This is a genomic window from Rickettsiales bacterium, from assembly GCA_029252805.1.
Classification (GTDB): Bacteria; Pseudomonadota; Alphaproteobacteria; order Rickettsiales; family JALZUV01; genus JALZUV01.
Map to the genome: position 1 here is coordinate 1 of JAQXAR010000025.1, position 57,671 is coordinate 57,671.

General features: G+C 46.9%; 49 protein-coding genes (1 of these 49 running past the window's edge). 26 read left to right on the plus strand and 23 right to left on the minus strand.

Going from position 1 to position 57,671, the window contains the following annotated elements; genetic code table 11:
• Positions 1-190: 190 nt before the first annotated feature.
• Positions 191-2,173: a 3-phosphoshikimate 1-carboxyvinyltransferase gene (gene aroA / locus P8P30_04820; protein MDG1286870.1), complete on the minus strand. Its 1,983-nt coding sequence runs from the start codon at positions 2,171-2,173 to the stop codon at positions 191-193.
• A 79-nt stretch (positions 2,174-2,252) separates the two neighbouring features.
• On the opposite strand from aroA, the gene P8P30_04825 reads away from it, so the two are divergent.
• The 5 genes from P8P30_04825 to P8P30_04845 all read left to right on the plus strand — a co-directional run bounded on the left by P8P30_04825 (position 2,253) and on the right by P8P30_04845 (position 10,427).
• Positions 2,253-5,066: an AsmA family protein gene (locus P8P30_04825; protein ID MDG1286871.1), complete on the plus strand. Its 2,814-nt coding sequence runs from the start codon at positions 2,253-2,255 to the stop codon at positions 5,064-5,066.
• A 25-nt stretch (positions 5,067-5,091) separates the two neighbouring features.
• Positions 5,092-6,315 carry a hypothetical protein gene (locus P8P30_04830; GenBank protein MDG1286872.1) on the plus strand — a complete coding sequence of 408 codons (1,224 nt, stop codon included), beginning with the start codon at positions 5,092-5,094 and terminating at the stop codon, positions 6,313-6,315.
• Complete coding sequence (locus P8P30_04835) at positions 6,315-7,079, plus strand: prepilin peptidase (GenBank protein ID MDG1286873.1); 765 nt, start codon at positions 6,315-6,317, stop codon at positions 7,077-7,079. The genes P8P30_04830 and P8P30_04835 overlap by 1 nt, the downstream gene beginning before the upstream one ends.
• A gap of 259 nt (positions 7,080-7,338) precedes the next feature.
• Positions 7,339-9,042, plus strand: a complete 1,704-nt coding sequence (locus P8P30_04840; GenBank protein MDG1286874.1) for a type I secretion system permease/ATPase — start codon at positions 7,339-7,341, stop codon at positions 9,040-9,042.
• Entirely contained in the window at positions 9,039-10,427 is a 1,389-nt protein-coding gene (locus tag P8P30_04845) for an HlyD family type I secretion periplasmic adaptor subunit (protein MDG1286875.1), read from the plus strand. Before P8P30_04840 ends, P8P30_04845 begins: the two co-directional genes overlap by 4 nt.
• A 79-nt stretch (positions 10,428-10,506) precedes the next feature.
• On the opposite strand, the gene P8P30_04850 is transcribed toward P8P30_04845, so the two are convergent.
• The 3 genes from P8P30_04850 to P8P30_04860 form a co-directional block, all read right to left on the minus strand.
• Positions 10,507-10,929: a hypothetical protein gene (locus P8P30_04850; GenBank protein ID MDG1286876.1), complete on the minus strand. Its 423-nt coding sequence runs from the start codon at positions 10,927-10,929 to the stop codon at positions 10,507-10,509.
• A gap of 296 nt (positions 10,930-11,225) precedes the next feature.
• The gene (locus tag P8P30_04855) at positions 11,226-12,575 is read right to left on the minus strand and encodes a porin (protein MDG1286877.1); all 1,350 of its coding nucleotides are present in this window, start codon (positions 12,573-12,575) and stop codon (positions 11,226-11,228) included.
• Positions 12,576-12,661: 86 nt separating this feature from the next.
• A complete protein-coding gene (locus tag P8P30_04860) occupies positions 12,662-13,702 on the minus strand; it encodes a PstS family phosphate ABC transporter substrate-binding protein (protein MDG1286878.1) in 1,041 nt (346 codons plus the stop codon).
• Between the two features lie 127 nt (positions 13,703-13,829).
• Here P8P30_04860 and P8P30_04865 point away from each other — a divergent pair, with 127 nt between their 5' ends.
• A complete protein-coding gene (locus P8P30_04865) occupies positions 13,830-14,117 on the plus strand; it encodes a metalloregulator ArsR/SmtB family transcription factor (protein ID MDG1286879.1) in 288 nt (95 codons plus the stop codon).
• Positions 14,118-14,120: 3 nt separating this feature from the next.
• On the opposite strand, the gene P8P30_04870 is transcribed toward P8P30_04865, so the two are convergent.
• Both P8P30_04870 and P8P30_04875 read right to left on the minus strand, forming a co-directional pair.
• Positions 14,121-14,792: a hypothetical protein gene (locus tag P8P30_04870; GenBank protein MDG1286880.1), complete on the minus strand. Its 672-nt coding sequence runs from the start codon at positions 14,790-14,792 to the stop codon at positions 14,121-14,123.
• Between the two features lie 26 nt (positions 14,793-14,818).
• Positions 14,819-15,685 carry a LysR substrate-binding domain-containing protein gene (locus tag P8P30_04875; protein ID MDG1286881.1) on the minus strand — a complete coding sequence of 289 codons (867 nt, stop codon included), beginning with the start codon at positions 15,683-15,685 and terminating at the stop codon, positions 14,819-14,821.
• A gap of 230 nt (positions 15,686-15,915) precedes the next feature.
• On the opposite strand from P8P30_04875, the gene P8P30_04880 reads away from it, so the two are divergent.
• The 4 genes from P8P30_04880 (at position 15,916) to P8P30_04895 (ending at position 18,148) form a co-directional block, all read left to right on the plus strand.
• Positions 15,916-16,485 (plus strand): peroxiredoxin, encoded by a 570-nt coding sequence (locus tag P8P30_04880; GenBank protein MDG1286882.1) that lies wholly within the window; start codon positions 15,916-15,918, stop codon positions 16,483-16,485.
• Positions 16,486-16,550: 65 nt separating this feature from the next.
• Complete coding sequence (locus P8P30_04885; GenBank protein ID MDG1286883.1) at positions 16,551-17,078, plus strand: carboxymuconolactone decarboxylase family protein; 528 nt, start codon at positions 16,551-16,553, stop codon at positions 17,076-17,078.
• Positions 17,079-17,203: 125 nt separating this feature from the next.
• Positions 17,204-17,638 carry a DNA starvation/stationary phase protection protein gene (locus tag P8P30_04890; GenBank protein ID MDG1286884.1) on the plus strand — a complete coding sequence of 145 codons (435 nt, stop codon included), beginning with the start codon at positions 17,204-17,206 and terminating at the stop codon, positions 17,636-17,638.
• Between the two features lie 21 nt (positions 17,639-17,659).
• Positions 17,660-18,148, plus strand: coding sequence for a superoxide dismutase [Ni] (locus P8P30_04895; GenBank protein ID MDG1286885.1), 489 nt, complete (start codon positions 17,660-17,662; stop codon positions 18,146-18,148).
• 8 nt (positions 18,149-18,156) lie between these two features.
• Here P8P30_04895 and P8P30_04900 read toward each other — a convergent pair whose 3' ends face one another.
• Positions 18,157-19,203, minus strand: a complete 1,047-nt coding sequence (locus P8P30_04900) for a diguanylate cyclase (protein MDG1286886.1) — start codon at positions 19,201-19,203, stop codon at positions 18,157-18,159.
• An 80-nt stretch (positions 19,204-19,283) separates the two neighbouring features.
• Here P8P30_04900 and P8P30_04905 point away from each other — a divergent pair, with 80 nt between their 5' ends.
• Genes P8P30_04905 through P8P30_04915 form a run of 3 tightly spaced genes read left to right on the plus strand, consistent with a single transcriptional unit; the run spans position 19,284 to position 21,927 of the window.
• Entirely contained in the window at positions 19,284-20,309 is a 1,026-nt protein-coding gene (locus tag P8P30_04905; GenBank protein ID MDG1286887.1) for a quinone-dependent dihydroorotate dehydrogenase, read from the plus strand.
• A complete protein-coding gene (trpS, locus tag P8P30_04910; protein MDG1286888.1) occupies positions 20,302-21,315 on the plus strand; it encodes a tryptophan--tRNA ligase in 1,014 nt (337 codons plus the stop codon). Before P8P30_04905 ends, trpS begins: the two co-directional genes overlap by 8 nt.
• Positions 21,316-21,318: 3 nt before the next feature.
• The gene (locus P8P30_04915; protein MDG1286889.1) at positions 21,319-21,927 is read left to right on the plus strand and encodes a hypothetical protein; all 609 of its coding nucleotides are present in this window, start codon (positions 21,319-21,321) and stop codon (positions 21,925-21,927) included.
• Between the two features lie 50 nt (positions 21,928-21,977).
• Here P8P30_04915 and P8P30_04920 read toward each other — a convergent pair whose 3' ends face one another.
• On the minus strand, positions 21,978-23,402 hold the full coding sequence (locus P8P30_04920) for a deoxyribodipyrimidine photo-lyase (GenBank protein MDG1286890.1): 1,425 nt from the start codon (positions 23,400-23,402) through the stop codon (positions 21,978-21,980).
• A gap of 263 nt (positions 23,403-23,665) precedes the next feature.
• Between P8P30_04920 and P8P30_04925 the strand changes: the two genes are divergently transcribed.
• The 3 genes from P8P30_04925 (at position 23,666) to P8P30_04935 (ending at position 29,061) form a co-directional block, all read left to right on the plus strand.
• Positions 23,666-24,748 (plus strand): efflux RND transporter periplasmic adaptor subunit, encoded by a 1,083-nt coding sequence (locus tag P8P30_04925; GenBank protein MDG1286891.1) that lies wholly within the window; start codon positions 23,666-23,668, stop codon positions 24,746-24,748.
• A complete protein-coding gene (locus P8P30_04930) occupies positions 24,745-27,840 on the plus strand; it encodes an efflux RND transporter permease subunit (protein MDG1286892.1) in 3,096 nt (1,031 codons plus the stop codon). Before P8P30_04925 ends, P8P30_04930 begins: the two co-directional genes overlap by 4 nt.
• Positions 27,841-27,948: 108 nt before the next feature.
• Complete coding sequence (locus tag P8P30_04935; protein MDG1286893.1) at positions 27,949-29,061, plus strand: mechanosensitive ion channel family protein; 1,113 nt, start codon at positions 27,949-27,951, stop codon at positions 29,059-29,061.
• 8 nt (positions 29,062-29,069) lie between these two features.
• Here the strand turns inward: P8P30_04935 and P8P30_04940 are convergent, their stop codons facing one another.
• Both P8P30_04940 and P8P30_04945 read right to left on the minus strand, forming a co-directional pair.
• Positions 29,070-30,488 carry a hypothetical protein gene (locus P8P30_04940; GenBank protein ID MDG1286894.1) on the minus strand — a complete coding sequence of 473 codons (1,419 nt, stop codon included), beginning with the start codon at positions 30,486-30,488 and terminating at the stop codon, positions 29,070-29,072.
• Between the two features lie 184 nt (positions 30,489-30,672).
• Positions 30,673-30,900 carry a hypothetical protein gene (locus P8P30_04945; protein MDG1286895.1) on the minus strand — a complete coding sequence of 76 codons (228 nt, stop codon included), beginning with the start codon at positions 30,898-30,900 and terminating at the stop codon, positions 30,673-30,675.
• A 50-nt stretch (positions 30,901-30,950) separates the two neighbouring features.
• On the opposite strand from P8P30_04945, the gene P8P30_04950 reads away from it, so the two are divergent.
• Positions 30,951-32,354: a class I SAM-dependent methyltransferase gene (locus tag P8P30_04950; GenBank protein MDG1286896.1), complete on the plus strand. Its 1,404-nt coding sequence runs from the start codon at positions 30,951-30,953 to the stop codon at positions 32,352-32,354.
• Between the two features lie 43 nt (positions 32,355-32,397).
• Here P8P30_04950 and P8P30_04955 read toward each other — a convergent pair whose 3' ends face one another.
• The 10 genes from P8P30_04955 to P8P30_05000 all read right to left on the minus strand — a co-directional run bounded on the left by P8P30_04955 (position 32,398) and on the right by P8P30_05000 (position 41,344).
• Entirely contained in the window at positions 32,398-32,922 is a 525-nt protein-coding gene (locus P8P30_04955) for an AMP-binding protein (protein MDG1286897.1), read from the minus strand.
• A gap of 82 nt (positions 32,923-33,004) precedes the next feature.
• Positions 33,005-33,760: an SDR family NAD(P)-dependent oxidoreductase gene (locus P8P30_04960; protein ID MDG1286898.1), complete on the minus strand. Its 756-nt coding sequence runs from the start codon at positions 33,758-33,760 to the stop codon at positions 33,005-33,007.
• A gap of 4 nt (positions 33,761-33,764) precedes the next feature.
• Positions 33,765-34,295, minus strand: a complete 531-nt coding sequence (locus P8P30_04965; GenBank protein ID MDG1286899.1) for a DUF3833 domain-containing protein — start codon at positions 34,293-34,295, stop codon at positions 33,765-33,767.
• The gene (locus P8P30_04970) at positions 34,243-35,550 is read right to left on the minus strand and encodes an MFS transporter (GenBank protein MDG1286900.1); all 1,308 of its coding nucleotides are present in this window, start codon (positions 35,548-35,550) and stop codon (positions 34,243-34,245) included. Before P8P30_04970 ends, P8P30_04965 begins: the two co-directional genes overlap by 53 nt.
• A complete protein-coding gene (locus P8P30_04975; protein ID MDG1286901.1) occupies positions 35,550-36,065 on the minus strand; it encodes a chalcone isomerase family protein in 516 nt (171 codons plus the stop codon). Before P8P30_04975 ends, P8P30_04970 begins: the two co-directional genes overlap by 1 nt.
• On the minus strand, positions 36,058-37,245 hold the full coding sequence (locus P8P30_04980; protein MDG1286902.1) for a cyclopropane-fatty-acyl-phospholipid synthase: 1,188 nt from the start codon (positions 37,243-37,245) through the stop codon (positions 36,058-36,060). The genes P8P30_04975 and P8P30_04980 overlap by 8 nt, the downstream gene beginning before the upstream one ends.
• A gap of 37 nt (positions 37,246-37,282) precedes the next feature.
• Positions 37,283-38,050, minus strand: a complete 768-nt coding sequence (locus P8P30_04985) for a DUF1365 domain-containing protein (protein ID MDG1286903.1) — start codon at positions 38,048-38,050, stop codon at positions 37,283-37,285.
• Positions 38,041-39,297: an FAD-dependent oxidoreductase gene (locus P8P30_04990; GenBank protein MDG1286904.1), complete on the minus strand. Its 1,257-nt coding sequence runs from the start codon at positions 39,295-39,297 to the stop codon at positions 38,041-38,043. The genes P8P30_04985 and P8P30_04990 overlap by 10 nt, the downstream gene beginning before the upstream one ends.
• A gap of 51 nt (positions 39,298-39,348) precedes the next feature.
• A complete protein-coding gene (locus tag P8P30_04995; GenBank protein ID MDG1286905.1) occupies positions 39,349-40,635 on the minus strand; it encodes a HAMP domain-containing sensor histidine kinase in 1,287 nt (428 codons plus the stop codon).
• A 34-nt stretch (positions 40,636-40,669) separates the two neighbouring features.
• The gene (locus P8P30_05000; protein MDG1286906.1) at positions 40,670-41,344 is read right to left on the minus strand and encodes a response regulator transcription factor; all 675 of its coding nucleotides are present in this window, start codon (positions 41,342-41,344) and stop codon (positions 40,670-40,672) included.
• Positions 41,345-41,469: 125 nt separating this feature from the next.
• Between P8P30_05000 and P8P30_05005 the strand changes: the two genes are divergently transcribed.
• The 3 genes from P8P30_05005 to P8P30_05015 are packed head-to-tail and all read left to right on the plus strand — an operon-like array spanning position 41,470 to position 43,510.
• On the plus strand, positions 41,470-42,570 hold the full coding sequence (locus tag P8P30_05005) for a saccharopine dehydrogenase NADP-binding domain-containing protein (GenBank protein MDG1286907.1): 1,101 nt from the start codon (positions 41,470-41,472) through the stop codon (positions 42,568-42,570).
• Positions 42,554-43,081, plus strand: a complete 528-nt coding sequence (locus P8P30_05010) for a DUF4166 domain-containing protein (GenBank protein MDG1286908.1) — start codon at positions 42,554-42,556, stop codon at positions 43,079-43,081. Before P8P30_05005 ends, P8P30_05010 begins: the two co-directional genes overlap by 17 nt.
• Positions 43,082-43,084: 3 nt before the next feature.
• Positions 43,085-43,510 (plus strand): type II toxin-antitoxin system RatA family toxin, encoded by a 426-nt coding sequence (locus P8P30_05015; protein MDG1286909.1) that lies wholly within the window; start codon positions 43,085-43,087, stop codon positions 43,508-43,510.
• Here P8P30_05015 and P8P30_05020 read toward each other — a convergent pair.
• Both P8P30_05020 and P8P30_05025 read right to left on the minus strand, forming a co-directional pair.
• A complete protein-coding gene (locus tag P8P30_05020) occupies positions 43,492-44,688 on the minus strand; it encodes an NAD(P)/FAD-dependent oxidoreductase (GenBank protein ID MDG1286910.1) in 1,197 nt (398 codons plus the stop codon). The two genes, P8P30_05015 and P8P30_05020, sit on opposite strands and share 19 nt — an antisense overlap.
• A 75-nt stretch (positions 44,689-44,763) precedes the next feature.
• Positions 44,764-47,010 carry a GNVR domain-containing protein gene (locus P8P30_05025; GenBank protein MDG1286911.1) on the minus strand — a complete coding sequence of 749 codons (2,247 nt, stop codon included), beginning with the start codon at positions 47,008-47,010 and terminating at the stop codon, positions 44,764-44,766.
• A 559-nt stretch (positions 47,011-47,569) separates the two neighbouring features.
• Here P8P30_05025 and P8P30_05030 point away from each other — a divergent pair.
• The gene (locus P8P30_05030; GenBank protein ID MDG1286912.1) at positions 47,570-48,820 is read left to right on the plus strand and encodes a polysaccharide biosynthesis/export family protein; all 1,251 of its coding nucleotides are present in this window, start codon (positions 47,570-47,572) and stop codon (positions 48,818-48,820) included.
• A gap of 23 nt (positions 48,821-48,843) precedes the next feature.
• Positions 48,844-50,190 carry an O-antigen ligase family protein gene (locus P8P30_05035; GenBank protein MDG1286913.1) on the plus strand — a complete coding sequence of 449 codons (1,347 nt, stop codon included), beginning with the start codon at positions 48,844-48,846 and terminating at the stop codon, positions 50,188-50,190.
• Between the two features lie 11 nt (positions 50,191-50,201).
• On the opposite strand, the gene P8P30_05040 is transcribed toward P8P30_05035, so the two are convergent.
• Positions 50,202-51,320, minus strand: a complete 1,119-nt coding sequence (locus tag P8P30_05040) for a glycosyltransferase family 4 protein (protein ID MDG1286914.1) — start codon at positions 51,318-51,320, stop codon at positions 50,202-50,204.
• Positions 51,321-51,591: 271 nt separating this feature from the next.
• On the opposite strand from P8P30_05040, the gene asnB reads away from it, so the two are divergent.
• The 4 genes from asnB to neuC form a co-directional block, all read left to right on the plus strand.
• The gene (gene asnB / locus P8P30_05045) at positions 51,592-53,436 is read left to right on the plus strand and encodes an asparagine synthase (glutamine-hydrolyzing) (GenBank protein ID MDG1286915.1); all 1,845 of its coding nucleotides are present in this window, start codon (positions 51,592-51,594) and stop codon (positions 53,434-53,436) included.
• Positions 53,437-53,454: 18 nt separating this feature from the next.
• Positions 53,455-55,278, plus strand: a complete 1,824-nt coding sequence (locus P8P30_05050; GenBank protein MDG1286916.1) for an ABC transporter ATP-binding protein — start codon at positions 53,455-53,457, stop codon at positions 55,276-55,278.
• A gap of 233 nt (positions 55,279-55,511) precedes the next feature.
• Entirely contained in the window at positions 55,512-56,540 is a 1,029-nt protein-coding gene (locus P8P30_05055) for an N-acetylneuraminate synthase family protein (protein ID MDG1286917.1), read from the plus strand.
• Positions 56,540-57,671, plus strand: partial view of a UDP-N-acetylglucosamine 2-epimerase gene (neuC, locus tag P8P30_05060; protein ID MDG1286918.1) — the 5' portion only. It continues 35 nt past the right edge of the window; 1,132 of the gene's 1,167 nt are visible here — the first part of the coding sequence; the start codon lies at positions 56,540-56,542; its stop codon lies off the right edge, out of view. The genes P8P30_05055 and neuC overlap by 1 nt, the downstream gene beginning before the upstream one ends.

Genomic DNA, 57,671 nt, shown 5'->3' on the forward strand with positions numbered 1-57,671 from the left:
GCCGTAGAACCCGCAATGAAATATTTTATCAACTCTAACTGCTTATTTCTCGATAACTTACAATGCTTTATATACATCAATAACTCCTAACAATTTAAATGTTAGGTGTCAGCCCCTAAGTTTAAGTTAAAAAATATCCTGAATACTATAGCGCTATAGCGCGTGCGTTGTGTGACAATCGTGTGAAGATTTACGCTGCCAGCTTCTGTTCGATAATATCTAGCACTTGGGCAAATACGCCGTCAGCATCTAGCGTTGAGGTATCTAGCTGGGTCGCGTCATCTGCTGCTTTGAGTGGTGCGGCTTTGCGCTTGCTATCGCGTTCGTCGCGCTCGACTAGGTCTTCTAGTACGGATTCAAAAATGACAGTGATGCCTTGGCCAGAAAGTTCGCGGTGGCGACGTGCCGCGCGAGTTTCAACATTGGCGGTGACGAAAAATTTGAAATCTGCCTCAGGGCAAACCACGGTGCCAATATCGCGACCATCGAGTACGGCGCCACGATCATCAGCGGCGACTTTGCGTTGGAAGTCTAGCAGTGAGGCTCGTACTTCTGGCATGGCGGAGACGATGCTGGCGGCGCGGCCAACATGCTCTTGGCGTAAGCGCGGGTTGCGAAGGTCTTGCAACTCGATATTATTGGCGGCATGTAGAGCTGCGGGTGCATCTTCCGGTTTGAGGCCAGCATAAACCAGTTTCATGCCGACGGCGCGGTATAAGCTGCCTGTATCCAGATATTTCAAGCCAAGTTCGTTGGCGAGGCGGCGCGCTAAGGTGCCTTTGCCGCTGGCCGCAGGGCCATCAATGGCGATAACGAGGCGTTGGCTAGGTAGGGTGGAAACAATATCCGCAGGTTTTGGCGGTTGGGTTGCGCCGAGGCTTTCCATGAGTTCAAAGAAATTCGGGAAGCTGGTGGCGATGGTATCGATACCGCTGACTTTAATGCGGTTCTCGCTCTGTAATCCCATAATAAGGAATGACATGGCGATACGGTGGTCGTGTTGGCTATCAATCGTGGCGCCGCCTTGAACGGTACCGCCAGTGATGATGAGGTCGTCGCCCTCAATCTCGGCTTTGACGCCGCAAGCAGTCAAGCCTTGATGCATGGTGGTGAGGCGATCGGATTCCTTGACGCGCAGTTCATGTAATCCGCGAAAGCGCGAGGTGCCCTTGGCAAATGCGGCGGCGATACAAAGGATTGGATATTCGTCAATCATTGAAGGTGCGCGGTTGGCTGGTACATCGATGGCGTTTAACTGACTGCCTTTTACGGTAATATCGACGACTTGCTCGCCACCGGCATCACGCTCATTATGTATATGCAACTCTGCACCCATTTCCTGCAGGGTGGTGAAAAGACCGGTGCGAAGTGGGTTCATGCCGATATTTTTCAACGTGACTTCGGAACCTTTAGTGATGAGTGCAGCGACCATTGGGAAGGCCGCAGAGGAAGGATCGCCCGGAACGATAATCTCGCGATTTTTCTTAGTGGTTTCCTGTTGCCCCTCAAAGGTGATTTTGCGTCCGCCGTCTGGCGTTTCCTGCGTCTCGCATTTCCAGTCGAAGAAATTGAACATCTTCTCCGTATGATCGCGGCTTGGGGTGGGCTCAATAACGGTGGTCGTGCCTTTAGTGTTTAAGCCTGCGAGCAAGATTGCTGATTTTACCTGAGCTGACGCTATGGGCAATGTATATTCAATTGCATTTAATTTGCCGCCGGTAATGGCGAGCGGGAAGGTGTTGTTCTCGGAGGCGGTGAATTTTGCGCCCATCTCGGATAAGGGGGTGACGACGCGTTTCATTGGGCGTTTGCGTAAGCTCGCGTCGCCGGTGAAGAAGCTGGTGAAATCATAAGCGGCGGCTAAGCCCATCAGCAGGCGTGCGCTGGTGCCGCTATTGCCGCAATCAATCACGTCGCTACTGGCGGTGAGCCCGCCGAGCCCTTTGCCTTGTACAAGCCAATCCTCGCCTTGTTTCTCAATCTTGATACCCCATTTGCCAATCGCGGTGGCGGTGGCCATCACATCGGCGCTTGTCAGTAAGCCTTTAATGCGTGTTTCGCCTTGTCCATGGCTGGCGAGAATAAAGCTTCGGTGAGAAATGGATTTATCACCTGGAATGGTGACTTCGCCCTGTAGGGCGTGGCCGGCGAGTTTGAGGCGTGTGACTGTCATAAAAACGTTATGGTTTGTGTATAAGATAGAATCAAGCTTTGCGTGACAACATCTTACTCTTTATAAGTCATATTCATATATGAAAAAATCCGCGATTAATTTGCCAAGTAAAAAACTGCTCATTGGAGTAGGTGGAGCGCTGTTGGTGCTCTATGTGGTGTGGTATGCCGTGTTAACGATGGTCTTTTCAGCTGATGATATTCGTAAAAAGACATTGGCTGCGCTCTCGCAGCATTTGGGCGCAGAAGTAACTGCGACGGATCATCAGCAATTTTCACTGATGCCTACCCCGCGACTGACCTTAAATAATGTGCAAATCAAAAACCATGCGAAAGCCCGCCATCCAAGCATGTTAACGTCGGGAATGGTGCGCGTTATTCCGTCTTTAGGGTCTATCTTCGGTGATTTGGTGGTGAGCGTTACGTTCTTTGATCCAAAAATCGAGTTTGAAACCTTTGCCGATAAGACTCACAGTTGGGATTTACCTGAGCCGGAGCAAGAATCGAATCAGGCCATTGCGCTGTTACAGCAAATTCATTTTGTCGATAGCATACTGCACTATTCAAACTTAACCGATAAGCGCGATATTACATTTGATAAACTTTCGGCTAGTTTTGATTTTAGTTCGGCGCAAGATTATGTGGCGCAAGGTTACTTTAAACTCGCTCGCGATATGTTCAAATTTTCAGCCACGATTTCAGGTACTGAGCGAGAGATTCGGGTTAATAATTCTTCTTCAACTTACCATCTCAAAGGCACGTTAGAGGAGGGGACTGGCTTTACAGGGGAGCAGAAGTTGGAAAGCACGGATCTCGGGCATTTGCTGGAAGTCTTCCTTGTTTCAGGTAAAAAAGCACCCGAGACGATGGCCCCAGAGGATGCGTTTCCATTTAACTTCTCAAGTGCCTTAAAGCTGCGTGGTAAGCGTTTAACGCTATCAGACGTTGTGCTGGGTGGTGGCGCGATCGAAGGGACGGCGCAGGCAATCGGCCTGATGGGTGCCAATCCTGAGATGAATGCACAGATTGAACTCAAGGCATTTTCCATTGATAAATTGTTGGAACGTGGGGTGCTTGATGAGTTTATCGCGGACAGCTCTCAGGCAGAAAATATTGACGGCTACCGGATTGAGTTACCTGAAGATAAAGCCTCCTCTTTGCCTAGCGGAGTAAAAATGACCATTTCACTAAAGAGTGAACAGGCGATGTTTAAGGGCTTGGATATTTCAAACCTTCAGCTTGCAGCAAAACTTGATAATTCGGTGATTGATGTCGCGCAATTAAGCGGAAAATTGCCAGGTAATGGCCAGTTTATTTTAAAAGGTAAGGTCGAGGGAAGCTATGATGGACTTGCCTTTAAAGGGGCGGCGGATGTTGCCGGGCAGGAATTTGCAAAAACCTTCCAGCCTTTATTAAAAAATGAAACGGAAGCCGTGATTGCTTTCCCGGAAAGTTTGAAGCGTTTTCGAGGGAAGGCAAATCTGTTTGTTAACCCTGAAGTGATGCGATTATCTGAAGGGTTGATGCGTGTTGAGAAAATGCAGTGGCTAGGCACGCTCGTTCGCCAGCGCTTGAAGGCGGCTAAATCATCATTGGTAGCAACCAATAGTCAACCGGCTAGCGCGCTTGGTTATCGTTATGAGGGAGCGTTTCGTTTTACGAATGTGGATCTTGATGAGCTCCGCTCTGCTCAGGTGAGGGGTGAAGAGAATGCTGATGTAAGCGATAGTGAGCAAGTGCCAGAGGAGTTTGATCGTGATAAACTTTTCGCGTGGATGCAGGGTATGATGAAATCTGCTCAGAATTCATGGTTTAATTTGAAGCTTAATTTTGTGGATGCCTTTCTGGATGGAAAGAAGCGTGAGACGGCGAATTTACGCTTGATTTTAAATCGTCAACTTTTTGCACTTGAGGAAATAGAGATGCCTTATAATGGTAGCTTTATTAAAGGTTTAACTCACTTCACGTTCCCGAAAAAGGGTAAGCCGAAATTCTCTGCGCATTTGCAGTTAGATCGCTTTGACAGCGAAGAATTTTTTGGCGAAGCATTTGATAAAGATGCGTTGTTCTGGCGTGAAGGAAATGGCCTATGGTCGCGAAAAGAATTTAACATTCTAGGGCTTGGCGATATGGATGTGGATCTCACTTTCCGTGTTGGGGCGGTGAAGCATGCTGAATATGATTTAACGGATATGAGTGGGAAGCTACTGATTGACAATAGTGCAGTGCGACTTAATGATTTTACGGTGGGTGCTTGGGGTGGAAAACTAACCGGCCATGGTAAAATGCTGATTGCAAAATTGCCCACAATTTCAGGTAATGTCAGTTTGAATGGGTTTGATTTTGCTAAACTGCACGGGGTGACGGATCTATTCTCAAACCTATATGGTAATGCAAATTTACGTGGTCAGTTTTCGACAACAGGGGTGAACCCTCATTCTGCAATTCAGAATATGAAGGGGAGTTTGGCCTTTGCTGGTAGTGGTTTAAAAGTGATCGGTTTTAATTTGGCAAATATGGTGCGTGCGGCCAATGCAGTGCGTACGGTTAAAGATATCGAGACGCTGGTTAAGTTTGCCAATCGCGGAGGAGAGACCAAAATTAATACCGTCCAGGGAAATATGAATATTGATGGTGGTTATCTGCGTACACCGATGATGCGTATTGCTACACCGATAGGTAACGGAGGGGTTAAAGGACAGATCAATTTAATGGATTGGAAGGTTAATGTTGCCATTTCCGTGTTCTTAACGGCGCTCCAAGCGCAAAACCCGCCCGATATTCGCTTAGTATTTGTAGGCCCATTGAATGAAGTGGGACGTAGTTTAGATACGCAGTCACTAGAATCGTTCATTGCAAAGACCGCTGCGGAACGCTTATTGGTGAATCCTTAATAAATATGTTTTATAGTCATTAGATATGTTTACTGCGACCAAAGATGCCGAGATAAAACTCACCGAACTTGCTGAAAGCATTGAGCATGAGGCAACGCATTGGCGCGTTCTGCATTTCCATTTCTCACAACTTCAAGAGCATTATCGCAGTAATTATCAAATCAAGATTGCCGTCAATTTGATTATGGATCTGATGCGTGAAAATCAAGGTGGCATCTTTGTGTTGGGAGACTTTACCTTGATAGTGGCGGCTAAGGCGGTCACGAAAGTTCAGTTAGATAAAGTAATCTTCCAGCTACGGTATCTATTTGCGGATGACCCGTTGGCCTACGGTATCGAGGGTGAGGAGAATCCTGCTTTTTGCGATATCTTTGACTTAAGCAAGCAATATGCCGAGTTCGATATGATGGCGCGTGCTTGTATGAGCCGTAAAATTAGAACGCAGCAAAAAGATCGTGATGAGCGCATTACCGAAGATATGCCCGCGACTTCTGTGGAGACTGGGTTTACGCCGCATATGTTGGCAAGTATTGAACGTCAGTTAGAAAAAGCCGATTTGAGCCGTCTATTACGTCGTCAGCCGATTTGTGCCGCTGTGCCGGATATGACGGTGCGTCAGGTTTATGATGAGTTTTACATCAACATTCAGCATTTGCGCCAGATGCTGGGAACCGAAGCCAATTTCTTCGGCAATCGCGCTCTGTTTAAATATTTAACCCAGATTCTCGACTTGCGAATGTTAGACATGATTCGTCGTGGTACCGGGCGTTATTTAGAGAAGCCCATTAGCCTTAACCTGAATGTCGATACGCTACTGTCGGATACATTTGTGGAGTTTGATAAGGCGATAAAGCCTTCGACTAAAGTTTCCATTGTGATTGAAATTCAACTCGAAGATGTCTTCGGCGATATGGCTAGTTTTATGACGGCGCGTGAGATGGTTCAGAAAATGGGCTATCGCGTGTGTTTGGACGGGTTAACGCCGCTTACTTTTACCCAGGTGGATCGCTCAAAGCTTGGCTTCGATTTGATGAAGTTGCTTTGGAATGCTGATATTGAAAGTGATCTGAACTCTAAAGATAATAAAGAACTATCTGCGGCCATCAAAAAATGCGGCGCGAATCGTGTGATTCTATGTCGCTGTGATAACCGCGAGGCGGTGGATTACGGGCAGGCGTTGGGGCTCTCTTTATTCCAAGGACGTTTCCTTGATCAGTTGATTGATCCAACGGCGCAGATCGAAAACTAATGTTTGATATTCCCCTATTTTCGGCAAGCCCGTTTTGGTATGCAGGGCTCATTTGGGCCTTGGTAATGGGATGGGCGGCTTCTAGTTATGCCAGTAACTTTTCCTATCGTTTGCCGCGTCAAGAAACGCCATTTGGCCGCGAACCTTATTGTGGTGATTGCGATGTGAAGTTAACTCCGCGTGATTTATTCCCTGTTTTTTCTTGGGCGCTGACCGGAGGGAAGTGCCGTAATTGTGGCGCGCAAGTGCCGTGCAGTTACTTCCTGTTAGAGCTACTCTATATGCCTTATATTGGGCTCTGCTACATTGCTTTTGGCTTTGGTGACATGTTCTTGTTGATGGGCTTCGCGGCGATGTTACTGCAAATTTCTGCCATGATGGCGTGGGATGATGATTATGTTTCATCAAATGTCACGGTGATCTTGTTGGCGGCGGGGCTTATTTTCCAAATTCTACAAGGTAACCTGTTGGTAGATGGTTTGATGGGGATCTTTTTTGGCCTGTTTGGGGCGCTCTTATTATATGCGATGATCGAACGAAAGTCGCCGCCGAAAGATGTTTATGTATTGCCAAAATGGATATGGCTGCTCGCCGCGACAGGCGCATGGTTGAATGCGCATACGATGTTGGTTTTTATCGGTGTAGGCGCGACTTTGTTGTTAGTGAGCCGTGTGTTAGGCATTAAAAAACCGATACCAGCGATGATCGTTGTCGCACAGGCGCCGGCATTGTTGTTGGCGTTATGGTGGGGATTAGCCTCCTAACTGGTTGCCTTTACTCTGGTTATTCGCGCGTTCATCGAGGATTTTAGGGCCTCAATGCCATGCTTAAGAGCAATAATGTCTGCGCTTTCAGTCATTCTTCTACTTCTTGCCTTTTGGTTTTTCTATTCCTATCATCCGAGCAATTTTGTGTTACAGGATGATGACGCTTGAGTGACAGTCTCATGGCGGTTTCGGGGGTGAGTTGAGAATTTTTTGATTTTACCTTTCGCTTAAACATTTCAGGCTTAAACTAAAGGCTATGGCAGAAGCACAGCAGGATACAGAACTCTCCCCAGAGATAAAAGATGCGTTTGTGGCGTTGAAGAAGCCTATCTTCTCGTTATTAATATTTAGCCTTTTCAGTAACTTGCTAATTCTTATCGTGCCGCTTTATACGCTGCAGGTGCTTGATCGGGTGATTAGTAGTGGTAGCTTGGCGACGCTTTTATTTATGTCGATCATTGCGGTGGTTTGCTTGCTCACTTGGGGTGCAATTCAGAGCATGCGCAGCCTGATTGCGACGCGTACGGGGCGTTGGGTGCGTTATGAGATGGCGCCGCAAGTATTTGGCGGAACGATTGAGCATTCACGGGCGCATAGCTCGATGGAGGGCGTGCGTTTGCAGCAAACCTTGCAGCAATTAGAGCAGTTTATGGCCTTCTCGCTTAACACGATGCTGGATGCGCCTTGGGCGATGATCTTTATGGCCATTCTCTTTATGATTCACCCTTTGATCGGCAGTATTGCTTTATTTGGCGGGTTGCTTCTGTTGGCGCTGGCCATCCTCAACCATCGGATGACGCGCGACGTGTTTAAGGAAGGCCAAGGACATTTCCAAAAGAGTCAGCGTTTTATTGGCAATAGCGATCAGGCGATGGAAACTGCTTATGTGATGGGGATGCGTGAATCGCTCCTGTCGCGTTGGAGAGAGATTGCGGTCCCCTCTTACGACAAGAACTGTACGGGCAATGAGCGGAACCTCGTGCTTGGCCATGTGACGAAAACGATCCGTTATACTTTGCAGATTGGCGTGATGGGAACGGGGACGTACCTCGCGCTTGAAAATGAAATGACGATGGGGGCGATTATCGCAGGTTCTATCCTGATGGGTAAGGCCTTGCAGCCGTTTGATGCGGCGTTAAACCTCTGGAAGTCAGTATTACAGGTGAGTGAGGGCGTTAAGAGTCTCGATACGTTTATGAAGGAAGCGCCTAAAGCGAAGCAGGGACTTCCTCTGCCTAAACCTGCCAGTAACATGGAAGTGCGCGGTGTATTTTACATTCCTAAAGGGGGCAAAGATCCGATTTTGGATAATATCACCTTCAGTTTGCCAGAGGCGAGCACGCTTGCGGTTATTGGCTCTTCCGGTGCGGGTAAAACAACCTTGAGTAAAGTGCTGGTAGGTTATCTTCCGCTGACCGCAGGTTACGTGCGTTTAGGCGGCGCGGATATTCACCAGATGGATCGTAATTATGCCGGGCCTTATTTTGGTTATTTATCGCAGGATGTCGGGTTCATTCAGGGAACAGTGGCAGACAATATCGCGCGTATGACGACCGACTATGATCCCGCCAAAGTGGTGGAGGCAGCACAATTTGCAGAAGCACATGATACGATTTTACATCTGCCGATGGGCTATGATACGCCGGTGTTGGACTATCCGCTTTCGGCAGGGCAGAAACAGCGTGTCGCCTTAGCGCGTGCCTTCTATAATATGCCGTCGCTGGTGGTGATGGATGAACCAAATGCGAACCTTGATTTACATGGTGATCGTGACCTCAATAAAACGCTCGTGAAAGCACGCGAGGCTGGCATTACGACGATTATTATTTCGCATCGTAGTGGCGCGTTAAAGCATGCGAGTCATGTGCTTATTGTGAAGAGTGGTCGATTGGTTGAATTTGGTACGCGCGAAGAAATACTGCCTAAGCTTCAAGGTAAGGCAAAGGCGGCTTCATCATGAGTGAAACCCCAAATTCAAAAGATCTTTTAAGCAAGTCAGGTGACCGCCTAAAAACCTTTCTCAGCTTAAAATCTGACAATGCTGAAATGAGCCTGAATTTAGGCAAAGAGATTGCGCCATTTTATCGTGCTGGGTGGCTGATTGTTCTCGTCTTTGTGGCAGTGAGTATAACGTGGGGGTGGCTTGCTCCATTGGAGGGTGCCGCGGTGGCAAGCGGTAAAGTCATCGTCTCAGGTAACCGTAAAAAGGTGCAACATTTAGAAGGCGGTATTATCGCTGCTATTCACGTGAAAGAAGGCCAAACGGTTGCGGTGAATGAGCCCCTTGTTGATATGATGGATACGCAAGCAAAGTCTCGTCACCTAACGATTGAACATAATTTATTGGCGATGCTTGCGCAGGTAACCCGTTTGATTACGGAGCGTGATAATAAGCCGAAACTAATCTTTGATTGGCCAAAAGTGAGTAAAGAGGTCGCTAAGAAAATTCCAGAATTGCGTAAACAGCAGCTTGAAATTATCACCTATCGTCGCAATGAAGTGAATCTGCAGCGCCGTACGTTGAACCAACAGATTCAACAATTGAAAAATGATGTTTCGGGGGTGAAGAAACAAGGCGTAAATTCAAAAGAGCAGTTGAAGCTCTTACGTGATCGTTTGCAAATTGCTAGAAAATTGAAGCGCGACAAGCTTTTCTCGCAGGATCAGTATCTCACGCTGCAAATGCAGGAGACCGATCAGAAAACGCAATTAGGGCAGGCAGAAACGCAGCTCCAGAATCTCAAAGAAGAGATTAAATCCAAAGAGATCGAATATGAGAATGTGGTCAATCTCTACCAAAAAACAGTGGTGGAAGAGCTACAGCAAGCGAGCGAAGAGTTGCAAAACTTGCGCGAGCAACGCAAAGAACTGGGCGATGTTCTAGGCCGTACATTGATTCGTGCGGCGCAATCAGGCGTGATAACGGGCTTAACTGCCAGTAACATTGGTCAGGTGATCAGTCCGGGTGAAGTGCTGATGGAAATTGTGCCGCAAGATGATGCTCTCGTCGTTGAGGCGCGGGTACAGCTGCAGGATATTGATAGTGTGTTTGTCGGGCAATCAGCCAAAATCGTGCTGGTGCCATATCGTACGCGTTATTTGCCAACCATTATGGCCACGGTCGAGTCAGTATCGCCGGATGCGTTCTTGGATGAGATGACAGGTGAGAATTATTATTCAGCGCGCCTTACCATTGGCAAAGAGTATCTCGATTTGATTGAAGGGGTGTCGCTCTATCCGGGTATGCCGACGGAGGTGTTCTTGGTCACAGAGTCACGCAGCATGTTTAATTACCTGCTAGATCCGCTGCGCCAAAGCTTCAGCCACGCCTTCAGAGAAGACTAGAAAAAAGAAATCTCCATACCGGGCGTAATGCCGATATGGAGAATTTCTTTTGTTCCCTTTGGAACGAGCTACCCTATGGCTATTCGACGGCCATAGTTTTGAAACAGTTATCGGGGGCATAAGCCGATGTGTTTACGCAATGAATAGCCCCATCCAGTAATAAGAAAGGATACCCAGCTAAGGTTCCTGAATTATTTTTCGGAAAGTAGATAATCCAGACTTCGACTGTTTTCCCCTTTGCCGCTTTTTTAGCATTGGGGTGTGGTCGTGTGTAAGTGGCCAACCAATAGTTAAGGTCTGGGTAGAACTCAGCTTTGTCTTTTAGGGTTAGCAGAAAGACGTTAAAGTTGACTTGTACATCTACTAATTTGTTCATCCACTTCGGTGCGGACTGGGAAGTGGTTTTCTCGTACTGATCTGCTGGTACCGTTAGGTATTTTCCGCAGCCCGTAAGGGAGAAAACCAAGGCAAAAAGAATTAAGACATTAAAGCTTTGCTTCATGATTGAAGTTTTTAATTAAGAGTTAAATAATAAGGTTAATGTCCTTAACGCTCTCTTTCGCATACACGGTATAAAGAATTAAGTGATTTTGGTGACTAAATAAAAATTAAGGATCCGCTAAAAAGAGGGCGAAAGGACCCTTTAACTATAGCCAAATTGCTTATGAGTAGTGTGACAGTTTGATGAAGATTGAGAGTTGGCCTTGTGTCACTGAGGATTGTGAGGGGATAAAACTTAGCCCACCCATGATAAACATGAGTGGGCTAAAGAGTGTCGATAATAGTATTTATGTTCGTTTAGAAATCCCAAGCGGCGCGGGCAGAGTAGATTTGGGGAGAGTCATTACCCACGACTGCATTGGAATCCGTATCCACATCGATAAAGTTGAACATCACGCGGCTGTTATTATTTAGATACCAATTCAGGCCTACGGTCGTTGCATCTAGCTCGCCGCCGAGGATGCCGGCGCCGCTATCGTTCAAGTCTAGGTTCTCATAGCGTGCGAGGATTTCCCATGCGCCGATACCGCCTTGGCTCAAAGAGAATGGCTCATTCGGCTTAACACGTTTGAAGGTACCTGATTTGGCGCTGTAAGGGCGCGACTCACCCGTTAGCAAATAACCTGCTTGTACGGCGTAGCCATCGAAACCAGCATCGGTTGAAGCATCACGGCTTACATCTGCACGGAAGTATTCTGCTTGGGCTGAGAAGCTATTGTAAACACCCGCAAGCTCTGCACCGAGCACCACCGTGTTATCGACGCCAGTGATGGTCCCGGTGGAAACTAAACTATCGCCGATGCCTGATTCTTTGGCTTTGAAGCTTGTTGTGTCAGCACCTGCGCGGTAGCTAGCACCGATCCCCACATGGAGGGTTTTGCCTTTTTCGGCAATGGGGGCGAAGCTGCCGCGGGCATCGAAAGAGTAAGCTTCATCGTCGTTGGTAGACGTATTACCGGCATCACCCGTAAAGCCACCAAGTGCGAAAGACCAGTTATCGCCACCGCTGAGCACGGCGGCACCGATTTCTTCGTCACGTGCGAAAGCATTGCTGGCGTTTGATCGTTCCATAAATTGGATATAGTTAGAGCTGGTATTCTCTTCTAGGCCGAGGGATGGCTTGAAGTGACCGAGTTTTAGATCCGCCGTTTCAAAGCCCCCATAAGTGAGGCTAATTTCTTTAAAGTTTACGGCTTCTTTGGCGAAGTCCATTTCAAATTTATAGTTGAAATCTTTAGCAAATTTACCTTTGAAGCCTAAGCGTGCGCGGCGGAAGTTTCCGTTGCTTGGGTGGTCTTTAATATCATCATTAAAGGCAGTGTAATCCAAGTGAGCGCGGCCAAAGGGTTGGAACGAGAATTGACCGTCCGTTGATTCAATCTTCGGGCTGGGCTTGAATGAGATTTTATAGTTGCTGCCTGATTTTTCTGCTTTCGCGGCAGCCATTTTTTCGACCTTGGTGGTTTTTGTTTTTTGCGTCGCTAATTTGTCTTCTTGCGCATCCAGCTTATTTTGCATCATTTCAAGTTGCTGCTGCATTTGCTGCATTTGCGCGCGAAGGGTTTCGATTTCAGAATCACTTGCAAGCGCTGGGTGAGCCGTTGCCAGTGCGGCGATAATAGAAGTGGAGATAAGTAAATTTTTCATTTTCTACGTTCCTGCATTTATAACAATCTGGGGTTTTAAGATAAGAAGGCGGTGTAAATGATGGAATCTACACCGCCTAATTTTGTTTATTGAACCGATTTTCCGTTTGTTTGCGTTTTCGTAAGTTCGATCTCAGTGAGGGGGATTAGTCCCTTCTCAAGCAAGTAACCTTCGTCGCCAATGGCTTCGCTGCTGGTAAGTTCAGCGGTAAATTCTTTCATGCCTTTGATCACTTTCGCATGCGCTGCTTTTGCATAGACAAAGAGCGACCGAGAGACAGGGTATTTGCCGCTAGAAATATTGTCGAAGCTTGGACTGACATTATCAACTAAGCTGCCTTGAAGTGCGGAGCTATTCTCTTCAAGGAAACTGAAACCGAAAATACCAAGAGCGTCCGCATTGGCTTTGAGCTTCTGTACGATCACGTTATCATTCTCGCCGGCTTCAATATAAGCGCCATCTTCGCGTAGGAGGTGGCAGGCTTTCTTGCGGGCTTTTTTATCGGGGAACGCTGCTTTGAATTCGGGCAAATCTTTACATGCTTTTTCCATGACCAATTCAACAAAGGCGTCACGTGTGCCAGAAGTGGGAGGAGGCCCGTAGACTGAAATTTTAGTCGCCGGTAAAGTAGGATCAATATCGTTCCAGCTTGTGTAAGGGTTGTCGATGAGTTTGCCCTCCTGAGGAAGCTGTTTCGCGAGTGCTTTGAAGATCTGATTGAGCGTGAGTGAATATTGCTTCGTCTCTTTAGAGTTTGCCATCACGATGCCATCAAAGCCGATTTTTAGTTCGGCGATTTCTTTCACACCATTGGCAGCACACATCTCGACTTCTGTCTGTTTAATCATACGTGATGCGTTTGAGAAATCAGGGAACTTCTCGCCAATACCGGCACAGAAAAGCTTGAAGCCACCCCCGGTTCCTGTCGATTCTACGATAGGCGTTTTATAGTCCGTGTTATTGCCAAATTGTTCCGCTGCCACGGTTGTGAAAGGGTAAACCGTTGAAGAGCCAACGATACGGATTTGCTCACGTGCTTCGCTAGGAGTCGCAGTGAGCATGGTGGTTCCGATGATTGCAGTAGCTGTTACAGCGATAGCGCAAGTGGTCGCACAGATTTTTTTCATGAGTAGGTTCTCCGTCGTTTATGTTGTGTTGTTCTGGTTGATTTTTAGGTTTCTGACTGTTAGATTGCAAGTACATTATTAGTTTTATTATATTATTATAATTATAGAAATAAGAAGAGTTTAAAACATGAAAGTTCGCAATGCTGTTATTGCTTTTGACGCCCTGTCACATAATCTTCGGGTGAAGGTTTTCCGTAAATTACTTGCCTGCGGAAAGCAAGGTATGGGTGCGGCGGAAATTTGCGAAGCGATGGAGGTTGCGCCTGCGACTCTCTCATTTCATATGTCTAAGCTCGTGAATGGCGATCTGGTTGATATTCGTAAGAAAGGTAAATTTGTGATTTATACCGCGAATTATAACCAAGTGGAAAAGCTTACGGGATTCCTCACCGAAAAATCTTCAATGGAAGATTAACTCCTAATATTGCGAGAACTTTTCTTTGCCACGCAACACAATCTCTATATAGGCGCGTAAGCCGTGGGGTGTGGGGGTAACTTCTCTGGCATGTATCACGGCGAGTAGGCGGTCACGCAGGTCAGGGGCGAGTCCTTTCACTTTAGGATCCCAGACATTGCGGCGATCATTGCGGAAGAAAATTTCCGTCGTTAGCGGCACTAAATCCGGATGGGTAATGCGCACATTGAAGTGGGGTGCGCGATCTGCATAAGGACCAGGGAAAATTGTGTCGAACTGAAACTCGCCGAGATTATTAGTAATTGCCGTGCCGGATCCCGTAAAAGCGGCGCTCGGTGCCATAAGCTGGCCTTTGGTTGCCCATTTATACTGGCCGTTCGTATTGGCTTGCCAAAGTTCAATATGTGCGCCTTCGACTGGCATGCAGCGTTCATCTAGGACTTTACCCATAAAGAATAAGCGCTCACCCTCTGCAATGACTGCCTTACCTGCAGCATGCGAGAGCTTGTTTGATTTTTCGACCTTGCCTTTGCCGGGATAGCTCTCATCGGCTCCGGTCATGGTTGGGGTTAGCGCGCAGTTCATGGCCAATGACGGAGCCAAAATCACAGGATCCGAAGCCGCAGCCATAAGCGGCGTTAAAAGAATAAGGCAGAACAGAAGAATGCGACGCATGAGGCTGTTATAGCAGCCGTCATAGGTTACGCCACTAACAAATCTATCATTTCTTCAATCACCGTGGTGCGGGCGGTGGTTTTTCGCCAGACTAGGCCGATTTCTCGGCGTGGGGCGGGGGATTGAAAGGAGAGATAATGGATGCCGGTCTCGTCTCCTGAAATGGCAATTTCAGGCATGAGGGTAATGCCGGTGCCGGCTTTGACCATTTGGCGTAATGTCTCTAAGCCTGTCGCGCGGAAATCTTGTTCAGCGGCACCGGTCAGTTGACAGACTTCCATTGCCTGGTCGCGCAGGCAATGGCCTTCTTCTAATAATAGGAGGCGGTGGCGTGAGAGGTCAGTCATGCGTACCTGCGGTTCTTGTGCGAGTTTATGATCCAGCGGTACAGCGAGGCGGAACTTATCCTCAAAGAGCTTCTTGCTGACCAGTGAATCCTCAGTAATAGGTAGTGCGATGAGCGCGGCATCTAGTTCGCCGCGTTTGAGTCTTTTTATCAGGGCGGCGGTTTTATCTTCTACGAGGATGAGGCGGAGCTTAGGGAGTGCCTCTTTTACTAGCGGTACGAGTTGCGGGAAGATATAAGTGGAAAGCGTTGGGAAGGCGCCCAGGCGGAAGGTTCCGGAGCGAGGGTCTTGCGCCAACCTGCCTATTTCGCGGATCGTTTCGGCCTCATGCAGGAGACGGCGGGCGGCTTTGATAATTTCGGCTCCAGTTTCGGTCACCATTACTTTCTTATTGGAGCGCTCAAAGATGGGGGTTTGCAATGTCTGTTCCAGCTTCTTTATTTGCGCGCTGAGTGTTGGCTGACTCACGTTGCATTGCTCAGCAGCCCGGCTAAAGCTGCTTAAGTCAGCGACTGTGACTAAATATTCCATGTCTCGTATATTCATAAGGCTTACCTTTTGCGTCATTTCGACTAAGTGAAGCGTATGGAGAAGTCTCATGCAGAATGCGGGAATCTCTCCTCTCTCCTTGGTCGGTCGAGATGATGGTGTTTATAAGTTATAGTTTATATCTATCATAATCATCATAACAATCAATTATACGATGATAATATTTATCGATATAACTTAATGCATAGAAAATAATTATCATAATTAACACAATAGGAGGTCATATTATGACCATTTCAGTCGGAGATCAGTTCCCAGAATTTAACCTTAAAGCGGTGGACGGTAAGCCGTTTGACGACATCAATATCGACAATGTATTTATCGATGTTGATAACAGCATCCATAAAGGAAAGTGGCTGACGATCTTTTTCTATCCCAAAGATTTCACCTTTGTTTGTCCAACGGAAATTGCGGCTTTCGGTGATTTGAACGAAGAGTTTGAAGATCGTGACACGGTGCTTGTGACGGCCAGCACCGATAGTGAATTCACTCACTGGGCGTGGAGAAAACACCAAGATGAGCTGCGTGAGTTGCCTATTCTCATGCTTGCAGATGTGAAACGTGAACTAACAACCGCGCTTGGTATTTTAGATAAAAATGAAGGTGTGGCGCAGCGTGCCGTCTTCATTGTCGACCCAGAGGGCATCGTTCGCTTCTCCATGGTGACGGATTTGAATGTCGGTCGTAATCCCAAAGAGGTGCTTCGCGTGCTCGATGCATTGCAAACCGATGAGCTCTGTCCATGTAACTGGAGTAAAGGCGATGAGACGATTGATTTAGAAGAAGTAACGAAATAATTTTACCTCCTCCTGGCCATTAGAGGTGACTCTGGTGGCCAGGAGGGGAAAAAGGAATATAGATTATGTCTATCAAAGAAATCCGCTCACAATTAGGTGAGTATGCCAAAGATATCAAACTGAACCTTGGTAATGTATTAAGTGAAGAAGGGGCTGCAGGCCTTGATGCAAATCAAATCGCAGGTATCGCATTAGCCTCGGCTTGTGCGACCAAGAACGTACAGTTGATTGAGGCAGTTACGGCTGAAGCATCGGAGCGTTTATCCGCAGAAGAAGTACAGGCAGCAAAAGCAGCAGCGACCATTATGGGTATGAATAATATCTATTACCGTTTCGTGCATTTAGTGTCGGATGGCGGTTACATGAAAATGCCAGCTAACCTGCGTATGAACGTGATTGCTAACCCCGGTATTGATAAAGTAACGTTTGAGCTGGAAAGCTTGGCCGTATCCGCTATTACAGGGTGTGGTATGTGCATTGACGCACATGTTCGTGAAGTCGAAAAAGCTGGAATTAGCAAGCAGGGCGTGCAATCAACCATTCGTATTGCCGCCGTTATTAACGCTACCGCGCAAGCACTAGTCATTGGTTAAGTATAGAGTATTAGGCAAGTTTATGTTATTGAGAGATTCTCAAGGATAGGCGAGCAAGGCTCGTCCGGCGTTAGTGCCGTAAGCCTGCGTGGCGCTTGAACGAAAAACAAAAAGGAAAAAACAAAATGAATAATCCCGTTGCAGAATCACTGAAAGCCGTATTGGCCGATAGCTATACGCTTTATTTAAAAACCCAAAATTATCACTGGAATGTAACGGGGCCGCATTTTGCCTCTTTGCATGTTTTGTTTGAGCAGCATTATACCGAGTTGACGATGGCGATTGATGAGATTGCAGAATTAATTCGTGGATTAGGCGAGAAAGCACCGGGAAGTTTTGAAGCGTTCCAGGAGATCTCTACGATCGCATCAGGGGATGTGAATGCCTCGGCTGAACAGATGGTGAAAGAGTTGGCCGCAGATCAACTAGCTGTCTCTAAAACCGTTCAAGCAGCGTTAGAAGCAGCGCAAGCAGCAGAGGATGAAGTCGTCATCGGCGCATTGACCGAGCGTTTGACCGTGCATCGTAAAAATGCATGGATGCTCAAAAGCAGCCTTTAATATAACGGAGAGTCGAAGCATATGGTGGTCCACAGAAAATCTACGATAACTATTATCGGCGTTTTGGTCTGGCTGATGGGTGCAAACGCTGCGCTAGCACATTGTGAAATCCCGTGTGGAGTGTACGATGATGGCGCGCGTTTCGTGAGCATTATGGGGCATGCGAATACGATTGAAAAATCAATGAATGAGATTAATCGTTTAAGTGCGCAAGTGAAGCCTGACTTTCACATGATCTCTCGATGGACTGCCAATAAAGAGAAGCTTGCGCAAGAGGTGCAGGAGATTGCGTCCGTTTATTTTCTGACGCAGCGTGTCAAAGCACCTAAAGCTGATGCAAGTGATCAGATGAAACAGGCTTATGCAATGCATACTGGCTTGCTACACCAGATTCTCGTCGCAGCGATGAAAGCCAAGCAATCCACCGATGTGAAAGCAGTGGGAATTCTACGTGATTTAACAGAAGAATATAAAGCGCATTATTTTAAAAAACATGGCCACAACCACTGAGTGAGAATTTAAAGCGCCAGCTCTACGCGGTTGCGGCCCTTTTCTTTGGCTTGGTAAAGGGCGTTGTCAGCGCGTTTGATAAAGGCAGCAATGCTTTCGTCAGCGCTGCTAACATGGTAGCGGCTGACGCCAATCGAAAGGGTGATTTGGCCAATTTCTTCGGTTGAGTTTTTGCGTCGGATACGATTTTTTGCGATGAGCGAACGAATGCTTTCTGCGACAATTTGTGCGCCACGTGCGGGAGTCTCAGGCAATAAAATGGCAAATTCTTCGCCGCCATAGCGGCAGACGATGTCTTTTCCGCGTACGGTGCGGCGCAGTACGCCGGAAACTATTTTAAGCACTTCGTCGCCAATTTGGTGACCCCAAGTATCGTTGAAGTCCTTGAAAAAGTCGATATCCATCATCAATAAGCAAAGCTCGGTTTTGTTTTCTGTCGCTGTTTCGACTTGCTCTTGCATGAGTTCGTCAAAGGCACGGCGGTTATTGAGGCTGGTGAGGCCGTCGATACGTGCTTCCGTGGTTGCTTTTTCAAGGTTCTGGCGTAGTTCCGTAATTTCTTGCTGAGATTCTTTCATCTTCGAGCCAAAATCGGAGCCGCTTTGTTTGATCTCTTGGAGTTGTCCCACGACTTCACCCAATAGTCCTTCAAGGTTATCATCCCCTTCGATCTTTGAGGAAAGGTCATCAGTTTGTTCGCCTAATTTTTCGTTATAGGCTTTTGCTTCGGTTGAGAAGTTCCCAACCATACGCATAAATTTATTCATCGCATCGTTAATACCTTGGACGGCTTCTTCATTGTTTGATGCTTTAGAGAAGTATTTTTCATGCAAGCTGTGACTGACTTCATCGGTGAATTCTACACCTTGTTTGTTCATATCTTCCACTTCTTTGGAAAGCGCTGGCATATGATTGCCAACATGATGGTACCAAAGTTCGTAATTCTCCGGTGTCGGCAGCACATTAGCCTCAACCATTGCTCGCAATGCCGCTTGTGATTGGCTTTGTGGGTTCGGCTTCGAGCGTGCATCAAATATTTTGGGCTTTAGTGGCATATCCTTATCTTAAGCCCAAAAGTGTTGAGAATTTGTTAAAATCATTCACTTTTTTGCAAGAAAATGGCATAAGCTGCTTTATGAGTTTTTATTCCCTGATTCGCCCATTGATTTTTCAGTTGTCGCCCGAGCGTGCGCACAAGCTAGCCCTGCGTTTTGCGGGGGTGGGGGGTGCGACTTATAAGAGTGAAAAGTTAAAGCAAAAACTTTTCGGATTAGAATTCTCAAATCCAGTTGGGCTCTCTGCTGGGTTTGATAAGAATGCAGAGGCCGTTAATGGCCTTTCCAAAATGGGCTTTGGCTTTTTAGAGTTGGGTACGGTGACGCCCTTAGCGCAGCCGGGGAACCCGCAGCCACGATTATTTCGATTGATAGAAGATGAAGCGGTAATTAACCGTTTAGGATTTAATAATAGCGGTTTAGAAGTTTTTTGTCAAAATTTACAAGCTGCAAAACGTACCCTTCCGCTGGGCGCAAATATCGGTAAGAATAAAGATCAAATCGATGCAGCGGCAGATTATGTGAGAGGCTTGGAGGCGGTGAGCTCGCTGGCAGATTATGTGACGGTGAATATTTCTTCGCCGAATACGCAAGGCCTGCGTGACTTGCAGGAAAAGGATGCGCTGGGCCAGTTATTAGCGGCTTTGATGGAAAAACGTACAAAACCGATTCTGTTAAAAGTGGCGCCGGACTTAGATGAAGAACAAATTACCCGTATTGCCGAAGTGGTATTGGAACAAAAGGTCGATGGCTTGATTGTTAGCAATACGACGCTTGATCGACCGGAGAGCCTGAAGAGTATCCATCGGCCCGAAAGCGGTGGATTAAGCGGCAAACCTGTTTTTACAAAATCGAACCGTACGTTGAAATTATTTGCGCAGCAGATTAATGGGAAGATTCCGCTGGTTGGTGTGGGCGGTATTGCGAGCGGTTCCGATGCTTATGCGAAGATTCGTGCCGGAGCATCGCTCGTGCAGCTTTATACCGCCTTGGTGTATCAAGGGCCGGGTTTGGTGGCGCGGATTAACCGTGAATTGTTGCAATTGCTTGCACAAGACGGATTCAACCATATAAGTGAGGCAATTGGAGCAGATTTAAATGAGTAAAAAACGTGTATTTTCGGGCGTGCAGCCCACCGGTAATCTCCATTTAGGTAACTATCTGGGAGCGATTCGCCATTGGGTGAAAATGCAGGATGATTATGAGTGCATTTATGGCATCATGGATTTACACGCGATTACTGTTGCGCAAAATCCGAATGATTTACGCAACTCGATTCGTGAAGTGGCGGCGGCTCTGATTGCGAGTGGGATTGATCCGAATAAGAGTATTCTCTTTCCCCAATCGGCGGTTTCTGCACATGCTGAACTTGCGTGGATTCTCAACTGTCATACGCCGCTTGGCTGGCTTAACCGTATGACGCAATTTAAAGAGAAAGCCGGTAAGAAACGGGATAACGCCTCACTTGGGCTTTATGGGTATCCTGTGTTGATGGCAGCAGATATTCTGGCTTATAATGCGACGCATGTACCGGTGGGTGAAGATCAGAAACAGCATTTGGAACTGTCTCGCGATATTGCGGGTGCCTTTAACCGCGCTTACGATCAGGAATATTTCGAGTTGCCAGAGCCCCTCATTATGGGGGAAGCAACGCGTGTGATGAGCTTGCGTGACGGTACGAAGAAGATGAGTAAATCAGATGCATCAGAAATGTCGCGTATTGACCTGACGGATACACAAGATACGATTGCCAAGAAGTTCCGTAAGGCGAAGTCCGATATGGAAGAAGGCGTGACGTACGATGTAGAGAAGCGGCCTGAGGCAAGTAACTTGCTTACTATTTATGCCGCGCTTGCTGACACATCACGCACGCAAGTTGAGGCACAATTTGCTTCCAGTGCTTTCTCGGATTTCAAGAAAGAGTTAACGGATTTGGCAGTGGCAAAGCTTGCGCCACTCACCTCTAAAATGCGTGTGTTGATGGAAGATCCTGAAAGCATTGATCGCTACCTACAGAACGGTACGGAGCGGGCTCACGAAATTGCGCAGAAGCAATTGGCCGAAGTGCGCGAGATTGTTGGTTTTCCTGTATTTAAAGAGTCATCCTTTTAGCTTATGGACCGTGAAAAACTAAAATACACAATTACAGAAACCTTCCGTTTGAAGGGATGGTGGTATTTTACCTGGCGAATTTTAGCGGTGGTTGCATTGGTTTGGTTTTTCTTTCCAGAAATGGCGATAAACCCTGCTTCGAAGGAAAATGCATCTGAATCTGAGCAGGCTGAACCTTTTGTGGCGAAAGCCTGGCATCAAACAGCGGAGACCAAGCGAGACTTGCGCGCCATTTTAACGACGACCCAAAGCAGTTTCTATTGGGATAGTTTCAATTGGATGATGGAATATGGCAAGGCCAGCCAGCCGAAAGATTTTGAAAGCAAAATACTTTCCCTCCTTATGGTTATGGGCGAGACTGCGGTGAATGAAAAGCAGCAACAGTGTCGACAATTTCGTGAAAAGTTAATGGTGGTCGGCCAAGTAAACACGCGCACGGGCATTGCGTGTAAGCGTGGGGTTGCGGATTGGTGTAAGCAAGTGGCAGGTGAAAAAATGCATTGCCGCGATAAACAACCAACCGGTCTGGATGCTTTAACCGGTGATGCGCTTGGTAGTCATAACCTCGATACCAAGCTTAAGCGCGGATTGCACAGTCTTCCAAGCTTTTAGTCCTGCTCATTTGGTTGAGTCGTATATTCAAATTGATATGGGGTCAGAGATTAATTTGCGATTGGCTTAAGTGATTTGAACGCTTCCAGTGCGCGGTTGCGTGAGGTTTTTAAATCCACGATGGGGTTAGGATAGGTTTTTCCGAGTGTCACGCTTGCGCCTTGCAGCACCGTATCGGGCGCCTCCCACGGATTGAATAGATATTTATCGGGTAATTCTCTTAATTCAGGCACAAATTGTCGGGTATATTCACCTTGCGGATCAAATCTCTTACCTTGGGTTACGGGATTGAAAATACGGAAAAACGGCGCTGCATCCGCTCCACAACCAGCGATCCATTGCCAGCTAGCACTATTGCTGGCTAAGTCAGCATCGACTAAACAATCCCAGAACCAATGTTCGCCATGGTGCCAGTGCAAGAGGAGGTTTTTTACGAGAAAAGAGCCTACAATCATACGCACTCGGTTATGCATTACGCCGGTTTGCCAAAGCTCGCGCATACCGGCATCGACAATCGGAATACCAGTTTGGCCTTTTTGCCATGCGTGTAATGTTTCAGCATCCTCAATCCAGGGGAAAATGTCGAATTTGGATTGCAGGTTTTTACGTGGAAGTTCTGGATTGTAATAGAGCTGGCTGTAAGAAAATTCGCGCCACCCTAGTTCGCTACAAAAATGATCAATGTTTGTATCTTCGCCTCGTGCAATGGCTGAGTGCCAGACTTGATTAGGAGAGATCTCGCCAAAATGCAGGTGAGGCGATAAGCGAGAAACATACGGTTTGGCAGGAATATTTCGTCCCTCCTTATAGTGGTGTAATCCTTCCTCAAAAAAGGCATATACCCTGTCGACGGCTCCGGTTTCACCAATGTTCCAATGCGGCTCTAGCGGTGTATCCCAGCGAATTTTAGGGAGGAGGTCAAGCAGGTCAATCGAGCGGCTGTTTGCCGCATTCTCATATAGTTCCAGTGGCGTGGGGGTAGGCAGTGGCTGCCGAGGTGGGGTCGCATTTAAGCACCCTCTGCGGTAAAAGGGGGTGAATACTTTATAAGGCGTTCCATCCGCTTTATGAATCTCCCATGGTTCCCATAGGAGCGATCCATTATGGGTCTTCGTTTCAATACCTTGTGCTTCTAGCGTTTCTTTTATCTTTTTGTCACGCGCAATACGCCATGGCTCATAACAACGATTCCAGTGAATAGATTGCACGCAATGTTGCTGCGCTAAATCGCTCAAAATGGTTTCGGGATCACCTTTATAAACGCAAAGCTTGCCGCTTAAAGATTCATTCAGTGCCTGCAGTGAATGATGTAACCACCAGCGGCTAGCGCTGCCCATTTGATGTTGCGCCGCATTCTCATCATCCAAAATATAAACAGGTAGCACCTTTCCACACTCAGCGGCTTGGGTGAGTGCAGGGTTATCCGCAAGCCGTAAATCTTGACGGAACCAATGGATGGAAACGGGGGTACTCATAAGTTTGTGTCCTTTTTAGTTCCTTGGCGCGGATGAAAGTGCTCTCTGGCTGGTTTCCGAGTAGATTTCTGACATCAAACGCTTCCATGTTCGCATTATACCAAGTTCGAACTTTCACAACAGTTACATCTAGGTAATCTTGTTTTAGTGATTCCATTCCAAAGAGAGCGCTACATTACAAATTTTCAATATAATAGTCTTTGCAACTCGACCGTTTCACGCCTATTTTTGTTTCCTTAATGAAAGCTTATAGGGTGTTGGCAATGCGTTTAGAACGATGTTTTTATGGAATGGCTTTTGCGGCATCAATGCTGCTGGCAATGCCTGTTTTTGCACAGAAACTTTCTGCTCCAGCAGTGATTGTTTCGATTGTCAAAATCAGTCCTATCTCGGATCGGGTGGAGGCGCTTGGTACGCTGCAGGCCAATGAATCGGTTGAAATCACCGCGACGGTGACGGAGAAAATCACTGCCCTGCATTTTGACGATGGGCAGCGGGTCGAGCAAGGCGATACGCTGGTGGAGATGACCAGCAGCGAAGAGCATGCTCTATTGCGTGCAGCGCGCTCCACTTTGAACGAAGCCCGCAAGCAATTTACCCGTTATAAAGAGCTAACGGCGACCAGTGCGGCCAGCAAATCGGTGCTGGATTTACGCCGCCGTGATATGGAAACCGCCAAAGCACGCCTGAACGCGATTGAATCGCGCATGAGTGACCGGTTGCTTAAAGCGCCTTTCTCCGGAGTGGTTTCGTTACGTAATATCAGTGTGGGGGCGCTGGTGGAGCCGGGAGATATCATTACCACTCTGTATGACGATACGATGATGAAGTTGGATTTCTCCGTTCCTTCGACCTTTCTACCCGTACTCAAAACCGGATTGCCAATTATCGCCCGCGCCCGCGCCTTTGGTGATCAGCAATTTCACGGCACGGTGAGCAGCATTGATCCTGCTATCAATCCTATCACCCGTTCAGTGCAGGTGCGTGCGGTTTTGCCTAATGAGGCTAACTTATTGAATGCCGGACTTTTAATGTCGGTTGAGCTACTCAAAAACCCTCGTAAATCCATTACGGTGCCTGAGGAAGCCTTGGTGATGAAAGGTGACCAGCATTATCTTTATGTGGCGACAGAAGATTTGCTCGCGGATCAGCGCCCGGTTAAAATTGGCACGCGTTTTCATGGATCGGTAGAGATTCTAAAGGGCATTGAAGTCGGAGAAAAACTCATCACGCGTGGGATGATGAATCTACGGCCCAACCAACTCGTGACGATCCGCGGTGAAGATACGGGCGGCGATTCGTTAGATAGCATGCTAAACGGCAATGCTAAGGGCAGCACCCCATGATGATTTCTGATATCTGCGTGAAGCGTCCGGTACTGGCTTCCGTTATTTCGTTGTTGCTGATTGTTATTGGCGTGGTGGCCTTTATGGAGCTACCTTTGCGCCAATATCCTGACATTGATCCGCCGATTATTTCGGTCGACACGATCTATCCCGGTGCGGCGGCCAATGTGGTCGAAACGCGCATTACCGAACTCGTCGAGGACCGTATTGCGGGTGTCGAGGGTATCCGATCCATTTCTTCGGTGAGTGAGGATGGCCGTTCGCGCGTGACGATCGAGTTTAGCGTGAATCGCGATATTGACGCCGCCGCTAACGATATTCGTGATCGTGTTTCAACGATTCTGGACGATCTGCCCGAAGAAGCCGAACCCTCAGAGATCCAAAAAGTGGATTCCAATGATGATGTGATTATGTGGCTGAATCTGGTGTCCGATCGGATGACGGTGCCGGAGCTGACCGACTATGCAGAGCGATATTTGGTCGATCGTTTTTCGGTGCTGGACGGTGTGGCTCGGGTACGTGTGGGCGGTGGGCTGACCTATGCCATGCGGGTGTGGTTGGATCGAAACCAGCTTGCGGCACGGAACCTGACTGTTGCGGATATTGAGAATGCCTTGCGGCAGGAAAATGTCGAGTTACCGGCAGGTAGCTTGGAATCGAAGAATACGCAATTTACGCTGCGGTTGGAGCGCTCTTTCCGCTCGGCTGAAGATTTTTCCAATCTGGTGATTGCGCGTGGCGCGAATGGCTATCTAGTACGCTTGGGCGATGTCGCTAAAGTGGAAAAAGGCGTCGAGGAAAATCGTATCTTTTTCCGTGGCAATGAGGTGCCGATGGTGGGCCTGGGGGTCATCAAGCAATCGACCGCCAACACGCTGGATGTAACCCGTCTTGCCAAAGCAGAGGCGCTGCGTTTGGTGGGTAAGCTACCCGCAGGGATGGAGATCAAGCAAAGCTACGATAGTTCCGTCTTTATTGAAGGGGCGATTAACGAGGTCTATAAAACCCTCGCCATTGCCATTTTACTGGTGATCATCGTTATCTATCTATTCTTGGGAGATATCCGCTCCGTCATTATCCCGGCCGTCACGGTGCCTATCTCGCTTACGGCAACCTTTATCGTGCTTTATGCATTGGATTACTCGGTTAACCTGCTGACTTTACTCGCGCTGGTTCTGGCGATCGGACTGGTGGTGGATGATGCGATTGTGGTGCTGGAAAATATTTATCGTCGGATGCAGAAATTTGGTGAAACACCGCTGGTCGCTGCTTTTCGGGGTACGCGGGAGATTTCATTTGCGGTGATTTCGACCTCGCTGGTGTTAGTATCAGTCTTTGTGCCGCTCGCATTTTTAGAAGGCGATATCGGTCGATTATTTTCAGAGTTTGCCGTGACAATGGCGGCAGCAGTGGGATTCTCCAGTCTGGTAGCGCTCACGCTGACCCCGGTCATTGCCTCGTTTCTGCTAAAGCAGGACCCTAAGCCTTCCATTATCAGCCAGAAAATCACGGCGGGGTTTACGAGTGTGCAGAATGCTTATGGTCGACAATTAGGCTGGGTACTAAGGCATCCTCGACTCATGTTTTTCGTCCTCTTGAGTTTACTTGGGTTCGTTGGCGCAATGCTCTCGATCATCCCTAGCGAATACGCGCCAAAGGAAGATCGCGGGGCATTTTTCGTATTGGTCAATGGTCCTGAGGGCGCCTCCTACGATTATATGACCGAATATATGGATGAGATCGAAGCGCGGATGATGCCCTATGTGGAGTCGGAGGAATTTACCCGCCTTCTGGTGCGTGCGCCGCGTAGTTTCGGTAGTTACGAATCCTTTAATAGTGGTATTGTGATTGTCGTGCTCAATGATTGGAGTAAGCGCCGCGATGCTAATACTATTATGAATGAAGTACGTGGCAAACTGGCTGACCTGCCCGGAGTGCGTGCATTTCCGGTCATGCGGCAAGGCTTTGGCGGGCGTATTCAGAAGCCGGTGCAGTTTGTCATTGGCGGGGGTACGTATGAGGTGCTTGCTGGGTGGCGCGACACTCTTATCGAGCAAATCACACAGCAGAATCCCGGATTTTTGGGCATTGATTCTGACTATAAGCAAACCAAACCGCAGCTACAAATCACCATTGATTACAATCGCGCTGCTGAATTGGGCGTGACGGTCAGCGAAATTGGCCGAACGCTGGAAACTATGATGGGGTCACGCAAAGTAACCACCTATATCGAAGCGGGTGAAGAATATGATGTGATTGTGGAGGGGGAGCGCGCGTTTCAGAGTACTCCCACCAGTATCGAGAATATTTATATTCGCTCCAGTCGTGGCAATGCACTTATCCCGCTTTCTAATTTGGTCTTCATCAAAGAATTCGCCGATTCACCCACACTGAACCGCTATAATCGCGTGCGTGCGATTACGATAGAGGCGAACCTGCAAGATGGCTATACGCTGGGCGAAGCGCTGGCGCATCTGGAAGGAGTGGTCGCCGAGCACCTTCCAGAACAGGTGATTATCGATTATAAAGGTCAGTCGGAGGACTTCCAATCGTATGGCAGTTCCATTTTCTTCACCTTCCTGATGGGGCTCTTAATTGTTTATCTGGTGCTGGCCGCGCAGTTTGAAAGTTATGTGCATCCCATTACCATCATGCTGACGGTGCCCTTAGCGATTGCGGGAGCGTTGGCGGGCATGGCCTTATTGGATGTCACGATGAATATTTATACGCGGATTGGTTTGATTATGTTGGTTGGGCTAGCGGCTAAAAACGGTATTCTCATTGTAGAGTTTGCCAACCAGCTGCGTGATCAGGGAAAAACGATCCCCGAAGCACTGCGCGAGGCATCGCTGACTCGCTTGCGTCCTATTGTGATGACGGGTATCACCACTGCCGCTGGCTCTATCCCGCTTGTACTCGCTTTTGGGCCGGGCGCCGAAACTCGCGCCGCGATTGGTATCGTTATTTTGTTCGGTGCGATTGCGGCGACTTTGTTTACCCTATTTGCGGTACCCGTCGCCTATCAATTCTTGGCACGCTTTACCTCTTCGCCTGAAGCAACGGCGCGTAAGCTGGAAAAAGAGAGTGAGTAGGTCTATTTCACCTGATAGTGCCGAATAGGTGACGGCTAATCCTGTTGGAATCGGTCGGAAACTTTACTACGCTTGACAAGCCTCCGATAAACCGCCTTATTCCAGCCTATGTGGGAAAAATGGACAGTATTTTTTGAAACGAGTTTAGCTTCAACCATTGATATGGGCTGGATGACGCAGGTCTTCATCGTTGTGTTATTCACTCTCATGTTGAGCCTGATTGCGGGCTTTTTATTACGGCGCTTGGAAGGCAAACTCGAGAAAACTCAGACGCTATGGGATGATGCGTTAATCGCGTCTATTCGCAAGCCCTTACGTGCCATCATCTGGATATTGGGTATTGGTTTCGCCGCAGAGATTATTCATACTGAAACAGACACTCCTTTATTTTCATCGGTTCCAAAGCTGAGCGAGCTATTATTTATTATCGTCATCGGATGGGCATTGCTTCGCTTTACCCGAAATGCGGCGCAGGCCATCATACAACACCAAAAGCACAAGGGAAAAACGGTTGATCTCACAACCATTGATGCCATTAGCAATCTACTAAAAGCCTCCATTGTGATTACCACGGGGCTGATTATTCTTCAGACGCTGGGGTATTCGATTAATGCGGTACTGACCTTCGGAGGAATCGGGGGAATTGCTGTTGGTTTTGCAGCCAAGGATTTGCTGGCTAATTTCTTTGGCGCCATGATGATTTATCTGGATCGTCCGTTCAGCGTTGGCGACTGGGTTCGCTCGCCCGACCGCGAGATTGAGGGCACGATCGAACAAATTGGCTGGCGTATGACGACGATTCGTACGTTTGATAAGCGCCCGCTTTACGTTCCGAATGCGGTATTTACGCAAGTGGCGGTAGAGAATCCTTCGCGTATGAGTCATCGCCGGATTTATGAAACGATTGGCATACGCTATGATGATATTAGCCAGATGCATGCCATTACCGACGCTGTGCGTGAGATGTTAAAGGTGCATTCGGAGATTGATGAGTCACAAACCTTAATCGTGCATCTCAATGCCTTTAGTCCTTCGTCTTGCGATTTCTTTATCTATACTTTCACTCACACCACCAATTGGATTAAGTTCCATGAGATTAAACAGGATGTGCTGCTGAAAATTGCCGATATCATTGCGCAACATAAGGCTGAAATGGCCTTCCCAACCCAAACGCTCCATTTGCCTGAGATAGAACAGGCGCTTGCTAAGCAAGCGGGATAAGCAGCCAATCAGCGTGGAAGAGATTGCGCGTGAGGCGTTTCCCCATAGGTAGATTGCCGATTATTAGTAGGGCTTTGTAAACGATCCGTAATGTCGTGTAGCTTGTAGGGAGATTGATTATATTCGAAACTGTAACTTCGATGTTCAAGTCTAGGTAAATCGATCCCGTATATTTCTGACAGAATGAGTCTAAAATTATTTACGGGTGTTGCCTCTGTTTCAAACTGAGGATAGTGGCCGGAGGGGAAGTAAATGCTATTGAGAATTCCAAATTTTTGTTTGAGCTCGGTGTCGCTGGCTTCCCAGAAATTAAACTGATCCCAATTAAGAAGATAGTTTTGCGGATAGGGCCCTTCATCTGACTGCACAACAAATATTACAGGGTAGGGTAGCTCATTTATGAGCTGGTTATGCAACCCTAGGATAAGATTATTAGTATGTTCGATATGTTCAGTATAAGCCTGTTTTTTGTCGTCCCAAGACTTCTTCGCCCAACGAGTTTTCTCGCTACAACTTCCATCAGAATTATACAGATAAGGAGGATGAGAGGTAAATAAATGCCAATAAATAAATTGGGGGGTGGGTTCTTTAAGTCTGTCGATCACGGCTTGGCGTTGTCGTTGTATCAATTCGCATGCGTGCGGGTTATCGGTCTTGAAAAGCGGGCTGTCCTGCAAAGAAGTAAAGGGGGTGAAGCTAAGATATCCAGCAATAAATTCGGTAATGAAGCTTTTAGGCGAAACCGATAGATCAGCATGCGCGTTAACACGTGTCGCATCCCACCAGTTGCCCATATGGACGAAATAATACCCTATATCCTTTAGAATGCGCTGAACCTGATGGTCCTCTAAGACCTCGTACATGGGTGTATGATAGGGCGTATCTTCGCCGATGGTATCTATCATGCTATCGAGATACGTCATATTGAGGGTGGAGGCAATGGACTGAAAGGTTTTCGTATAGTTTGCATTTTGCGCGTCCCAGACATAAAACCCTTTATCTCTGAGAGACTGCGTGAATGTGTCATTGTGAAACCCGTAATAATCAAGCAGTGATTCATTACTCGCATACCTGTCAGGCACAATATAAACGATATGAGGTGTGGTGACCGGTTCATGGTTCTTGAGAGTTTCTTCCAGTTTATTAAATGAGAATTCCTGATGTTTGAATGAGTAGCGATCGTATAAATTAAAACTATTAAAGCAAACAATAACAAGAGAATAGACGATGAGTATTTTTCTGAGGTTAGGCGTAATCGACCATTTTTTTGTAGAATAAATAAGGCCGATCAATATTGCCGCGAAGCTACATTGACTGATGATGTTGGTAAAGGGCAGCACGGCAGGTGGCAGCAATGAGATGAATGCAGTAATGGGTTTTAAAAACGCATAAGGATAGAATAGCCAGCCAAGGACCAAGATTATCAAGATTCGTTCGGTTGATTTCCAATTGCGTGTCAGGATGTATACTATCCCTGTAACGAGTAAAAAGAGACAAGCAAGAACAACAAACATTTTTGGGAAATCAAGAAAGCTTACATAAGTTGTGTTCTGAGATGTGAAATACATCAAGTTCGTTTGGAAGATGAGAAACAGGCTTAGGAAGAATGTTTTATTCATCCAGTTTCGGGTCCGCGCTTGCTTTGCTCTCTTTCGAAGGAGGAGTATCTTTGTTTCCGAAAAGGTTCATTAACCTATACCACCATAGTTTGCCGGTAGCGATTGCAGTGACCACTGCGCCGATAATAATTTGAACCAGCAGCCCTCCTGTTGCCGGGTCAATATAGGCGTAGGCTTCAACCGGTAACAAAAGGATAAAGGGGAAGAAAAAAGCTGGCATTTCTATGTCTCACTACTAAATTCGGAAATTACCTGTACATTGAGGCATATATGATAGAGCTAAAGAAAAGCGGAAGTTCGTTCCGCGATCCCAGCGGGCAGATTTTATACGATGAAAATGCGAATGTCTATCGTGTTATTACTCGCTGTGGAGAAGCTAATTTTAAATTAGGTGAGGATTCAGGGCTCTATCAATCTCTTATTGAGAGCGGAAAATTAGTTCCTTATAAGCATGAGAAAAAAGAACGGTTTGATATACCGGTCGAATCAGCTGAGATTCTCGTTTCACATCCCAAAATTCCGTTTATATCCTACCCTTATGAATGGGGGTTTGAGCAATTGCGTCAGGCGGCATTGTTGCAACTCGATATCTATCTGGAGAGTCTGGAATATGGGATGACGCTTTCCGATGCAACAGCCTATAATATCCAGTTCATAGGTGCGCGTCCGGTCTTCATCGACCTGCTTTCATTTCAGCCCTATGATGAGGGGATGTTGTGGAAAGCCCAGCAACAATTTGTGGATCAATTTTTGAGTCCATTATTGCTTTGGGCTGGTGCTGATATTCCGTACAATGAATTATACCGGGGACATTTTAAAGGCATTCCGGCAGAAATAGTGCATGCCGCAATGCCGTGGTATAAGAAATGTTCCATCCGCTATTTAAACTATATTTATCTGCCTATGTTATTCGAACGAAAACAGCTTGGCTCAACGGATAGATCCAAAAAGACGGTGAAGGGGAAATTGCCAAAGGCCGGCTTTGAATTTATTTTAAAGCAATTGCGCAAGTGGATAGTATCGCTGCCCAATCCTGAGAAGCAAACGGTCTGGAGTCATTACGATACCATGCGTAATTACGATAATCAGGAGGTTAAAAGCAAGCACGCCTTTCTTGAAAAGATCGTCAGTGAGGTCAAACCGGAAATGTTATGGGATATTGGCTGCAATACGGGCGAGTTCAGCCTAACCGCCCTTGAATCCGGTGCTAGCTACGTTGTTGGAATGGAAATGGATCATGGCGCATTGGCTAAATCCTTTAAGCGAAGCCAAGATACAGGAAGCAACTTCTTACCTATTTATCAGAATTTACTGAACCCATCGCCTAATTTGGGATGGTGTGAGAGGGAACGTTCTGGGCTTTTGGAGCGGAGTCAGGCGGATATGGTTATATCACTGGCAGTGCTGCATCATATTGTGATTGGTGGGAATGTGCCTTTGGAAGATGCGATCACCTATTTAACGGCGATGGCGCCAAGCGGCATTATCGAATGGGTTCCTAAAAATGATGGCATGGTGCAAACGATGCTCGCCAATAGAGAGGACATTTTTAAGGATTATGATGAGGCAAGTTTCTCTAGAATTTTGCAGGAAAATGCAAAAATAGTCACAACCGAACAAATTTCTGCTTCGGGTCGCAAGCTATTCTATTATACGCAGTTGGAAGCTGCCTAATTTTCACCAACGAGTGTCTTTAGATAGGGAGTTTACCTATGCGTTAGGACAGTTCTTCGGCCAATTCTTTTATGGACACATAGTCGAGTTTCCCAGTTCCGAGTAAAGGAATTTCATCGATAATATGAATGGTTTTGGGGTTTGATAATTCGCCGATACCCTCTTGTTTGGTATAGGCGATGATAGCGGAACGTTCCGCATCGCGTTGTTCGGTGAATAAAATCAGTTGCTCGCCTTTTTTGGGATCGGGAAGTGCTACGACGGCATGTGCGGCATTAGGCCAGAGGTTGGAGAGATAGCTTTCCACTGCTGTTAGTGAAACCATTTCCCCGCCAATTTTTGCGAAGCGTTTGGCGCGGCCTTTAATGCTAATGAAGCCTTGTTCGTCAATATCGACAATGTCACCCGTGTCGTACCAGTTATCTTGTGGGGGTATGAGTTCTCCCGGGTTATTGGCCAGTAGGTACCCTTTCATTACATTGGGGCCGTGAACGAGTAGTTTTCCGCCTTCCTCTATGCCGGGTATCATCGTTGCTGCTTCGCTCATTGAACGCCACGGTGCGGTCATGAAACTAAAATGGGAGCAGTTTACCCTTACCAGAAAGGCATAAGTCGAACAGCATTGAGTCTGAAAAAGGGTGGGGTGATTCCTACCCTTTTTCACGCATTTTGCGTGTGATCCATAAGGTCAGCGAATAGGGTAAAAGCTTTAGGAACTTCGTCATCAGCGTAAAACCTTTTGGGAAATGGATTTCAAACGCGCGGGCTCTTAAGCCTTTCGCAATGGCTTTGACCGCCTGTTCTGGCTCAATCCGCATGGGCATGTGGAATTTGTTTTTATCGGTGATGCGGGTGCGGACGAAGCCTGAATTGATGAGTTTGATATCGACATACTCTTGCGCCTCAGCATGCAAGCTTTCGGCAAAATTGATAATGCCGGCCTTAGTGGCGCTATACGGTTGGCCGCCGGGTAAGCCCGTATATCCGGCCACACTACCGCAGAGCACTAACTGGCCTGCTTTCTGTTTATCGAAAATAGGGAGGGTGGCATAGGTCACGTAAATTGCACCGAGTAGATTTACCTCCACTAGTTTTTTTGCAAACTCCACATCCATCTTATCGACATCATTTGGGCGATAAAGTGCGGCCATAAAGATGACGCGATCAAGCTTTGGCGTGTGTAAAGAAACATCCTTAAACGCTTTCTGTACCGCATCACTATCCGATACATCTAGTGGCACGACACTATGGTCGCCCCCTAGTTCGCCATTAAGCGTTTCTAATTCTTCCTGCCGGCGTGCCGACAGGATCAGCGTTGCGCCTTGTGAGGCTAACTCTTTCGCTAGCGCTTCGCCGATGCCGCTACTGGCACCGATAATCCAGATATGTTCGTTTTTGAAGGTCATAATATTATTGTTTCTGCATGAAGAGCGTGAGTTCAGCCACCGTAATACCAAATTTTTTCATATAGGAACGATTTATCAGCACTCCATCATTCATTTGCCACATCCAGTCATCGAATTTTAGGCGGTAAGTGGTGTCATCGACAGGGACATCCATCGTGTAGGCCCACTGCACAGCGCTGCCGGAAACACCGCCGACGGCTTTGCCAAGGATATCGCCTGCCGTACCTTCATAGGTTCCATCATCAAGCTTTGTGATAGTCCAGGTGCGTTTTTGGGTTTTGCCATCGTAAAAGATGAAGTCTTCTTCGAGGGTGCCGATATCGCCTTCCCAGCTGCCGACCATGGTCACGTCAAAACGGTTTGTGACACGTCCACGCCAATCTTGCACGATACCCCATGCTTTTATAGGGCCGTCAAAATAGGCCTTAATATCGGCTTTAGGGGTGGTGTCTTTGTAATAGTCTAGTGAATTTCCCATACAGCTACTGAGCGTTACGCCCACTCCTATCAGTATTAAGGTTAATATCTTTTTCATTTATCTCTCCTTTATTGATGGCATGCCAAAGCATTAGTACGGCGCCTAATTTAATAATGCAGGGAATCAGCGCGTAGGTCAGGCTTAGACCAAACAGTGCTTTGTTAGAGTTGCTAGCTGCCGCGGTGAAGCCCATAGAGTCGAGTATTGGTAGGGCAATAATGCCAGCAAAGGCCAGTGCGGATTTTGCGATGAAGGTCATAATTGCGAATTGGCTTGAGGCACTATTTTGCGTTGCTTGTCCATGCATGTGACGCGCAAGAATTGCAGGAGGTAAGGCTAAGTCTCCTCCTAGCGAGAAGCCAGAGGCGATGCAAATAATTAGATAGGGAACGAGGTTGCCTTCATTCAGCAAGAAGGCGCCGATAAAGCTAATCACGGCCAGTAGCATCGCGGCCAGCCATGCGCATTCGGGGCTATAATTGTTACTGAGTGTTTTCCATAAAGGCATGGCGATAACGCCTGATAAGAAATAGGTGAGCAGGAATAATCCTGTATATTCTTCCAACCCCAAGCGGTCACGAATGAAAAATAGCACAAGTACCGCTGGCATGGCGGAGGCCAGCATGCTGACGGCATAAGTCGTATAGAAATGGCGCGTTCTAGGTGAGAGGTTTTTGATATTCTTCCAAAAAGAAACAGGTGACTGGGCGGCTTTGGGCTTTGGTGAAGCATACTGCTTATACCAGCCGGAAAATCGCCAGAATCCGAGCAGACTCAATAGAAGTAATAAGGCGCTCATCCATGAAAAGGCTTGCGAGATATCCATCCATTTTTGCAACAGAGGGGGGAGTACGACCGCGCAGGTGAGGCCAATAAGCGTTATGCCTTCGCGCGTGGTAGTGATGCGAGTTTGTTGGTGTGATTCGGAACTCCAGAGTGCGCCTAAGGCGTTTAAATTCACGGTGAGTATGCTGAAGGCGGTTGTCGCCAGCAGCATACTCACTACAAACCATCCTGCAACATGGTTGGTAAAAGGTGTAAATAAGGCGTAGAAAGCTACTGCTAAGATAACTAGCGCAATCAGCATGAAGCTAAAACGTTTCTGTGCGAATTTGTCGCTCAATATGCCAATAAGTGGATCTTGAATGGCATCAATAACACGCAACCCTAATAATAATGCCGCAAGGGTGGAAAGCGATAGCCCGTGCTGTGTCACGTAAAAATCAGGCGCGTGGATATAAAGCGGCAAACCAACAAAGGCTAAAGGCAGCGCCAGTAAGCTATAGTTCAAAATATCTTTGCGTAGCAGCACTAGCGTAACCCTAATAACTGGCGGCGAAGTTGGGGTTCCGATGTTTTGTCCGATAACCAAATGTCGAAGAACCAGTGCCCGAATTCAGGGTCTTTTATCATGCCGATTGCTTTGCCATCTTTATAGAAACGTGTCGGCGCGTTGGGAGTATAAAGACCGACCAGTTTTGTGTCTTTTTTCACATCGGGGAAAATATCACGCATTTGCGAGTACCACGCGGCCAGCTTTATTTCATTGGTGAACCCCTGTTTGCGCATTTCTGCGGCGGAGCGTTCAGCAATCGCCTCGCCGTCTAATGCGCGTAAATAATGCAGCGTCAGGGCGAAAGGTTTATCCGCACTCCATTGACCTTTCGGCGCATGTAGAGTGACATCATAGACATCCCATAGCAGATAAGTCATCCGTGCTTCACCTACTTGCTTGGCATTTGGGATATGTTTTTGCGCCATCTCGAAAGCAAGTGCCTGAGTTGCTGATAACCAAAATACGATGGCCATTAGTAGTAGTTTACGCATGCTGTAACTCCAACTGCATCACATCAGTGCGGCCTGTTTCAAAGCCTGCGATACATACCGCCAGATAAAAACGCCATAGGCGAATAAACGATTCATCAAATCCGAGTGCTCGCACTTGGGGTAATTTAAGTTCGAACGTTTCGAGCCAGTGGCGTAGCGTGCGAGCGTAATCTTTGCCGAAGGCGAAGCTATCTGTCACCTGCAGCCCTGCTTTATTCGCCTCTTGTGCGAAGCGAGTCGGTGTCGGCAGCATGCCGCCGGGGAAGATGAAGCTGCGAATCATATCGCCAGTTTTGCGATATTGGTCAAAATAAGGTTCGCCGATAGTGATGGTTTGTACGACTGCTGTGCCTTTATCTTTGAGCAGAGATTCCATCTTTTGGAAGTAAGTGGGCCAGAATTTTTCGCCCACAGCTTCGAACATTTCAATCGAGATAATGGAATCATATTTGCCTTGTTGATGGCGGTAATCTTCCAATACAATCTCGGCATTACCGCCTAATCGTTGGGTGGCATAGGTGTGCTGTTGTGCAGAGAGGGTAATGCCTTTTACCTCAAAGTCATGCTGAGTGATCGCCCGTTCGGCCAAGCCACCCCAACCGCAACCCACTTCCAGCAAACGACCTGATGAAACGTTTAAACGATCTAACATGCGGTCATATTTGTTATATTGAGCCTGCTCTAGAGACTCACCGCCCTCTTTAAATAGAGCGGCAGAGTAGCTCATGCTGGGGTCGAGCCATAGCTTGTAGAACTCATTGCCGAGATCATAATGCGCATGAATATTACGCTTGCTGCCTTTTAATGTATTGCGTGTAAATCGATACAGAAATTGAGTCATGAGGCGTGAGAGAAATCCACCATAAATATAGGGTCCAATCGCTTTTTCATTCTGCGCGCCGACCAGCAGAAGATCCGTCAAGTTTTCGGAACTCCAGCCGCCATCACGGTAGGTTTCGGCCAGTCCGATATCGCCTTTGGCAGACAGTGCTGAGATCATTCGCCAATCGTGGATATGTAAGGTGCCATGTGCGCCGGGTTGGGTGCCTTGAAAGCTGTAAAGCGTGCCATTGGGCAAAGTGCATTGGAAAGAACCATGTTCAATCTTCTCTAACGTTCTTAAAAAACGATCCGTCACGGATTTTTGCCACATGGAAATGCCTTTATTATTTCGTTTCATTATAAGGAAGGCGCCTAACGGGTTGCTTACCATCACATTACCATTTGGTAAGGTTGTCTGTACTGCTGAGTCGCTCTTTGCGTTGCGTAGGTTTGGAAATGTATTTGAGGCCTTTCGAGAGTAACTTTATTGCCTGCCAGTGAATCAAGAAGATGGTTTTGAGTGTGACCAGCGGATGCGTCCAGAAAGCTCGGCGTAGGGACTGCTTGGTAAGGGGGGTTAATGTTCCTGTCAGTGAGGTGATGAGCTGCTTTTCGCCTTGTGCATCGTAGAAATCAATCCAGATACCTAGTGTGTTTTTATTTAAGGAAAAACGGAATTGGTAACTTCCTTCACGTTTTAGGAAAGGCGAAACATGAAAGAGTTTTTGCGCCACTAGTAGGTCATCAGCGTCAATCACGCGGTGGTCGGTATGGGCGCAGAGATAATGATGCGTTTCCCCGAATGTGTTATTCACCTGTGCCAGCACTGCCCGTAATTGTTTATTTTCATCAAGGCATAACCAGAAACTAACCGGGTTAAATACATAACCCAGAATACGCGGCATACTGATGAGAGTGATATGTTCGGTAACGTCATTCAATCCGTAATCAGCCAGAATAGCTCTTATCCACGGTTCTAAATCTGCGCCCTCTTTGGCGCCATGGTCTTTTGCATGAAAGCTCATCATGGCGGGGAGTTTAATTTCGGCGATTTCCACCAAAGGAAGCGCCAGGTAATACATGCTATAGGTAAAAGCATTCACCTTGGGGAATAGCCGTTTATGCATCACCTTGGCCGTATAAATCTGTGGGGTTATTTCCACGGAATATCGACTCCGAGTTCCTTTGCGACACGCACGGCACTCCATAGTCCATCCTCATGAAAGCCGTTGCGCTGCCAAGCACCGCAATACCAGATGCGGTCTTTGCCTTGAATTTCATGCATCCGCGATTGTGCATGAATCGCGGATGCATCAAATACCGGATGTTCAAATGAGTAGCGATCCTGAATGGTTGCAGCATCCGGTGCGCGCCCGGGGTTAAGGGTAACAATCACAGGAATTTTCGTGTCTAGTGGTTGGAGGTTATTCATCCAATAACTTAAGGAAACAGCAGGGTTCTGGTCGTTACGCTGTTCGGATAGATACACCCAGCTTGACCATGCATTGCGTCGCTTCTGCATAAAGCTAGTATCTGTATGCAGTACCATCTCGTTAGGTTGGTAACGGATAGAACCCACGATATCCTGTTCCTTAGGCGTTGGGTTTTGCAACAATTGCATCGCCTGATCAGAGTGGCAGGCAAAGATGACTTGGTCGTATTTGTGAGTCTCGCCTTGCGCATCTTCAATCTCAACATAACCCTCATGACGCGTTACATGCTTGACGCCACAATTGAGTTTTATACGTTCTTTGAAAGAGGCACTAAGGCGTTTCACATATTCACGACTACCGCCCACCACCGTATGCCATTGGGGTTGGTCATTGATGCTGAGTAGGCCGTGATTATCAAAAAACTGCAGAAAGGCTTGTGCTGGAAAGGCTAACATTTTCTCCAGCGGTGTGCTCCAAATAGCCCCGCCCATCGCCAGCAAGTAATAATCGCGGAACCATGGGCCCAGTTTCATTTCATCGAGGCATTCACCTAGGGTAAGCGTGGTGTTTTGCTCTAGGTATTTGCCTGCTTGTTTATTAAAAGTGAGAATATCGCGGATCATCCTCCAATAAGCGGGGCGTAGTAAGTTACGCTTTTGTGCGAACATATCACCTAATTGCTGCGTGCCATATTCTAGCCAACCCTTATCAATGCTTACTCCGAAGGACATATCGCTTTTTGCTGTGGGAACCTTTAGATGCTCAAATAATGCCGTGAGATGCGGGTAATTGCGATGGTTAAACACGATGAAACCGGTATCCACTGGCACTTTTCCCTCCGGTACTTTTACCTCTACCGTGCGGCTATGTCCGCCGAGTACTTCGTTCTTTTCATAAACCGTAATCTCGTGGTGAGGGTGTAGAAGGTAGGCAGAGCTCAGCCCCGATATTCCTGTTCCGATAATAGCAATTTTCATGACTTCTTTATAACGCAATTGGTGCGCTGACCAACTTACAAAATGGTAAGGTTAGAAGATAATCTTTACCCATAAACCCGGGTGATTATCTCCGAGCGAAATCGTGCCTTTATGGAGCTCGAGCACCGCTTTGACTAAGCTAAGTCCCAAGCCACTACCGGCTTCATGGCGGCTCAGGTCGGAACGGTAGAAACGATCAAATACTTTTTCGCGTTCACCCTGTGCGATCCCAATGCCATGATCGGAAATGATGATTGTAATGCCATTACCCTGTTGTGTTAGTTCAAGTTGAATTTCGCTGTTTTGAGGTGAGAATTTAATCGCATTATCTAGCAAGTTTGCGAAGAATTGGAACAGCAAGTCGCGGTCTCCAGAAAAGGCTGAACTCTCTAAAATTTTGGCATTAATGGAGATTCCTTTCTCTTCTGCTAACGGTTCATATAGTTCGACGACGTCTTGTAGTAATGACCCCAAATCCAGTACTTTAAAACTCTGATGGCGTTTGCCTTTCTCTATATTGGCAATTCTGAGTAATGCATTAAAGGTGGAAAGGAGGCCATCTACCTCACTTAAAAGGACTGCTTGCTCTTTCTTGGTGGTGGATTCTTCTTGTAGTGATTCCAGTTGATTACGCAGGCGTGTTAGGGGAGTACGTAAGTCATGAGCGATATTATCAGCAACATCACGAACATCTTGCATCAACTCTTCAATGCGTGCGAGGAGGAGGTTCAAGGCTTCGCCCAGATTGCTTAAATCATCCCAGTTAGAATCAATCTGTACGCGGCGGCTTAAATCGCCTGTTTCAATGATTTGTCCGGCGATTCCACCGATTCGGTTAATGCGGCTCACCACAAAATAACTGATGAAAAAGCTGACGCAAATGACGGTGAGCATAAATAAGAACATCAATAGACTGAGCCATTTTAAACGTTGATGGCTGGCGATAATATCGTCAATATTACGGGCGACCAGCAAACGAGTGCCATCATCAAAGGTATGTATTTTAGCGGCGAGTTGACGGTTTTCACTTTGAAAGCTAATCAACCCTTCGGCGATACGGTCGACCTGTTTGGGTGTTTGGGGTAGGTTCCCGGCCAGCTTTTGTTCTTGCGTATTTTGATAGAGATAGAGCGGGTGGGCTTGTTGTGCCGATTTTTCGGCAATGAATGCGGTTTTCTCTTCTTTTGAAAGTGCTTCCATAAGCGACAAAGTGTTAGTAATTTCAGAATCAATCGCCGCTTCTGTCTCACGAATAAAATTCTGTTGGCCAAAATCATAGAGTAGCCAGCCCAGAATCAATCCACACCCGGTTAACAGCACCGTGAATAGCACCGCCATCTTGAAGCTGGAACTCTGCGTATAGCGAGTGCTTTTAATTTTCGATGATGTAGCCTGCACCGCGCACCGTCTGAATAAGTTTGCCTTCTTTATCGCCGATTTTCTTGCGTAATCGGCTGATATGCACATCGATCACATTGGTTTGCGGATCGAAGTGATAATCCCAAACCGCCTCTAATAGCATTGTGCGTGTCACAATCTGGCCTTTATGGCGTAATAAATATTCCAACAGACTAAACTCGCGGGTTTGTAAATCGATCGCTTCAGTAGCCCGTATGACTTTTCGGGATAATAAATCAACTTTCAAATCAGCGACGGATAGCGCGGTCACTTGATTTCCACCTCCCTGTGGGTTTCGCCTACCTAAGACTTCAACCCGTGCCATCAGTTCGGCAAAAGCGAAGGGTTTGACCAGATAGTCGTCGCCGCCGGCATGCAGGCCTTTGACGCGATCATCCACTTCGCCTAAAGCGCTTAGAATGATGACAGGGGTTTGGTTTTCTGATCCACGCAAGGTTTTTAAAATTGTTAAACCATCCAGTGATGGCAGCATACGGTCTAGAATGATTACATCATATTCTTCGGTTGTCGCCAGAAACAGCCCCTCTTTGCCATCACTGGATACATCCACGGTATGTCCCGCTTCCTTCAGCCCTTTTACGATATAGGCTTGCACTTGTGCATCATCTTCAATCAGTAATATTTTCATATTAAATCGCTTAAGCTTCTCAATTATTTGCCGTTACCCGTTTATAGCAGAAGTTTGGTGAGTCATTATAACGATAATCCTTTTATCATCTATACTGTAAGGCGAAATCGTTTAAAATAAACGGTATGAGAGTCTTGATTCTAGGCGGTTATGGGGTGTTTGGTAAGCGTATTGCTGAAGCGCTGGCGAGTGAAGGGAATCTGACACTCATTATTGCCGGGCGCAGTGTAGGGAAGGCGCGAAGGTTTGCTGATACGTTAGGCGTAGAGGCCGTTTATATCGATATCTATCAAAATCTAAAGGCGGCGTTGGAAGAGGTGAACCCTCACATTATCATCAATTGTTGTGGGCCATTCCAGGGGCAGGATTTTACCGTCTTTGAGCAATGCATGTCGCAGGGAATTCACTATATCGATTTAGCGGATGGCCGTGACTATGTGGCGCAGTTTGTGCAAAAAGATAAGCAAGCCAAAGACGGTAATATGATGGCTTTTACGGGTGCAAGTACGGTTCCGGCAATCTCCTCAGCGATTATCGATAGTTTGCTGGAAACGGATTTTTCCGAGATTCACGTACTGGATTATGGAGTGACGCCAGGTAATCAAACCGAACGCGGTGTCGCTACGGTGGCCGCGATCTTAAGTTATGTAGGTAAGTCTTTTTTGACTTTGGTCGAGGGAGAAAAAAACTCAATATGGGGCTGGCAGGACTTAAAGCGTGTGACCTATCCCTTTATAGGTAAACGCTGGATGGCGAATTGCGATATCCCTGATTTAGATTTTTTTCAAGCGCGGTACCCTACACTTAAAACAATCCGTTTCTTTGCCGGGTTAGAGCTGTCGATCTTACATTTAGGATTATGGTTAGTGTCGTGGCCCGTGCGCTGGCGATGGCTAAGCAGTTTAACGCCTTTTGCATCATTATGCCGTACTATTAGCCTATGGTTTTACCCATTGGGAAGTCAAAATGGCGGGATGCACCTGCATGCCAAAGGGATTGATCGGGAGAATCGAGCCAAAGCAGTTCAATGGTATCTCATTGCAAAGGAAGGGCATGGGCCGTATATCCCTGCAACGCCCGCTGTGATTATCACCAAGAAAATTGCTTCCGGGGAATTAAAAGATAGGGGGGCTTATGCTGCAGTTGGATTCATGAGTAAGGATGAATTGATGGCGCAATGGCAGGCGCTGAATATTCGCGAGGTCAAGCATGAAGCCGCTTTATAAACGAATTCTCGGCGATACCTATGCGCAACTTCCGCAAGCCGTGCAAGCGCTGCATGCCTATGAGGGGGAGGCGCTATATCGCGGGCATTGCGATGTAGAGCGTGGGAGTCATGGCCTATCAAATTTCTTCGCGAATTTGTTATCATTACCCAAAGCGGGGAAAGCGGTGGAGGTGGCAGTGAAGTTCTCTCAACAAGGCGAGAAGGAAGTTTGGCAGCGTAGTTTTGCAGGGAAACCGTTTAAGTCAGTGCAGTGGTTGCAGGGTGGGTTGCTCTATGAACGTTTGAATTTTACGACCTTGTTATTTGAGGTGGTTGCAAATTCTGAGTGCTTATCCTTGAACTTAAAGGGAGTGCGAGTTTTAGGCATACCCATGCTTGCATTTCTACGTCCCAATGTTGTGGCGCAGGAGCATGAGGTGGAGGGGAAGTTTCAATTTACTATTCATACCATTGTGCCGATTATCGGTTTGCTGGTCGCCTATAAAGGCACGTTAGAGAAGGTGGATTAGAAGATGCCCAAAGTTTCAAATAAGCGAACTGTCAATTCCCCCATTGCGGATATTTTTCATGCAGTGCTGGATGTGGAATCTTACCCAAAGGTTTTGGCGTTTGTGCGCGAGGTGAAGGTATTGGCTCGCACGGAAGGCGAGTTAACAGCGCGAGTCTTTGTCGGACTGCCAGCGCTTAACTTTTCCTATGATTGCCAGATTACTCATGCGACTCCTGAATTGATTGAGATCGTTATGATTAAGGGGCCATTTAAGCGGTTAAATGCGTCATGGAAATTTGCGTCGTTGAGTGAGAAGCAAACTGAGATTACCTATTCGCTTGATTCACAATTTAGCAACCCATTGATGGAAATGACGGCTGGCGCCATTTTCGCGAGTCAGTTGAACCAGTCGATTCGGGCGTTTGAAGATTATTTGCGTAACGTGTAATCGCTTGCCCATCTCCCTGGATTAAGGCTGGAGAATAAACCTGTTTTCGTGCCCGTTAGTACCTGTGCGGCAATGCGGCGGGTAATCGAAATTTTGCAGGTCAAATCACAAGTAAAAAACCGCAACTTGGCGAAAAATAAACTATCCGATTGGAAAAATGGCGTTAAGAAGCGACTGGCTGTTTGGTAAAAATTTATATGTTTGCGTCGGCGTTTCTCATAGAGCATGAGTGCTTGTGAAACCGACTCAGACTCGGCAATGGATTCGGAAAGCACCAGCGCATCTACCAGCGCTAAATTAGCACCTTGCCCTAATTGTGGGCTGGTGCAATGGGCCGAGTCACCGATAAAGACGATGTTATCCGTATAATATTTGCGCAAGACAACATCGCGGTAATTGGCAAACATGAGATCATCATGCGAGGTGAATTGCTCCACGACCGATTTTGTTTCTGGCCATAAGGAAATAACATAATCTTGCCACTCCCTAAAATCTTGCTCTCGCCATGCCGCATAGTCTTTTGTTTTCATGCTCCAAAAGAAAGCGGCTAATTCTTTGCCCGTTTTTGCCGATTTCCCGACCGGCAATATGCCAATCATATGGTAGGCGCGTTTATAGCGTTGTTCAAGGGTATCAAGCTGAAACACGTTTGTGTCAATTTCGACAATCGACCAAACCGCACCAAAGGGGTAAGACCTATCGCGCTTTACATCTGCATATTGGTCGCGCAGGACTGAGCCCGTTCCGCTTGCATCAATGATCATGTCAGCGACCTGAAAGTCATCAACCGTCGTGATGTTGCTGTTTGGGATAATGTTGACTCCCGTAGCGATGGCTTTTTCATAAAGCGCTGAAAATAAGTTGCCACGGTGTGTGCCAACCCCGAAAAGATGTGATGCAAAGTCACGGTAATGCACTTCTAGCGTTGAAGATCTTTTATGCGCCACTTTGCCATAGAGCCGGTCAATTCGGCTGCCAGTATTAATGATATGCTGATCTAAACCGAGTTTCGCCAATACTGCAAGCCCGGTGGGTTGAATCAATAGCCCTGCACCAATGGGTTTCGGGTGCTCAAATTTCTCATATAAGGTGACGTGATTCCCATTTTCCTGAAGGAAAGTTGCGGCAGAAAGTCCCGCTGTTCCTGCGCCGATAATCGAAATTTTCAAATTTTTCATGCAAAGTTTTCTGTAATTTCTCTGGTAAGAGCAGTAGAGGAATCACGGTAAAATTCAAGAAATGGTGAAGCTTATTTAAGCCACATCTTCTGTGTACCCATAATATCCGTAGAGCGTTACTGCCTCGGAGTCGACTTGTGTCAATAAAGATCCGACGGTTTTTTCGGCGACTTCTGGAGAGCGCAGGAGTGCTTTTCGCACCATATTTGGGTTTGTTTGTCCCCAATGCGCGAGGAAGATAAAACCATCGATAGAATGGGCTACTGCACGCGCATCTGCAATATTCATAATCGCGGGGAGATCAATTAACACCACATCAAATTTTGGTTTTAGCCGGGCAATCAATTCATCCATTTGACCTGACGCCACCAAATTCAGGTTGGTGGTCGGGGTGCTGAGCCCTTTTGCCGGGATGAAAGAGAGGTTCGCTACGTTTGTTTCGTGGCAAATAGCATCAATCTGAGCGGTGAAATCTTTTTTATCTTTCCCACCCATTGCATGCGCTAACTCATAAAATCCACTCTGAGCTTGAGGGAAGAGCAATTTTGTCAAACTCGGGCGTCGGAAATCACAGTCAATCAATGCGACTTTGGCTCCTGTTGTTGCGAGATGTTTGGCGAGAAAACAAGAGGTGGTAGACTTTCCTTCTCCCGGTTGAGCAGAGACAAAAGAAACCGCCTTGGTCTTCTCATGTGGCGCACTGAACTTAATGGCAAGCTGTATCGTTCGCATGACTTCTGAAACAATGCCGGTTTGCTGATCTAACATCTCGGTCATCGTATCAAATACGTCTGAATTGAATGAGGGATTCTTGTCTCGATGCGATGTTTTTGTGCCTAAAGGAAGTGTCTTGCTTTCGTCTTTATGCAGCTCGACCTTTGGAATCATACCAAGGCAGGTGCGCTGGGTGGCTTTCTCGAGTTCCTCGGCTTTGCGAATATATTTATCGAGCCGTTCGCGTAAGAAGATGAGACCAATCCCTGCCGTTGCACCGAGGAAAATAGATAAAATCAATACAAGCGGCGTATTAGGCCAGCTAGCATAAGCGGGAAGAGCGGCGTAGCTTATGACTCGTCCTTGAACAAAAGGAGCGGATTGGCGTTGCACTTGTTCATTAAGGTTGTTCAAAAGTTTGGTGTAAAGTTCTTGTATTGAGCTGGCGCCGCGTTGCAATTCACGCAATTCAATTTGGTCTCGCTGACCTGACAGGGAGATATCCGTGACCGCCGCTAACTCTTCCTGTAATTTCTCTTGTTTTGAGAGTGCGATATCATATTCATTTTTATGGCCCTGAACGACGCGCGTATATTCGTCGGTCATTAGATTTTTAATGTCGTTTAGTTGGCTCTCAAGGTTGGTATATGCCTGATGGTCTCTCCCTTGATCTCGTTTAATTTTTGACGCCCGTTGTGACAGGTCAATATATTGGCTGCGAAGGTTATTTAAGACCCTGTTATCTGTTAAATTTCCAATCACTTTATCGGGGCTGTCATCTTCTAAAAGAGCATTCAGACTCTCATAACGCGCCTTTGCGTGAGCTGTATCTGTACGCGCAATAATTAAATTCCTGTTTAATTCGGAAAGTTGCTGGTCCGTCAGAGAGTCAACACGCGAGGTATCGACAATACTTTTTTGCGATTTGTAATTTTCAATTTTTTGTTCTGCTAAATTTAGATTTCCGCGTAATTTTTGGACACCTTCTGATAGCCATGTATTGATGCGTTGTGAGGCTTCATATTGTGTGACAAGCTCTTCTTCTAAATAAACATCTGCGATAAGATCGGCCAGTGTCTGTGCTTTCTTTCGGTCATGCGAAGTATAGCTAATATCCAGCACGTAAGTGCGCCTGACACGCTCTACCACTAAACCATCTCGAAATTCTTGAAAGGTGGCTTTTTTCAATTTCTCTTTTTCAAGGAGTTTTTCTGCTTTTTCATTGCCAAATAATAGACCTCTGAAGGAGTGGAGTAACCCATTGCGTGATGTTTCTAAATCTTTGTAGATATTTGCACGTTCAGCGGCTTTTTCGAGCAATTTACTTGAGTGCATCACTTCTATTTGACTATCAAGAATCAAATTCTCTCGGAAATTCATCATTTGCATTAGCCGGTCTGGCATAACGGCCGCCTGACGTGGGTCAATAAGAATGGAGGTCGTCGCGGTGTAAAGAGGAGCCGTTACCGTAATGTAAAAAACGCCAAGCATAAAACAGGTGACCATACATAAAGCGACCAACTTGCGTTTTCGGTGTAAAGTGGCAAGGAATTCTTTTGCATAGAGCAGCGCATCAAATTCATATTCCGTATCCGTATTATTTTGCATATTTGGAATAGACCGTCCTAGCTCTTCTTATCTGTGTCGATATTAGACGAAATTCTTAACGATGGAAAGAGAGCAATACAATCAAAAAGAGTGAGTAGGGGGATAAGTTGTGTCTCCGCAACTTTTACATGAACCGCTTAAGGCGATTTTTATGAAAGGCAAAAAATTGTCCCCAACCTTTGACGCTGAATAGTTTGCTAAGATATTTGCGGGGATCAAACGGGCTTAAGAATAGCTATTCTGAAGCCCTACGACTTTTGGCATTTTGTTTGTGGTATTTAAAGGTTTATTTTTGATTCTCTTTCAAAGAGAATTTTTTATTACTCAGGTATTTATGAGACAGGTATTTTTTAAGAGGTGTTGTGATATCTTAATGTGTTACGCCTGTTTTCCCAAAACTGTTCTAATATTAATACAGTTTTCTATAAAACCAACGCTCAGGTACGTTTAAATTTCCTTCGTTTCGAGTATTGCTCTACTATTGGGTTCTCTATTTGATACATTTCTTGAAGTTTTGGTACGCTTCTTGAAGTGAGTTCCAAAAGGAGTACCTAATAGGATGTTGATACGTAGTATGATGGCAGGCAAATTGGTAGACACTATAACGACTTGTGGTTCTTCTGCAGGGCGATGCGGGGGTTTACTGTTGATAACTTCTTTCATGCTGAGTGGCTGCGGTGCTGTTCCAGCGGATGGACCTTCTGCAAGCTCAGTTGCGGAAGCCGCGGGCGAGCGCATTACCGGTAGTAGGGATGGTAAGTCCGATGGTAACCTTCCTTTCGTATTTATTGATGCCAATGATGAGAATGTCGATATTGTCTCGCAGGCAAATGGCGATGGCTATTTCAAAGAAGAGTTTACCGATCGCCGGGATGCTGCTGATATTCGTATTGGGTTAGGCGACACTATCCGCGTGACTATTTTTGAAGCAGGCTCCGGCGGGTTATTCGTGCCGGCAAGTGGCTCGCTAAGCTCTGGGAATTTCGTTTCCATCCCTGACCAAGAGGTGGACCGTACCGGTAGTGTTACCGTTCCTTATGCTGCTAAAGGTAAAGATGGTGGTGTTGTAAAAGTCTATGGGCGTCGTCCTATCGAAGTGCAGGCAGATATTGAAAAGCGTCTTGCGGATAGAGCCATTGAGCCACAGGTCGTTGTCACGATTGTTAGTCGAACGTCGAATCTTTATTCTGTGATCGGTGATGTGAATGGGTCTGGACGTTTCAACGTACCGCAAGGGGGCATTCGTATCTTGGATGCTATCGGTATGGCGGGTGGTCTTAGCGGTACTGATTATGAAACACTGGTTACGTTGCAGCGTGAGGGTAAGTCGGTGACGGCAAGAATCCTTTCATTGTTGAAGCGACCGCAAAATAACATCTTTGTCCGCCCGAACGATATTATTTCTCTCAAGAAAGAGGAGCTCTATTACAATGTTCTTGGAGCGGTGACGGAGAGTGGCCGTGTCGCGTTGAGTGAAGAGAAAGTTATGTTAGCAGATGCGATTGCGCGAGCTGGTGGGCTGGATATTGAACGTGCTGAAGCAAGTTCGGTGCTGATTTACAGAGAAGAGAAGAAAGAAGTTCTTCAAGGTATTGGGGCGCAAATAGAGAGCCCTCAATTAGCTCAACGCGAGACAATTCCAACGGTTTATCGTGTCAATTTACGCGATCCTAAAGGGGTCTTTATCGCGCGAAAATTACAGTTGCACCATAATGATATGATCTATGTTGATAATCATCCGATTGTAGGAACAAGCCGTATTCTGTCGATTGTACGTGACCTTCTCGTCGTCCGCGTCATTGATGGCTAAAGCGCGGAGTTTCATTTTCTAAAATGCAGGCGCTATTAAAACGTAATCGATTAGAATATTGCGCGATGTTTCTTGCTTTACTTCTATCGATTGCCTGCGCCGCACGCGGCTTAGTTTATGATGATTTGCTAATCGTTGGGTTGTGTTTTTCCGTACCGCTTATGTGGTTTAGTTTTAGCGATGATTATAAAGCACATCCGTTTTTTGCAAAGCTTGGGCTGTGGGTCGTTACTGTTTTCTTACTATGGAGCGGTTTGCAATGGGTGCTGGTTACTTCAATCGATATCTCTGCTTGGCAATCTTCGGTGAGTAGGGTGATTTTTGTGGCAACGATTGGGTTTATTGCTTTGCAGGTTGGCTCGAGCGTTTCGGCCTCACGGTTGTTTTTCCTCAGCCTATTACTCTTAAGTATTATCATGGTGTGTATTAGCTTTTTTTTGCACCGGTCGGAGGTGTCGCTGATTTCTACCTATTACGCCTATGAGTTCATTAACCCTAACAATGCCGCAAGTTACTTGGGGGTGATGCTCATTATTTGCATTTCGCAGCTGCACAGTCTTATTCGCCAGCATATGAAAGGAGCAGGGCAATCCATAGCAGAGCGAATTGAGAACATGAAGTTGAGCATTGTCATACAAATCTTGTTGGTGCTATTTGGCTGTGTGTTATTTCTAGCTGCGCTTTTTCTAACCGGTTCGCGTGGCGGAGTGATTATCTCGCTCGCGGTATGTGGCCCTCTTTTTATAGGGCTGATCCTTAAGCGACGCATGAGTCGTGGTATCAAAAAGCGTTCACTTTCGCTCTTTTTTGGGAGTGTGTTGACGGCTCTGGTGATGGGGTGGGTTTTTAACCAGCACGGCTCCGGTTTGATGCAAGATATTCTTGTCCAAGGGCTTGATGGGGATGTTCGACCTGAGCTATTTGAGGCGGTTATTCCCATGATAATGGACCAACCTATTTTAGGGCATGGGCTTGGCGGGTTTGCTTCGCACTTTCAGCCCTATCGTTCCGAAGTGATGCCAGTGGAAGGGTTATACGATAAAGCGCACAGTCATTATTTGGAGTTGGCCGCTGAGATGGGGCTCATCGTGTTCGGAGGAGTGCTTTTGGTCGCTGTTATAGTGCTTCGTCAATTTATCGTCGCTATTCGAACGCGCAAAAAACATTATGCAATACCAAGTATGGGGATCGCGGTGTTGACGTTGATGGCGCTTCATTCCACCATTGATTTCCCGTTACAGATACCGGCTATCTTAGCGTTGGTTACCTCTGTGTTGGTCATTAGTGTGGTTCAATCGGATAAGCATTATATTCTCAGTCGGTCGAATAAATCTCGTAAAAAGGCTCGCAAGCGGGTTCGTACAGTTTAAGCGAGAGTGGCTTATTGGATGAGCGATTCGATTTTATTCAAATAAGCATCCAGAACGATTTGCTGATCAAATTCTTTTTCGGCCTTTCGGCGGCTTGCTTGCCCCATTTTGGTGCGCTCCTCGGGTGAGAGTTTAATGAAGTCGATCATCTTGTTCGATAAGTCTTCTGCATCTTTTAAGTGACAGAGGAAGCCATTCACACCTTCATCAATCGTATGTTTGCAGCCCGGTACGTTCGTGGCGATTAAGGGGGTGCCCATCGCTAGGCCCTCTAGTAATACACGCGACATTCCTTCGCGGTAAGAGGGGAGAACTACCACATCATTTTCTGCGATAATATCGCGTACATCATCGCTTTCGCCAAGGTAGTTAATAACACCTTCTTCTGCCCAGCTTTGAATCTGATCGGGCGTGATGGCCGTTCGGTTTGCAATGCCATGTGGGCCTAGTAAGTGAAATATCGCATGAGGGTGGCGCTTCTTCACAATACGTGCCGCATCCACATATTCGCCGATCCCTTTATCCCATAACATACGGGCGATCAGCACAAAGCGAATCGTGTCTTCGGGCTGTTTGGGGCGGGGTTGATAATGCTTTAAATCGATGCCAGAGCCAGGAAGAAGTTCTGTTTTCGAGGCGCTAACGAGCTTTTCTCGGATGAAAAGCGCACGGTCCTCGTCATTTTGGAAAAATACGCAAGATGAAAATTTGAATGCCTGACGGTAGAGCATTTTGGCGATGAGCGTCATCCAATTGCGTTTGATGAAAACGGTCCCCAACCCAGAGACATTATTGATGATCGGTATGCCTAGTAAGCGACAAGCGAAGCTGCCATAAACATTGGGTTTGATCGTATAGCCTAACATCACTGCTGGCTTTAGTTTTTTCAGTAAGCGAACATAGCGACAAAACAGTATGAAGTCTTGTAGTGGAGAGGTGCCAGCATTGCTCATTGCGATAGGGTGGTGCTCGTCAACGAGTTTTTCTAGTCGCGCGCTATAAGCATCCTCAGGTGCGGCGGTGACGACTTCATGACCCTTCTCCTGCAGCATCTTAATTAAGGAGCTTCGGAAGTTATAAATGTTCCAAGAGGCGTTGATCGATATGAGAATGCGGGTTTTATTACTCATGAGCTGAACCTATTGAAACAGAGCGTTTGGGTAAGGAAGGTAGGCAGTTGAGTTATTGGCAAAAAGGGGTCTAGACGGAAATGCAGTACGCCTCAAGTTTAGTGGAGTGAAAAAAGGTGGAAGCAAAATAAGTGCGATATAGGCTGACATAGGGTTCCTATGTTTTTGACAGAAGGTTCCTAAATTTTATACAGTTTTTAGAATAAGTTCCAAGCGAAGAAAAATGAAAAACCAATAGTCATTCTCCCTAGATTCTGTGATAATTCGCCGCATGTGCGGCATTGCAGGAATATGGTCATCAAAAGCGGTTGATTTGGAAAAGATCGCTGGGGATATGGCTAATCGCTTAACCCATCGCGGACCCGATGATCAGGGGGTGTGGAGCGATGCACAGGCCGGAATCGCGCTGGCGCATCGTCGTTTATCAATCATCGATCTCTCATCTGCGGGGCATCAGCCTATGGTGTCAGCATCGGAACGCTATGTGCTGAGCTATAATGGTGAGATTTATAATTTTCAAATATTGCGCGAGCAACTTGATACTCCTTGGTGCGGCTCTTCCGATACAGAAGTTTTATTGGCAGCCATAGAGGCATGGGGTGTTGAGAAGGCACTGCAGACCTTTAACGGCATGTTCGCTTTTGCTTTATGGGATAGAAAAGAGCAAACCCTGACGCTCGCGCGTGACCGTATTGGTGAGAAGCCGCTCTATTATGGTAGGTGGAAAGATGAGTTGATTTTCGCCTCTGAGCTTAAAGCTTTTAAGGCATTGGATGAATTCGCTTCCGCCATCAACCGTGATGCGCTTTTGCATTATGCACGCTACAGCTATATCGCCGCACCCCAGTCCATTTATGAAGGCATAAATAAGCTTGAGGCAGGGCATTATGTCACGATTCCTCAGGGTGAGCATAATCCTAAGCCTCAAAGTTATTGGTCTTTGAGCGAGCAGATGCAGGTGGCGTCATCGAATCGCTATACGGCGCCCGAAGATGAACTGGTGGGTAGATTAGAAGAAGTGCTGGGTGGGGCGGTTAAAAAGCGTCTTATTGCCGATGTTCCATTAGGGAGTTTCCTATCCGGCGGGATTGATTCGACCGCCATCACCTTGCTGATGCAGCAGCAATCTTTGAGGCCGGTCAAGAGTTTCAGTATCGGGTTCGATGAGGTAGGGTTTGATGAAGCCCCCCACGCGAAAGCGATCGCGAATTATTTAAAAACAGAGCATACGGAGCTTTACGTCACCGCAAACCAAGCGCTGGATGTTATCCCTAAATTACCGCAGATTTTTGATGAACCGTTTGCCGATTCCTCGCAAATTCCGACTTACCTAGTTGCTGCAATGGCGAAAGAGCATGTGACGGTTGCGCTGTCTGGCGATGGCGGGGATGAACTTTTCGGTGGCTATAATCGCCATATTCATGCGCCGGGATTATGGAAAAAAATCCAGCTTATGCCATATCCACTTCGCAGCATGGCAGCGCATTTTCTGGGAACATTGCCAATTCGTTCGTCGGGACATCGTCAGAAACTAATGCAGGCTATGGATGCTCGCACGCAAATCGAATTTTACCAATCGCTTTGCTCAATTTGGCATGAACCGGAATCGCTGGTGATTGGTGCTAGCGAGCGCATTCCCGAGCAAAGCCTCGATAAGCCCTTTGCCGAGTGGATGATGCAGCAAGATACGCTGACCTATCTTGCGGGGGATATTTTAACCAAAGTCGATCGTGCGGCGATGGGGGTCAGTCTGGAAACACGTATCCCGTTCTTAGACCCAGAGGTGATGAATTTTGCGTGGCAATTGCCGGCAGAGATGAAAATTCGAGATGGGCAGGGGAAATGGATCCTACGTCAACTCCTGTATCGCCATATCCCTAAAGAACTGATAGATCGGCCAAAGGCTGGATTCGCGCTCCCGCTGGGGCAATGGTTGCGAGGGTCTTTGCGTGAATGGGCGGAGGCGTTGCTGGATGAATCACTTCTGCGCCAGCAAGGTTATTGGCGGCCTGAGCCGATTCTTTCCGCTTGGAAGGAGCTCCTCAAAGGCAATGATTTCATGGAAGCGCGTGTATGGAATGTGCTGATGTTTCAAAGCTGGCTTGAGAGCCAATAATCGCTAAGGTGCAGCAGTATGGTTGAGATGAATAGTTGGCGCAAAGCATGGGCGCTTTTGGATGAACGTGAGAAGCGACTCGCTTATATTACGTTGGTCATCATTTGCATCGGGGCGCTTTCTTCAGCCTTTATGGTTGGTTCGGTCGTGCCGTTCTTATCAGTTCTAGCGGATCCTTCGCAGATTCAAAGTCAGCCTTTGCTGGCTTGGGGCTATGAGTATTTCGGTTTCACCTCCTCTTACAATTTTTTGGCCGGTTTGGCATTTGCTAGCTTCGCGGCCATTATGCTGGCGAGCGTTATTCAGATTATCAAAACTTATGCCGTATTTCGGTTCTCGTTGATGCGTATGCACAGCATCAGTTACCGTTTGATGCGAAATTATTTAAGCCATCCGTATGAATTTTTCCTCAATCGCCATTCCGGTGAATTAGGGACGCGTATTCTGGCCGAAAGCCGCGAGGTGGTGTTGCAGTTTTTGCGCCCCGCAGCAGAGTTAGTGGCTTCCATTACGACGGTTATTGCCATTGTCGCTTTGCTTTTATGGATAGAGCCCGTGCTAGCTGCCTGTGCCTTTTTGGTATTTGGAACGCTTTACGGCATTACCTATAGCACCGTGCGGCGTTATTTACGCCGGTTAGGAAAAGAGCGTTTGGATAGTAATAGTGAGCGTTATCGCATTGCGACAGAAGCCTTTGGCGGCGTGAAGGTGATTAAGCTCTTAGGTCGAGAGATCGCTTACTTAAAGCGTTATACGAAATCATCTTACTATATGGCAAAGACGGAGGTGATCATCAACACGCTTTCATTCGTGCCACAATATGCATTGCAAGCTTTTGCTCTTGGCGGGATTTTACTGATTTGCGTGGTGATGTTAGAGCCTCCTGCTGAAGGGCAGGCAGCCTCGCTTGAGGGGGTGCTTCCATTATTAGGGGTATTGGCATTTGCAGGACAAAGGCTGATGCCGGAACTCTCAGTGATTTACCATTCGCTCGCTAAAATTCAGGCTGGCCGTGCGGCGGTCGATGCGGTTTACGAGGATCTACTCGCCTTGAAAGGTGTAGCCTCCATCGCCCAGAGCGAAAATACGATTGGACTCAAAGATGCTATTCATTTTAAAGGAATTTCCTATCATTATCCCGCGGCGGAAAATGCTGGCCTTAAGGAGATTGAACTGAGCATTGAAGCCGGCGAGCGCATCGGTGTTGTCGGTACGACCGGCGCAGGAAAGACCACCTTAGCTGATATTACCTTAGGATTACTGTCGCCTCACTTAGGCGAAATCATCGTCGATGGAACTCCCGTCACGGATGAAAATGTACGCGATTGGCAAAGTAATGTTGGCTATGTGCCGCAGGATATCTTTTTGACCGATGCTTCCGTATCGGAAAATATCGCCCTCGGTATTCCGGCAGAAGAGATCGATCAGCAAAAGGTCGAAGAATCTGCGAAAATTGCGAAACTAGATCGTTTCATCCGTGATGAATTGGCGGCAGGTTATGCTACTTTGGTTGGCGAGCGTGGGATTAGGCTTTCCGGTGGGCAAATTCAGCGTATCGGTATTGCGCGTGCGCTCTATCACAATGCCGATTTTATCGTATTTGATGAAGCGACCAGCGCGCTCGATAATGTGACTGAGCATGATGTTATGAGCGCGGTGGACGCGCTTCCAGGCGATAAAACGATTCTGCTGATCGCTCATCGCCTGACAACGGTGAAGCGATGTGACCGTATTGTTGTGCTAGATAAGGGCCGTATCGTTGGCTGTGATACATGGGAAGTTTTGATGAAAAATAATAGCGTATTTCAAGCTATTGCTAAAACAGGTCAATCGGAAACGTAACGATGCTTGTCAGGCTGAATTTATTTCAGCCTCCATTCATCTATTTGCAAGATTATTAAGTGTGGCGCGATGGACCCTGAAACAAGTGCAGGGTGACTCTCGAGAGAGGGTGTTAAAGTTTATCAAGTGGGCGAGAGTGCTATTTGTGTTAGAAGTTAGATAGAGGTTGCCGCTCTGCATTGAACGGTTTATCGGTAGTAATTAAGTAATATAGAAAGAGGGGGGGGAGTTTTATGTTTCTGGAGAAATTGAAAGATCAAAGCCAACCGCTTATCATTGCGGAGATTGCACAGAACCACGATGGCTCGCTCGGTATGTGCTACGCTTATGTTGATGCTCTGGCAGATGCGGGCGCCCATGCGGTGAAATTTCAAACCCATATTGCTTCGCAAGAATCGACACTTGATGAGCCGTTTCGCATCAAGTTCTCGAACCAAGATGAGACTCGCTACGATTACTGGCAGCGTATGGAATTTACGGAAAGCCAGTGGGTCGGTTTAAAAGAACATGCCGATACAAAAGGCATTCAATTCCTTAGTACGCCTTTCTCCGTTGCGGCGGTTGAATTGCTGGATCGTGTCGGAGTGCCGATATGGAAAGTTGGCTCTGGCGATACACTCTCTCGCGAATTGCTGGAGGCTATGATTGCCACCGGCAAGCCTATTATTGTCAGTACAGGTATGAGTGCATGGGCGGAAATTGATGCAGTGATTGATATGCTAAAACAAAGTGGCTCAGATTATACGATCATGCAATGTACCAGTATGTATCCGACACCGCTTCAGCAGACAGGCTTAAATATTCTAGACGAATTAAGCCAGAAATATGGTTGCCGTGTTGGGTTATCTGATCATTCCGCATCACTCTCTCCTGCTACGGCGGCCATCGCGCGTGGCTATAATTTAATTGAATTACACGCGACGTTTGACCGTCGTATGTTCGGGCCGGATATGAGCTCCTCGATCACCATTGAAGAGGTCGCGCAGCTCGTACGTTTCGCTAATGATGTGGCTGAAATGGATGCGAACCCCGTTGATAAAGATGAGATGGCCGCGCGGTTAAAAAATCAAAAAGCGTTATTTGCAAAGAGCGTTGCGCTCAAAATGGATTTGCCCATAGGGCATGTGATTGCTGAATCAGATATCACGTCGAAAAAGCCGGCAACGGGTATTGCTTGGGCCGATAAAGACCAAATAATAGGGCGAGAATTAGTGAAAGCTGTCGCCAGCAATAGGCTGTTAACGTTAGAGGATTTAAAGTAATGCGAAAAATATGTGTCGTCGTCCATAGCCGTGCCAATTACGGGCGTATTAAATCGACTATGCAGGCGATTAAAGACCATCCAGATTTGGAGTTGCAATTGATTGTTGGAGCCTCCGCTTTATTGCGTCGGTTCGGTGCGGTTATCAATATCATGCGCGAAGATGGTTTTACAGAAGATGCCGTCGTGCATTCCGTTTTAGAAGGTGAGGCACCCATAATAATGGCAAAATCAACGGGGCTAGCCATCATCGAATTGGCGACGCATTTTGAGAATTTAAAACCAGATATTGTGCTTACGGTCGCTGATCGATATGAAACGCTTTCGACAGCGGTTGCAGCAAGTTATATGAATATCCCCGTGGCGCATACCCAAGGTGGCGAGGTTACAGGCTCGATTGATGAAGCGGTTAGGCATTCCATTACCAAGCTCTCTCATATCCATTTTCCGGCCACAGAACGTGCAAGAGATTATGTCGTTCGAATGGGTGAGGACCCTGCTAAAGTATTTTTTACGGGCTGCCCGGCCATTGATTTGGTGGCTGGTTTAGATGTAACGTTACCCGCTGATATTTTTCAGCGCTATGGTGGCGTTGGGTCAGGCTTGAGTGTTGATAAAGATTATATCGTTGTTCTGCAGCATCCTGTAACAACTGAGTTTGGTTCAGGGCTAGAACAAATTAATGAAACGTTAAGTGCGGTTTATGAATTGGCAAAAGAAGGTATGCAAGTAGCGTGGTTATGGCCGAATGTTGATGCGGGGTCAGATGATATCTCGAAAGGTATTCGCGCTTTCCGCGAAAATAACGAAACGCCAAATATGCATTTTTTCTTGAATTTTGAGCCGGAAGATTATGCGCGCCTGATTGCGAATGCGAAATGCATTATTGGGAACTCCTCTTCAGGGCTGCGCGAGGGAGCGTTTTTAGGTATCCCTTGTGTGAACGTCGGAACGCGACAAGAAGGCCGTGAGCGGGCGAGTAATGTGATGGATAGCGATTATGACTCCACTCAAATTCTCGAAGCAACACGTAAGCAAATCGCTCATGGAAAATATGAATGTGATACGCTGGTGGGAGATGGTACGGCAGGCCTGAAAATGGCCGAGATTTTAACAACCGTTCCATTAGGTG

Excerpts from the sequence above, each read along its gene's own strand:
- aroA (MDG1286870.1), bottom strand. The coding sequence starts at position 2,173 with ATGACAGTCACACGCCTCAAACTCGCCGGCCACGCCCTACAGGGCGAA.
- P8P30_04825 (MDG1286871.1), top strand. The coding sequence starts at position 2,253 with ATGAAAAAATCCGCGATTAATTTGCCAAGTAAAAAACTGCTCATTGGA.
- P8P30_04830 (MDG1286872.1), top strand. The coding sequence starts at position 5,092 with ATGTTTACTGCGACCAAAGATGCCGAGATAAAACTCACCGAACTTGCT.
- P8P30_04835 (MDG1286873.1), top strand. The coding sequence starts at position 6,315 with ATGTTTGATATTCCCCTATTTTCGGCAAGCCCGTTTTGGTATGCAGGG.
- P8P30_04840 (MDG1286874.1), top strand. The coding sequence starts at position 7,339 with ATGGCAGAAGCACAGCAGGATACAGAACTCTCCCCAGAGATAAAAGAT.
- P8P30_04845 (MDG1286875.1), top strand. The coding sequence starts at position 9,039 with ATGAGTGAAACCCCAAATTCAAAAGATCTTTTAAGCAAGTCAGGTGAC.
- P8P30_04850 (MDG1286876.1), bottom strand. The coding sequence starts at position 10,929 with ATGAAGCAAAGCTTTAATGTCTTAATTCTTTTTGCCTTGGTTTTCTCC.
- P8P30_04855 (MDG1286877.1), bottom strand. The coding sequence starts at position 12,575 with ATGAAAAATTTACTTATCTCCACTTCTATTATCGCCGCACTGGCAACG.
- P8P30_04860 (MDG1286878.1), bottom strand. The coding sequence starts at position 13,702 with ATGAAAAAAATCTGTGCGACCACTTGCGCTATCGCTGTAACAGCTACT.
- P8P30_04865 (MDG1286879.1), top strand. The coding sequence starts at position 13,830 with ATGAAAGTTCGCAATGCTGTTATTGCTTTTGACGCCCTGTCACATAAT.
- P8P30_04870 (MDG1286880.1), bottom strand. The coding sequence starts at position 14,792 with ATGCGTCGCATTCTTCTGTTCTGCCTTATTCTTTTAACGCCGCTTATG.
- P8P30_04875 (MDG1286881.1), bottom strand. The coding sequence starts at position 15,685 with ATGAATATACGAGACATGGAATATTTAGTCACAGTCGCTGACTTAAGC.
- P8P30_04880 (MDG1286882.1), top strand. The coding sequence starts at position 15,916 with ATGACCATTTCAGTCGGAGATCAGTTCCCAGAATTTAACCTTAAAGCG.
- P8P30_04885 (MDG1286883.1), top strand. The coding sequence starts at position 16,551 with ATGTCTATCAAAGAAATCCGCTCACAATTAGGTGAGTATGCCAAAGAT.
- P8P30_04890 (MDG1286884.1), top strand. The coding sequence starts at position 17,204 with ATGAATAATCCCGTTGCAGAATCACTGAAAGCCGTATTGGCCGATAGC.
- P8P30_04895 (MDG1286885.1), top strand. The coding sequence starts at position 17,660 with ATGGTGGTCCACAGAAAATCTACGATAACTATTATCGGCGTTTTGGTC.
- P8P30_04900 (MDG1286886.1), bottom strand. The coding sequence starts at position 19,203 with ATGCCACTAAAGCCCAAAATATTTGATGCACGCTCGAAGCCGAACCCA.
- P8P30_04905 (MDG1286887.1), top strand. The coding sequence starts at position 19,284 with ATGAGTTTTTATTCCCTGATTCGCCCATTGATTTTTCAGTTGTCGCCC.
- trpS (MDG1286888.1), top strand. The coding sequence starts at position 20,302 with ATGAGTAAAAAACGTGTATTTTCGGGCGTGCAGCCCACCGGTAATCTC.
- P8P30_04915 (MDG1286889.1), top strand. The coding sequence starts at position 21,319 with ATGGACCGTGAAAAACTAAAATACACAATTACAGAAACCTTCCGTTTG.
- P8P30_04920 (MDG1286890.1), bottom strand. The coding sequence starts at position 23,402 with ATGAGTACCCCCGTTTCCATCCATTGGTTCCGTCAAGATTTACGGCTT.
- P8P30_04925 (MDG1286891.1), top strand. The coding sequence starts at position 23,666 with ATGCGTTTAGAACGATGTTTTTATGGAATGGCTTTTGCGGCATCAATG.
- P8P30_04930 (MDG1286892.1), top strand. The coding sequence starts at position 24,745 with ATGATGATTTCTGATATCTGCGTGAAGCGTCCGGTACTGGCTTCCGTT.
- P8P30_04935 (MDG1286893.1), top strand. The coding sequence starts at position 27,949 with ATGTGGGAAAAATGGACAGTATTTTTTGAAACGAGTTTAGCTTCAACC.
- P8P30_04945 (MDG1286895.1), bottom strand. The coding sequence starts at position 30,900 with ATGCCAGCTTTTTTCTTCCCCTTTATCCTTTTGTTACCGGTTGAAGCC.
- P8P30_04950 (MDG1286896.1), top strand. The coding sequence starts at position 30,951 with ATGATAGAGCTAAAGAAAAGCGGAAGTTCGTTCCGCGATCCCAGCGGG.
- P8P30_04955 (MDG1286897.1), bottom strand. The coding sequence starts at position 32,922 with ATGACCGCACCGTGGCGTTCAATGAGCGAAGCAGCAACGATGATACCC.
- P8P30_04960 (MDG1286898.1), bottom strand. The coding sequence starts at position 33,760 with ATGACCTTCAAAAACGAACATATCTGGATTATCGGTGCCAGTAGCGGC.
- P8P30_04965 (MDG1286899.1), bottom strand. The coding sequence starts at position 34,295 with ATGAAAAAGATATTAACCTTAATACTGATAGGAGTGGGCGTAACGCTC.
- P8P30_04975 (MDG1286901.1), bottom strand. The coding sequence starts at position 36,065 with ATGCGTAAACTACTACTAATGGCCATCGTATTTTGGTTATCAGCAACT.
- P8P30_04980 (MDG1286902.1), bottom strand. The coding sequence starts at position 37,245 with ATGAAACGAAATAATAAAGGCATTTCCATGTGGCAAAAATCCGTGACG.
- P8P30_04990 (MDG1286904.1), bottom strand. The coding sequence starts at position 39,297 with ATGAAAATTGCTATTATCGGAACAGGAATATCGGGGCTGAGCTCTGCC.
- P8P30_04995 (MDG1286905.1), bottom strand. The coding sequence starts at position 40,635 with ATGGCGGTGCTATTCACGGTGCTGTTAACCGGGTGTGGATTGATTCTG.
- P8P30_05000 (MDG1286906.1), bottom strand. The coding sequence starts at position 41,344 with ATGAAAATATTACTGATTGAAGATGATGCACAAGTGCAAGCCTATATC.
- P8P30_05005 (MDG1286907.1), top strand. The coding sequence starts at position 41,470 with ATGAGAGTCTTGATTCTAGGCGGTTATGGGGTGTTTGGTAAGCGTATT.
- P8P30_05010 (MDG1286908.1), top strand. The coding sequence starts at position 42,554 with ATGAAGCCGCTTTATAAACGAATTCTCGGCGATACCTATGCGCAACTT.
- P8P30_05015 (MDG1286909.1), top strand. The coding sequence starts at position 43,085 with ATGCCCAAAGTTTCAAATAAGCGAACTGTCAATTCCCCCATTGCGGAT.
- P8P30_05020 (MDG1286910.1), bottom strand. The coding sequence starts at position 44,688 with ATGAAAAATTTGAAAATTTCGATTATCGGCGCAGGAACAGCGGGACTT.
- P8P30_05025 (MDG1286911.1), bottom strand. The coding sequence starts at position 47,010 with ATGCAAAATAATACGGATACGGAATATGAATTTGATGCGCTGCTCTAT.
- P8P30_05030 (MDG1286912.1), top strand. The coding sequence starts at position 47,570 with ATGTTGATACGTAGTATGATGGCAGGCAAATTGGTAGACACTATAACG.
- P8P30_05035 (MDG1286913.1), top strand. The coding sequence starts at position 48,844 with ATGCAGGCGCTATTAAAACGTAATCGATTAGAATATTGCGCGATGTTT.
- P8P30_05040 (MDG1286914.1), bottom strand. The coding sequence starts at position 51,320 with ATGAGTAATAAAACCCGCATTCTCATATCGATCAACGCCTCTTGGAAC.
- asnB (MDG1286915.1), top strand. The coding sequence starts at position 51,592 with ATGTGCGGCATTGCAGGAATATGGTCATCAAAAGCGGTTGATTTGGAA.
- P8P30_05050 (MDG1286916.1), top strand. The coding sequence starts at position 53,455 with ATGGTTGAGATGAATAGTTGGCGCAAAGCATGGGCGCTTTTGGATGAA.
- P8P30_05055 (MDG1286917.1), top strand. The coding sequence starts at position 55,512 with ATGTTTCTGGAGAAATTGAAAGATCAAAGCCAACCGCTTATCATTGCG.